Genomic DNA, 56369 nt, shown 5'->3' with positions numbered 1-56369 from the left:
GCACTCTTCGCCATGGACACGGGCACATACGTGTGCGCGCACCAACTGCTGGGACGGAACTGGGACCCCACCATGCCCGCCATCGTGCTCGGCAGCGCGCTGGCCGACGGGGTCCTCGCGGCCCTGGCGAACGGTACGGCGCGGCTGCTGTTCGTGCTCGCCACCGTGCTGCTGGTGGGGGTGTCGGCCGTGTCGCACCTGTGCAACGTGCCGATCAACCGGCGGGTGAAGGCCGTCACCGACCCCGCCGCGCTGCCCCCGGACTGGCAGGACCCGCGGCCCCTGTGGCGCCGCTGGCACCTGCTGCGTACGGCGCTCGCCGTCCTCGCCCTGGTGGTGACGGCCGCCGCGGTCACCTCGACGGGCAACACCGTCTGACTTCTGCTACGGCCGTCACCGCGGCCGGAGCCCCGGCACGGCAACGCCTCCGGCCCTCCCGCACGCCAGGTGCGGGAGGGCCGGAGGCGTGAGCGCGCGGCAGACCGCGGGGCTCACGTTCGCGGTGCCTCCTGCCCGGGCTCCTCCCGGTCGCGTACGGAGATCTCGGCGACGGTGGTCAGGAGGCTGCGCCGGAACGTGGCCACGAACCCCTCCGTCGTGTCGGTGTCCCGGGGGCGGCTCAGGTACGGCTTGAGCTTGCGCTCCACCTCGCGCACCCCGGGCTGGCCCGCCATGTGCCGGGCGACGGCGTCCAGGTCGCCGGTGTACTCGATGACCCGGACCAGGGTGTCGTCGCGCAGGAAGACGGCGGTGGCCAGGATGGTGCCGGCCGCGCGGCCCCGCGCGTCGGTGACGCTGCTGCCGCGCACCCGCTGGAAGTTCCCGAAGATCTCGGCCAGTTCCTTCTCGTGACCGGGCTCGACGTCGTACGTGATCGCTGCGAACGGCATGGGACGGCTCCTGGTGGCTGCGGACGGGCCCCCAGTGCAGCCGAGCCGGCTCGCGGGCAGCTCAAGGGGCCGTACAGCAGCGGCGGACGGGCTGGACGCGTTTTCGAGCGGACCTCCAGACGCCGGTGCGACGGTCCCGACCGATGCTGTCCGTGGCACATTCCGGGAGGTACGCCGTGCACCGCACCCTGATCGTCGCCCGCCTCAAGCCCGACAAGACCGAGGACATCGCCCGGATCTTCGGCGAGTCCGACGCCACCGACCTGCCGCACCTGGTCGGCGTCTCGCGTCGCACCCTCTTCCGGTTCCACGGGCTCTACTTCCACCTCGTCGAGGCCGACCAGGACATCACGCCCAACCTGTACCGGGCCCGCAGCCACCCGCTCTACGAGGACGTCAACACGCGGCTGGCCGAGTGCGTCGAGCCCTACGACCCGGGCTGGAAGGAGCCCAAGGACGCGATGGCCGACCCCTTCTACATCTGGACGAAGGACGAGGGGCGGGTCAGGTGACGACCCCCGGACGCCACCGGACCCGCCCCACCGTCCCCGCCGGGAGGAAACACCCATGACCACCGCCATCACCCGGACCGTCAAGGTCCCAGCGGGCGAGGTCGCGCCCAACACCAAGCGCGGCGGCGACCTCCGCGTCACCCTCAGCCCCCGCACCGTCGGCTGCACCTCGGGCTTCGGCGGCGTGCTGACCCTGGAACCCGGTGACTTCGTCACCGAGCACTACCACCCGTACTCCGAGGAGTTCCTGCACGTCGTCGAGGGCGACCTGACGATGACGCTGGACGGTGAACCGATCGGGCTCACCGCCGGCGACTCGCTGCTGGTGCCCATCGGGGTACGGCACCGGCTGGTCAACACCGGCCAGAGCGCCGCGCGGTGCGCCTTCCACCTGTCGCCGCTGGCGCCGCGGCCGGAGCTCGGGCACGTGGACACCGAGGAGGCCCAGCGCCCCGGGGAGGCCAACCCGGACGTGAGCGGGGCGTCGTGAGACGACGGGCCGTCATCACCGGTATCGGCGCCGTGGTGCCGGGCGGGGTGGGCCGGGAGGCGTTCTGGGACCTGCTGTCCGAAGGGCGCACCGCCACCCGCCGCATCACCCTGTTCGACCCGGCCACTTTCCGCTCGCAGGTCGCCGCCGAGGTCGACTTCGACCCGGCCGCCGCGGGCCTGGAACCGCGCCAGATACGCCGGATGGACCGCGCCGCCCAGTTCGCCGTGGTCTCCGCCCGCGAGGCGGTCCAGGACAGCGGACTGGACTTCGCGGCGCTGCCGCCCGAGCGGCTCGCGGTGAGCATCGGCAGCGCGGTGGGCTGCACCATGGGGCTGGAGGAGGAGTACGTCGTGCTCAGCGACCGCGGCCGCAAGTGGCTGGTCGACCACGAGTACGGCGTACCGCACCTCTACGGCTACATGGTGCCCAGCACCCTGGCCGCCGAGGTCGCCTGGGAGGTCGGCGCCGAGGGGCCGGTCGCCCTGGTCTCGACCGGCTGCACCTCCGGCCTGGACTCCGTGGCACACGCGGTCCAGCTGATCGAGGAGGGCAGCGCGGACGTGGCGGTGGCCGGCGCCACCGACGCCCCGCTGTCCCCCATCACCTCGGCATGCTTCGACGCGATCAAGGCGACGTCACCGAACAACGCCGACCCCGAGCACGCCTCCCGCCCCTTCGACCGGGACCGGGACGGCTTCGTGCTCGCCGAGGGGGCGGCCGTACTGGTGCTGGAGGAGCGGACGGCCGCCGAGCGGCGGGGCGCCCGGATCTACGGGGAGATCGCCGGCTTCGCGAGCCGCAGCAACGCCTATCACATGACCGGGCTCAAGCCCGACGGGCGGGAGATGGCGGAGGCCGTCACGGTCGCCCTGGACCAGGCCCGGCTCGACCCCGGCGCCGTGGACTACGTCAACGCGCACGGGTCGGGCACCAAGCAGAACGACCGGCACGAGACGGCGGCGTTCAAGCGCAGCCTGGGGGCGCACGCCCACGACATCCCGGTGAGCTCCATCAAGTCCATGGTGGGCCATTCGCTGGGCGCGATCGGTTCGATCGAGGTGGCCGCCTGCGCGCTCGCCCTCGAACGGCAGGTCGTGCCGCCGACGGCCAACCTGCACCACGCGGACCCGGAGTGCGACCTGGACTACGTGCCGCTCACCGCGCGCAAGCACGCGATGGACGTGGTGCTGAGCGTCGGCAGCGGCTTCGGCGGTTTCCAGACCGCGATGCTGCTGGCGCGTCCGGGCACCGCGGCCGCCGCGGCCGGAAGGACCGACACATGACCCTCACCCGGCCCGCCCGGGCCCCGGTGTTCACCGGTATCGGCGTCGCCGCCCCGACGGGCCTCGGCGTCGAGGACCACTGGGCGGCGACCCTGGCCGGCCGTTCGGCGATCGGCCGGACCACCCGCTTCGACGTGTCCGGTTACCCCGTACCCCTGTCCGGCCAGGTACCGGGCTTCGACGCGCGGACCGCCGTACGGCCCGGCCGGCTGATCTCCCAGACCGACCACTGGACGCATCTGGCGCTCGCCGCCGCCGAGGAAGCGCTCGGGGACGCGGGCGTCGACCCGGCCGCGCTGCCCGAGTACGAGATGGCCGTGGTGACCTCCTCGTCCTCGGGCGGCACGGAGTTCGGCCAGCGGGAGATGACGGCGCTGTACCGGCACGACCCGTCCTGGGTCGGCGCCTACCAGTCGATCGCCTGGTTCTACGCGGCCACCACCGGCCAGCTCTCCATACGCCACGGGATGCGCGGCCCCTGCGGTGTCCTCGCCTGCGAACAGGCCGGCGGCCTCGACGCCATCGCCCAGGCCCGGCGGCTGACCGGCCGGGGCGCACGGCTGGTGCTCACCGGCGGCACGGACGCCTCGCTGTGCCCGTACGGCCTGACCGCGCAGCTGTCCACCGGGAAGCTGTCCACGGCCACCGATCCGGAGCGGGCCTACCTGCCGTTCGACGCCGGGGCGTGCGGCTACGTGCCCGGCGAGGGCGGCGCCGTCCTCGTCCTGGAGAGCGCCGAGGCCGCCGAGGCGCGCGGGGCCGGGACGGGGTACGGGCGGGTGCTCGGCCACGCCGCCGGATTCGACCCGCCGCCCGGCTCGGAGCGCCCCCGCGCGCTGCGCCGGGTCGTCGAACAGGCCCTGCGCGCCGCCCGGCTCACCCCGCGCGACATCGACGTGGTGTTCGCCGACGCGGCCGGGGTGCCCGCCGACGACCGTGCCGAGGCCGAGGCCGTCGCCGCCGTCTTCGGACCGTCGGCGATACCGGTCACGGCGCCGAAGACGCTCACCGGCCGGCTCTACGGCGGTGGCGCGCCGCTCGACGTGGCGACGGCTCTGCTGGCGCTGCGCGACGGGGTCGTCCCGCCCACCGTCGGCACCCGGCGCCCCGCCCCGGGACTGGAGATAGACCTGGTGACCGGAGCGCCACGGGAAGCGCCGCTGCGGCGGGCGCTGGTCCTGGCGCGCGGTCACGGGGGTTCACCTCGGCCCTGGTACTGGGCCGCTGACCAGCACGACGACATGAGGAGCACGCACCATGAGCGGACACACCGACAACGAGATCGTCATCGACGCCCCGATGGACCTGGTGTGGCGGATGACCAACGACGTGCCACAGTGGCCCGGCCTGTTCAGCGAGTACGCCGCCGCCGAGGTGCTGGAGCGGGACGGTGACACCGTGCTGTTCCGCCTGACGATGCACCCGGACGAGAACGGCCAGGTCTGGAGCTGGGTGTCCCGGCGGACGGCGGACGCCGCGAGCCGGACCGTGCGGGCCGAGCGGGTGGAGACCGGCCCGTTCGCGTACATGAAGATCTACTGGGAGTACGTCCAGGAGCCCGGCGGCGTACGGATGCGCTGGGTGCAGGACTTCCACATGAAGGACGCGGCCCCGGTCACCGACGAGCAGATGACCGAACGCCTCAACCGCAACACCACGGTGCAGATGGCCCTGATCAAGGAGAAGGTCGAGGCCGCCGCGCGCGCCCTCGTCCGCTGAGGGGCCCCGCGTGCTGACCCTGTTCGCTCCGCTGTCACTGCTGTTCAACGGGCTGGCTGCCGGTGTGCTGTTCGGCACCCAGCTCGGCGGCTTCCCCTATCTGGCCTCCCTGCCCGTCGACCGGTACGTGCACGCCCACGCGTTCTTCGGCACCCGTTACGACCCGGCGATGCCGCTCTGTCTGGTCGGCACGGTCGGCTGCGACACGGCGCTGGCGTTCCTGGCGCCGGAGCCCGCCGCGCGGGCGGCGTTCGCGGTGGCCGCCGTGCTGGCCGTGGCGACAGTCGTCATCTCGGTCACGCGCAACGCCCCGGTCAACCGGTGGATGCGCACCCTGGACCCGGACCGCTTGCCGGCCGACTTCGCCGACCCGCGCCCTGGTTGGGGCGCCTGGAACCGCCGGCGCAGCCTGCTGGCCGTCGCCGCCCTCCTGGCGAACTGCGCCGGCCTGGGCGTGCTCCTCTGACCCCCGTCCCCCACCCCTTCACCCTCTCCGCTTCGCCCCGTCCCCTACGGAGGAATCATGGAACTCGCACTGCGCGGAAAGAAAGCGCTGGTCACCGGCGGCACCCGGGGCATCGGCCGGGGCATCGTCCTCGCCCTGGCCCGGGCCGGTGCCGACGTCCTCACCTGCTACCGCTCCGACAGCGACTTCGTCGGCTCCCTGGAGGCCGAACTGAAGACGATCGGCGGTGACCACCACGTCGTACGGGCCGACCTGACCCGGCCGTCCGACGTGGCCGAGCTGCTGCGGCAGGCCGGGGAGCGGTACGGCAGGCTCGACCTGCTCGTCAACAACGCCGGCGCCATCAGCCACGTCCCCTACGCCGACCTGCCGCTGGAGGAGTGGGAACGCATCCTCCGCACCAACATCACCGGCACCCACCTCGTCGTCCAGCACGCGCTGCCGCTGCTCGGCGAGGGCTCCTCCGTCGTCAGCATCGGCTCCCGGGCCGTGGACGCGGGCGTACCGCTGCGCGCCCACTACACCGCCACCAAGGCCGCCGTCGTGGGCCTGAACCGCTCGCTGGCCCGGGAGTTCGGGCCCAAAGGCATCCGGTTCAACGTGGTCGCCTGCGGGGTCATCGAGACCGAGAACTTCCACGCGCTGCCCGAGGAACAGCGCACCCTGATGACCCAGCGCTACGGCGGGAAGACCGCCCTGGGCCGGCTCGGCAAGCCCGAGGAGGTCGCGGGCGCGGTGCTCTGGCTCGCCAGCGACCTGTCCCGCTACGTGACCGGCAACGTCATCGGCGTCGACGGGGGATCTCCTGATGACCTTCCGTGTGATGCTCCGGATGGAGATCGAGCCGGGCCGCGAGGACGACTTCGAGCGGGTGTGGCGCGAGGGCAGCGACGCGGTGACCGGGCATCCGGCCAGCCTCGGCCAGTCGCTCGCCCGGGCCACCGCCGAGGAGGGCACGTACTACATCGTCAGCGACTGGCTGGACGAGGCGCGGTTCCGGGAGTTCGAGGACAGCCCAGCGCACCTGGAGCACCGGGCCAAGCTCCACCCGTTCCGGCGCAGCGGCTCCTTCCACCCCATGGAGATGGTGGAGCACATCGAGGGCAGTGCGGTGGCGGGCCGTGCCCGGTGAGGCGCGGGTCATCGTCTACCAGGCCGCGTACGACGAGGCGCAGCTCGACGCGGTCCGGGCCGCCTACCACCAGGTCAGCGAGCGGATGGCGAAGGTGCCGGGGCTGCTCGGCAACGAGCTGCTGCGCAGCCCCGCGGACCCCACCGCGCTCGCGGTGATGAGCCGCTGGGAGTCCCTGGCCGCCTTCCTGGAGTGGGAGAAGGGCGCGGACCACCGCCAGGACACCGCGCCGCTGCGCCCGTTCCGCGACACCAGGACCGCCGCCCCGTTCGCCGTGTACGAGGTCGACGCCGCGTACTGAGGTACGCGCGCGCCGCCGTGTCGAAGGAGAGGAGTGCACATGGACCACCGGCAACTGGCGTTCATCGGCCTCGGAGCCATGGGCGGCGGGATGGCGCACCGGCTGCTGGAGAGCGGGTACGGGCTGACCGTCCACAACCGGACGGCCGGCAAGGCCGAACCGCTGCTGCGGGCCGGGGCGCGGGGCGCCGGCTCCCCGGGGCCGCCGCCGCGGGGCACCGGGTCGTCGTGCTGAGCCTGAGCGACGAACAGGCCGTCGAGGAGGTGCTGTTCGGCCAGGTGGTACCGGTCCTGGAGCCGGGGGCGCTCGTCGTCGACACCTCGACCGTCTCGCCCGGCTTCGCCCGGGAGGCGGCCGGGCGGCTGGCGGACCGGGGCCTGCGGCGCGTCGAGGCGTGCGTGGTGGGCAATCCGCCGCAGGCCCGCCGGGGTGAGCTGCGGGTCTTCGTGTCCGGGGCGGAGGCGGACCTGGCCGAGGTCCGGCCGGTGCTGGACGCGCTCGGCTCCCAGGTGGTGCACCTCGGCGCGCCGGGCACCGCGACCAGTCTCAAGATCGTGCTCAATCTGCTGCTCGGCGCCCAGGTCGCGTCGATGGCCGAGGCGGTCTCCTACGGGGTCGCGGCCGGTCTGGACCGGGAGCGGGTCCTCTCCACCATCGCGGAGTCCGGGTTCAGTTCCCTGGTCATGCGGTTCCGCGCGGACCTGATGCTGCGCGGCTCGTACGAGCCGGCGTTCTTCCGCGCCGACCTGATGGAGAAGGACATCGGCATCGCCATCCGGGCCGCCCGCGAGAGCGGGCTCGGGCTGCCGGTGCTGGACACCGTGCGGGAGCGGTTCGCGTCCGTGGTCGCCGCGGGCGACGGCGCCAAGGACGCCTCCGTCATCGTCGACCATTCCGCGTAGCCGGCCCACCGCGTACGGCCCGGTGTCTCCCCCGGTGGAGGCCGCCGGGCCGTACGCGGCGGGCCGTTTCCGGCCCTCTCCCCTGCCTGAGCGGGGCCATGTCGTCACGAAGGGACAAAGACGAGTCATGCGCGTACTGTTCACGTCCTGGGCCTGGCCCTCGCACCTGTACGCCCTCGTGCCGCTGGCCTCGGCCTTCCGGGCCGCCGGGCACGAGGTGCTGGTCGCCGGGCCGCCCGCGCTGAAGCCGGAGACGGACCGCACCGGGCTGCCGGGCGCGGTGGTCGGTACGGACACCGACGCGGCCGGCCTGGTGCGCGGCTACGTCTTGCCGTCCGCGGCCGTCGGCCCGTCGGCTCCGCCCTCCGGCGGAGAGCCCCTGCCGGGCAACAACGCTCCGCGCGCCCTGCGGATGGTCGCGGCACTCGCCGCGTCGATGACCGACGGCCTGGTGGAACTGGCCCGCGACTGGCGCGCGGACCTGGTGGTGTACGAGCCGACCGCGCTGGCCGGCCCGGTCGCCGCCGCGGCGGCCGGGGTGCCCGCGGTCCGGGTGCTGTACGGCACGGACCTGCTGGCGCGCGCCCGCGCGCTGCTGCCGCAGGCCGTGGCGCCGTTCCTGGAGCGGTACGGCATCGAGGGCTTCGACGCGCTCGGCACACTGACCGTCGACCCGTGCCCGGACGCCCTCCAACTCCCCGTCGCGTACCGGCGGATGCCGGTGCGGTACGTGCCGTACAACGGGTGTGGCGAGATCCCCCGGCCGCCGCTGCCGGACACCCCACCGGGAGTACGCCGGGCCCTGGTGACCTGGGGGCACACCATAGCCCGTCTCGACGGCCGGCTCTTCCTCGGCGGCCAGGCAGCCGCGGCGCTGGCGGGCCCTGGTGTCGAGGTGGTGCTCGCGGTGTCGGCCCGGCAGCGGGACCTGCTCGGCCCGGAACTGCTCGACGGGTCGGCGGGGGTACGCGTGGTGACGGACGTCCCCCTGCACGCGCTGGTGCCCTCGGCCGACCTGGTGGTGGCCCACGGCGGGGCCGGCACGGTGCTCACCTCGTTGCGGGCGGGCGTGCCGCTGCTGCTGGTCCCGCAACTGCCGGACCACAAGGGCCACGCCGGGCGGGTGGTGACCGTAGGGGCGGGCCGGGCGCTCACCCGTGACGAGGCCACCACCGAACGTCTTCGCTCGGAGGCGTACGAACTGCTGGACGACGACACGGCACAGGCCGCCGCGCGCCGCATGAGCGCCGACATGCTCGCCCGCCCGACGCCGGCGCAGGTCGCGGCGGAACTGTCACTCATGCTGCCGGTCCGCGCGGCGGGGAGCCACTGAGAAGCCCCCGGGCCCGAGACTCCACCGGCGCCGCACACGACGAGGGCCGCCCACCGGTTCGACGGACGCCGGCTCTGTCGGGAATCCTGGAGTTTCCCGAAGTCGCCGCGGTCCTTCGACTACGAGCGCGGCCATCGTGGACCGGCTTACCTTCGGCGGCGACATCACCGAGACCGGCACCGAGTCCTACCGTCTCCAGCAGGCCAAGGCCCAGGCCGAACACGCCGACGACGGCTGAGTTTGCTCTTTAGGGTGAGCTGGGGCTGGGGACAGTCCCAGCGGTGGGGAGTCATCCGTTGGCGCGAGCGGGAGACGGACGGTGCGGTGGACGCGCTGCGGGCAAGTGCTGATGGAGGTGGCGTCAAGTGGTGAGGGGCAGTGAGGTGGTGCTCGGGCTGGATATCGGTGGCACCACGGTGAAGACGGCTTTGCTGGCGCGGGACGGCACGGTCGTGGCCGAGGGGCGGTGTGCCACGGGGCCGGAGCGCGGGGGCGCGGCCGTGCTGGCCACGGTGCTGGAGCAGGCCGCATACGCGGTGGGCGAGGCCGGGGCCATGGGGGTGACGGTCCGGGCGGCGGGTATCGCCGCGTGCGGGCTGGTCGACGAGGAGCGCGGGACGGTGGAGTTCGCGCCGCACATCGGCTGGCAGGACGTGCCGTTGCGCCGGCTGGCCGCCGATCGTCTGGGGCTGCCGGTGGCGCTGGGCCACGATGTGCGGGCCGGCGGTCTGGCCGAGGCCCGTCGCGGGGCGGGCCGGGGCGAGGACGTCGTCTTCTTCGTCCCGCTGGGCACGGGCGTCGGTGGAGCGGTGCTGTGGCACGGCCGTCCGCTGCCGGGCAGTCACTGGCGCTCCGCGGAGATCGGGCATGTGGTGCTGCGACCCGGCGGTGATGTGTGCACGTGTGGTCAGCGGGGCTGCCTGGACACGTTCGCCGGCGGCACCGCGATCGCGCAGCGCTACCTCCAGCAGTGCGGCCCGGCGGCGGGCGGCCCGGCATCGGGGGTGGACACGGCGGAGGTGGCCCGCCGGGCGGCGGCCGGCGACCAGGTCGCCGCCCGGGTGTGGGGGAGGCCATCGAGGCGCTGGCCCAGGCCCTGGTGGCCGGCATCACGCTCTTCGATCCGGGCGTGCTCATCCTGGGGGGCGGGCTGAGCCAGGCGGGCGACCAGCTCCTGGTCCCCCTGCGCCGGCAGCTCGAACGACGGATGGCTTTCCAGGTCCTGCCCCGGCTCGTGCGGGCCGAGCTGGGCGAGGCCGCCGGCCGGATCGGCGCCGGCCTGCTGGCCTGGGACCTGGCAGGCGGCCCGGCCGCCCCCGGCTGACTCGGTCCGCACGCGGCCGCGGTCCGCGGTACGGGCCCGGAACGCACCGGCGGGCGCGCGGTCAGCCGGGTTTCTGCGCGACGACGAACAGGGACCGGTACGGCAGGACGGTCCCGAACTCTTGCCGGGGATACGCCTGGCGCAGCAGCCCCGCGTACTGGGCCAGGAACTCGCGCAGCTCACCGGCCGGCAGACGGGCCAGTTCCCGCGGCAGGCCGATGCCCCGCATCCACCGGAGCACGGCATCGGCGCCCGGCAGGACGTGCCGGTAGACGGTCTCCCACACCGTCACCCGGCAGCCCAGGCCCAGCAGGACGCGCCGGTACTCTTCCGGGTCCGCGACCCATTTCGTCGGATACACCAGCGGGCCGATCCGCTCGCGCCACCGCGGCGCCGCGCACAACTCGCTCAGCAGCGACTGCCGCGGCACTCCGGAATCCGCCGGGACCTGGAACGCGAACCAGCCCGCGGGCTTCAGCAGGCCCAGATACCGTTCGAAGAGCTCGGTGTGCCGCGCGACGCACTGCAGGGCGGCGCTGGAGACCAGCACATCCAGCGGCTCCGCCGGCCGCCAGTCGCACACGTCCGCGAGCTGGAAGCCCAGCTTTCCGGGAACGGCGTGGCGGCCCGCGGCCGCCAGCATCCGCGGCGACTGGTCCACCCCGGTGATCCGCGCGAAAGGCCAGCACTCCCGCAGGTAGACCGTGCAATCCCCGGGGCCGCACCCCAGATCCGCCACGGTCTCCGGCGCGGGCGCCCGGATACGCGAGACCAGATCGGCGAACGTCTGCCGGCGCTGCTCACCCGTGGCCAGATAACACTCCAGCTCCCACAAGTCGGCCATGCTCCCCCTCCGGGCCTGCCATCCGTCCCGTACCGAGCAGAACAACAGCCCGCGGAGGCTACACCCGATGCAGGAGGCAAGACGAGACGGCCTCGCCGGACCCTGGCTTCCGCCTCGATACGCCGCCGTCCTGCTGAGCCGCCGACGCAAACGTTGATCGGTCAGGCCCGGGCCGGTCCCGTCCTCGCGGGACCGGACAGGCGTTCCGGCCCGTGCTGCCCGAGGTGCTCGATCAGCCGGACGGCGTCCCCTCCGGTGGCGAGGATCCTGGTCTTGGGGTGGGTGGGGTTCGCGGCGCGGACGGCCTCGGTGATCAGTTCCAGCCGGGTCTGGTCGCGCACTGCGGCCAGGACGTGGGTGGAGTCCGTGCGCTGGGTGGTGCGCTCGCGGACGAGACCGGCCACCTTCAGGCGCGCGAGCGCGAGGTCGGGTAGACGGTCGGCTCGGCCGTCCTCGGAGAGCCTTGGACGGCCATCACGCGGTTACCAGTCGGCGAAGTCCTCGTCACGCCACAGCCCGCCCAGGTGGTCTCTCACCCACATCGCCGTCGTACCGCCCGGGTTGCTCGCCCGCGCCATCCGCACGGTCGGAGAAGGGCCTTGCTCACCAGAACGGGCGTGGAGCGACAACGGGCACCTCGACAACCGCATCGGTCCCTGAACAGAGCCGAGCCTGCCCGTTGATCATGCTGCCCCGCCGGGGATCCTGAAGATCCCCGACAGAGTCGGCGTCCGGTTCGACGGTGGGCGGCCCTCGGCTCAGAGCACGGCTTCCGCCAGGGACTCCAGGTGCCGCGGGTCGGCGGAGCACGGCATCAGGATCAGTTCGTCGCAGCCGAGGTCCGCGTAGCTCTGGGCGAGGTCCGCCAGTTCCTGCCGGTCGGTGACGGCCATGGAGGCGATGCGCTGGGCGAAGGGGCCCGCGAAGGCGTAGTAGTCGCCGAGGTACGCCTGGGCCAGCTCGCGCGCGCCGGGGCCGAGCGCGGCGTAGGCGAGCGACACCAGCCGCGGCCGGCCGGCGCGGCCCTCCTCCTTCCACGCCTCGCGGGCCCGTGCGACCAGGTCGCCGTACGCCGACGCGGAGCTGCCGCCGCAGAACCAGCCGTCGCCGAGGCGGGCGGCCCGCCGCATCGCCGCCGGCGAGTGGCCGCCGACCAGCAACTGCGGCTGCCAGGAGCCCAGTTCGGGGCCGATGCCGGACACCTCGCCCTTGCCCTGCCAGATGTCGCGCAGTTCGGCGAGCTGGGCGTCCAGCCGGCGTCCGCGGTCGTGGTAGGTGGCGTCCACGGCCTGGAAGTCGTCCTCGCGGCCGCCCGCGGCGACGCCCAGCACCAGCCGGCCGCCGGACAGCGCCGAGACGGTGGCCGCCTGTTTGGCCAGCAGCGCCGTCTGGGTGCGGTAGGGGGCGATGAGGATGCCGGTCGTCAGGCGTACGCGTTCGGTCACCGCGGCGGCGGCGGCCAGGGCCGTGAGCGGTTCGTAGTTGTCGTAGACGAGCCGGTCGATCACGCCGAGACTGGCGAATCCGGCGTCCTCGGCCCGGCGGGCCCAGGCGGCCAGCGCGGGGCCGTCCTTGTCCGGGACCGTCGTCGGCAGGCCCAACCCGAATTCCATACCTGATCAGCTCCTTGTGTGTGCGGTGGGGCACGGTGTGCCGGGCGGGGCGGGGTGTCGGCGCAGTCCGCCGCCCGCCGAGACCGCGGGCCCCGGCGCACCGGCCGCGGGCCCGGCCGGGTCCGGTGGGACCCGGGCGTGCGGCCACCTTGCAGGCGCCGTCTCGAAGGCGCGTCCAGTTCCGGTGGACGGACTTTCCAGGGATTTCCGAGCCGCCGTCCGCACAGTGGGCCGACACACCGTGCGAGAGGAGCGTGCCGATGGGCCGGAACGGAATGCGGGTCCTGGTGGTCGGAGGGGGCGTCGGCGGTCTGTGCCTCGCGCAGGGCCTGCGCGGCGCCGGGGTGGACGTCACGGTCTTCGAACGGGACGGCGGCCCGGACGAACGGCGCCAGGGGTACCGGCTGCGGATCAGCCCGGAGGGCGAGGCGTCGCTGCGCGCCTGCCTGCCGCCGCCGTTGTGCGAACTGCTCGTGGCCACCGCGCACCGGCGCGGCGAGAGCGGCCTCGACGCGTACGACGAACACCTCACCCCTCAGTGGACGCCCGGCTTCGACGATCCGCGGGGCGAGCGGCCGGACAAGATCGACGCGGTGGACCGGGACGTGCTGCGCCGGATCCTGCTGGCCGGGCTGGAGCCGGTGGTCCGGTACGGCAGGACCTTCACGCGCTGCGAACGGCTGCCGGGCGGCGGGGTGCGGGCGTACTTCGCCGACGGCAGCAGCGCCGAGGGGGACGTCCTGGTAGCGGCGGACGGGGCCAACTCGCAGGTACGGGAGCAGTTCCTGCCCGGCCGCCGGCCCGCCGACCTGGGCGTACGGACGGTGTTCTCGCGCATCACGCGCGCGGACGCGGTGCGCGCGGGGCTGCCGGAGCCGCTGCGGGACCGTTTCAGCTATGTGATCGGCACGGACGGCAGCCATCTCGGGCTGATGCCGATGTCGTTCCGGGACGGGGTGCGCGGGACGGCGGCCCGGCTGTGCCCGGGGCTGACGCTGCCGGAGACCGGGGACTACTACATGGCGGTGCTGAACGTGCACCGGGCGGACCTGGGGATGCCGGACGCGGAGTTCTTCGCCCTGGACGGGCCCGGCCTGTGCCGTTTCGCGGCCGCCCGGACCGCGGCCTGGCACCCGGGGCTGCGCGGCGTCTTCCAGCACGCCCGGCCCGAGCTCACCTTCGGCGTGGCCCTGCGGGCGCACACGCCCGTGCTGCCCTGGGAGACCGGCCCGGTCGTCCCGCTGGGGGACGCGGTGCACACGATGCCGCCTTCGGGCGGGGTCGGCGCCAACACCGCGGTACGGGACGCCGCGGCGCTGACCGAGGCGCTGACCGCGGTGGACCGGGGCGAGCGCGGCCTCGCGGACGCGGTGGCGGCTTATCAGAAGGCCATGGTGGAGTACGCGACCGAGGGCGTGGAGATGTCGCTGCGCATCGCGCGCTGGTCGATCAAGAAAGTGGACGTCGGCGGGTGAACGGCCGGGGGCCCGGGGCCGGTCGCCCGGCCCCGGGCCCTCGCGTTGCGGGAGACCTGGCCCGCAGGCCACCGCCCCGGACCCTCGCGTGCGGGAGGCGCGGCCCGCAGGCCGCCGCCCCGGCCGCGCCGCCCGTGCCGTCGGCTCGCCCGGCTGCCCCGGCCGGGGAAGTCCGGGGCAGCCTGGTGGGCCGACGGCGCGGGCGGCGCGGGTCAGCGCCCGCCGGCGGTGTGGACGACCTCGCCGTTGACGTTGCCGTTGCCGTCCGAACCCAGGAAGACGATGAGGCGCGCGACCTCCTCCGCGGTGGTCAGCCGCCCGCTGGGGGTCTCCCCGGCGCTCTTCTCGATGACCGCCGGGTCCACGCCGGCGAGCTGTTCGGTGATCGTGCCGCCGGGGGCCACCACGTTGACGAGGATGCCGTCGTGGTTCCACATCAGGCCGCGGGCGAAGCCGTGCAGCGCCGACTTGGCGGCGCTGTAGATCTCGGATCCCGGCATGCCCGCGGTCGCGGTGACCGAGGAGAGCAGCACGACCCGCCCCCAGCCACGCTCGCGCATGCCGCGCAGGGCCTGCCGGACGGTGAGGATGTGCCCCTCGACGTTGGCGCGCATCTTGCCGAACCACTCGTCGGTCGGCAGGTCCTCCAGCGGCGGCTGCTGGTCGGGGTCGACCCACACCCATGTCTGGGCGTTGGCGACGACCACGTCGATCCCGCCCCAGCGGTCCTCGGCGGCCCGGACGCCGGCGGTCACGGACTCCGGGTCGCCGAGGTCCAGGCGGACGGCGTGGGCACGCTCGGCGCCGCCCAGCTCCTCCACCACGGCCTTCGCGGCGGACTCGCCGGTGTGGTAGGTGACGATCACCCGGGCGCCCTCGGCGGCGAAGGCCTTCGCGGCGGCCCTGCCGATGCCGCGCGTCGCGCCGGTCACCAGAACCCGCTTGTCCTGCAAGCCCAGATCCATCGTTCGCCTCTCTGCCTGAATACGGTCGTGCCGATGTGGTGCGGTGCCGTGGCTGCACGGCGGGAGCCGGGCGCGTGCGGCCGCCCACCGGGCGTGACGCCTCGTCATGCGGCGTACCACGAAGCCCGGTTCAGGGACTCGCGGGCGCCCCGGCCGATTTAGCTTGGCAGCCGAGTAGCTAGATTGTCAAGAGAGTTGGGCGCGGGGGCCGCGGGACAGGTCCGTAAGACCGTTCGGAGCCGGGTCCGTGAGACCGTTCATTCGAAGCCGGGCCCGCCCGCTCAGAGCCAGGCCGTGCTGACGTGCTCGTCCCGGATCACGTACACCTCCCGGTCCAGCACGGAGTTGAGGATCGTGGCGGCCCGCACCGCCAGCAGGCTCAGGTTGGGGTCGGCTATCCCGTGCCCGGTCCGGCTGCGGTTCTGCACGTAGAGCCGGTTGTGCTCGGCGTACTTCCACCGCACCGAGTAGTCGGCCTCCAGCACCGGCTGGCCCTCCTCGTCCAGCTCCGCCAGCGCGAGCAGTTCCGGGGCGAGCGGCAGGTCCGCAGCCTCCCGGCCGGTGGCGAGCACCACCAGGGGCGCCGCGTGCCGTTCCCGGCCGCCCCAGTCCCGTTCGCACCACAGGACGAGCTGGCCGTCACGCTCGCAGGCCCGCACCACGTCGCGCCCGGGCAGCAGCATGACCGGGTAGCGCCCCTCGCGCAGGTACGTCTCGTAGTTGAGCTGGTAGATCTGCTGGATCGTGCTCAGGGAGATGCCGTCGCTGGTGAGCTGCTGCTCGGCCACGTACCGCCGCCGTACCTCCGCGGGCAGGCCGTGGAAGAACCGCAGGTAGGTGGGCCGGAAGAAGTCGTTGGCCGAGGGCGAGTCGTCCATCGGCGCGAACCAGTTGCGCCGGCCGATCCACCGGATGTCCCGGAAGCCGTGCTGGATCAGTTCCAGCACGGACTCGGCACCGGTCTGCCCGCCGCCGACGACCACGGCCGGCTGGTACGGCAGTACGGCGGCGCCGCGCAGCCGGGCGTGCAGCCGCTCGGCCAGGACGAGCCCGTCGGCGGCGACGCCGTCGAAGCAGGCCGGGACGCGCGGGCGGGTGCCCAGGCCGAGGACGACGTGGTCCGCGGTGGCCACCGGACCGTCCGGGCCGTGCAGCACGAACCGCCCGGCGGCCCCGGCCCCGGTGTGGCCGATGCGCTCGACGGGGCTGCCGTACCGGACCGTGCCCAGTTCACCGGCCGCCCAGGCGAGGTAACGGGCGAACTCCAGCCGCGGGATCTCCTCGTACTGGGCGTTGATGAAGGAGTACATGCGCCCGCCGGCCACCAGGTAGTTCAGGAACGACAGCCGGTTGGTCGGGTCGACCAGGGTCACCAGGTCCTTGAGCCAGGAGGTCTGCAGGCGGGTGCCCTCGCTGAGCTGGCCGGGGTGCCAGGCCGCCGAGGACCGCCGTTCGTAGAGCCGGACCCCGCCGGGGACCTCCCGCTCGCCGAGCGCGGCGAGACTCAGGTTGGCCGGGCCGGCCCCGATGCCGGCCACCGTGTGATGGGGCAGCCGGGCGCCGGACCGGTCCCCCGGCACTGCGACGGGCTGCTGGCGCTGCTCGCTCATCATTCTCCTCCCGGCCACGGGTGCGCAGGTTTCCGACGGGCCGTCGTCGGTACGGCCCAGGGTCCGCAGCGCGGATCGGGCGGCGGTCGAGAGCGGGCGGAGCGCGGGGGCCGGGCCACCGCCCGCGTCCAGCGGGAGCCGGGCGCCGGAGCCGCCGCCCCGCGGCGGCCGGGCGGCGGCTCCGGCGCGCTCAGGCACCCTTGCGGCAGATCACCAGGGTGTCGTAGTCGCTCAGCGGGGTGACCTCGGTGCTCACGAACCCGGCCTGCTCGGCGGCCGCCGTGATCTCGGAGGCCTGGTACTCCTCGCCGCCGTCGGTGACCAGCAGCATGTCCAGGCTGATGACGAGGTTCTCGATGTGGGCCGGCTCGTCCTCCAGCATCCGGTCGTAGATCAGCAGGGTGCCGCCCGGGTTGACCGCCTCGTACGCCTTGCCGACCAGGAAGGCCCGCTGCTCGCGGTCCCAGTCGTGCAGGACGTGGCCCAGCAGGACGACGTCCGCGTGCGGCAGCGGGTCCTCGAAGAAACTGCCGCCGGTGAACGCGACCCGGCCGGTCAGGCCGCGCTCGGCCACCTTCTCGTCGAACAGCGGCGCCATCGCGGGCAGGTCGAAGACGTGCCCGGTCAGGTGCGGGTGCGCCTGGACGATCAGGGAGCACAGGTTGCCGCGGGCGCCGCCCACGTCCAGCACCGAACCGTGGCCGGACCAGTCGTACTTCTGCGCCAGCTCCGGCCCCACCACGTTGGTCAGCCCGTCCATCATGCCGACGAACTGCCGCAGCACGGCGGGGTTCCGGGTCACCTGCCCGAAGTCGCTGCCGGACTGCTGCTTCCCGGTGCGCAGCCCTTCCGCGAGCCGGCCCCAGGCCGGGTAGAGGTTGCGGTTGGAGCGCTCCAGGAACCCGCCGACGTACCCCGGCGCGCCCTGGACGAGGAAGGCGTCCGAGCCCGGCGCGTTGCGGTACCGGCCGTCGGCGCGCTCCAGCACGCCCAGCGCGGTCAGCAGGTCGAGGAAGTCGGACAGCCCCCGGCCGTGCAGGCCGAGCGCGGTACGGATCTCCTCGTGCGTCGAGGGTCCCTTCTCGTGGAGCGTGCTGAACAGCCGCAGCTCGACGGCGGTCAGCAGCGCCTTGGCGTCGCAGAACATGTTGCCCAACCGGATGATTCCGGCGGGGGTGGTGACATCGGGCAGGGTGTGCGTCATGCGCGAGGCTCCTTCCGGCACCGACCGTGGCCTGGTGCCACACGGTCGGCGGGACCCTCGCAGCCGCGGGTCGAGCACCCCTTGAGAATCCGCCGGGCGTACGGAGGGCCGTCCTCCAGCACTGCTCGAGGGCGCGCCAGTACTCCTCGAAGGGCGCCCAGCGGCCGGACGGCCGGCGGGTTCCCGGTTGTCGGCAGGGCCTGGTAGCGGTCCGGGTCCGGCCCAGTCCACGCAGAGGGGACATGCATGTCTGACCTGAGAATCCCGGTGCTCATCGTCGGTGGGGGCCCGGTCGGGCTCGCCACCGCGCTGTTCTGCGGCCGGCACGGGCTGCGGACGATGGTGCTGGAGAAGCGCGACGACACCTCCACGCTGCCCCGCGCCCCGGGCTTGCAGGCACGCACCATGGAACTGTTCCGGGCGGCCGGGCTGGGGCCGGACATCCGGGCCCTGGAGATGGGCGACTCCCACCCGTACTTCGAGGGCGGCATCATCAAGGTGCGCACCTTCGCGGAGATCGACGACGCGGAGGTGCTGGAGGTGCCGTCCCTGGACGGCCCCACGGTCAGCCCCGAGCGGGTGATGGGCTGCGGCCAGGACCGCTACGAGAAGGTGCTGGTCGCCAAGGCCCGGGAGCACGGCGCCGACGTGCGCTTCGGCTGCAGGCTGATCTCCTTCGAGCAGGACGCCGAGGGGGTGACCGCCGTCGTCGGCGAGAACGCGACCGGCGAGGAGTTCACCGTACGGGCGGACTACCTGGTGGGGGCGGACGGCGCGAGCAGCCGTACCCGGGAGGCGCTCGGAGTGCGGCGCGAGGGGCGCGGCACCGTGTTCAACGCGCTCAGTGTCTACTTCCGCGCCCCGGAACTGGAACGCCTGCTCAAGGACCGCAAGTTCATCCTGTGCTACGCCTCGGCGGGCGGCGGGCTGATGGGCCTGTCCCGGCTGCACGGCTGCGACCCGTGGCTGGCCGCGCCGCTGTACTTCCCCGAGAAGGGCGAGTCGCCGGACGACTTCACCGACGAGCGGTGCGTGGAGATCGTACGGCAGGCGGCGGGCCGGGACATCGATGTGGAGATCATGGACAAGGTGCCCTGGCGCGGGGCGCAGCTCGTCTCGGAGACGTTCCGGGCGGGCCGGGTCTTCCTGGCGGGCGACGCCGCGCACGTCCACCCGCCGGCCGGCGGGTTCGGCGCCAACACCGGCATCCACGACGCCCACAACCTGGCCTGGAAGCTGGCCGCGATGCTCAAGGGCTGGGGCACCGACGCGCTGCTGGACACCTACGACGCCGAGCGGCGCCCGCTGGGCACCGCGATGTCCGAACAGGCGCTGGTGCGCAACCGGATCCGGCACGGGTACGCCACCGAGGCGGACCGGACCGGCTTCGTGGACGACGTGATCATCACCCTGGGCTACCGCTACCGCTCCGCCTCCGTCCTGGCCGCCGACCCGGACGCCCGGGTCCTCAGCCCCGAACTCCGGCTCACCGGCGAACCCGGCACCCGGGCCCCGCACGTGCGGCTGCGGCGCGGCACTGAGGAGATCTCCACGATCGACCTGTTCTGGGACTCGTACGTGCTGCTCACCGGCCCCGGGGGCGAGGCCTGGACCCGGGCCGCCGAACCGGTCGCCAGGAAGCTCGGCGTCCCGCTGCGCACCTGGTCCGTCGGCGACCGGGCGGAGCTGCGGCCGGTCGACCGCGACTGGGCCGAGGCGTACGGGGTGGGGCCGGGCGGCGCCGTCCTGGTCCGCCCGGACGCCTTCGTCTCCTGGCGCGCCGAGCGGGTGACAGGCGATCCGCAGGAAGTGCTGACCGACGTGCTGTCCCGGGCCGCCTGCCAGGACTGACGTCGGCCGGCCGGTCACGCGGAACGGGAAGGCCGCTCGCGGCGGACGGAACGGCCGTTCGCTGAGTACCGGTCGGCCGTTCGCTGAGTACCGGTCGGCCGTTCGCGGTGTCCCGGTCGGCCGTTCGCGGTGTCCCGATCGGCCGTACGCGGTCTCCCGATCGGCCGTACGCGGTCTCCCGGCCGGCCACGGCGCCGACCCCGGTCCGCCGGGGGCGGCGCCGTCCTTCGCGCGCGGCGCGGCGGCACACGGAGGCCGGTCACCCTGCGAGCCGTCTCCGATCCATCTTCGAGCCCCCACCCCCACGCTCGTCCGCATGGAGCGCGACACCACCGACCGGCACCCGCCGGTGCGGACCGAACTCGCCCGGGTCGTACGCGACACCGCCCGGCGCCTGACCGACCACCCCTTCTACCGGGGCCTGGCCGACGGAACCCTGCCGGAAGCCGCACTGGCGCACTTCCTCCAGCAGGACCACTGGCACGTCCTGCCCGCCTACGCCGCCGCGCACGCCCGCTGTGCCGCGGTGGCCGCCGATCACCCCCACGCCCTGCTGTTCAGCCGGATGGGCACCGGCACCGCCGAGGACGCCGAACGGCGTCGGGAGCGGGTACGGCGGTGGGGCGAGGACCTCCGGCTGCCACTCGCGGACGGCACCCCCGCGCCGCTGCCCACCACACTCGGCTACACCTCCTTCCTGGGCGCCGCCCCGGCCCGTTCCCTGCCAGCGGGGGCCGGCGCCGTCCTGCCCGCCGCCTGGCTGTTCCTGCTCGTCACCGACGAACTGCTGACCCGGTGCGCACCGGGCTCCCGCTACGCCACGGTGATCGAGGAGTGGCACCCCGGCGACACCTACCGCGGGCTGGTGGACGTGTTCCTGGGCGCCGTGGAGGAGATCGCCGCGGACAGCGCGCCGGCCGGCCGCCGCGAACTCGTCACCTCCGCACGGCACGCCGCCTACTTCGAGTGGGCCCACGTGGACGCGGCCTGGCGGCAGGAGGCCTGGCCGTTCTGACCCGTCGCACCGGCAGCGCACCGACGGCCGGCGACATCCCGAGATCCGACCGACGACACAGTCGACAGTGAGGAGAGCTCCACATGTGCGGCATTACCGGTTGGGTGGACTACGCCCGTGATCTCCGCCGCGAGAAGGCGACAGTCGAGGCCATGAACAACACCCTCGGCCTCCGGGGCCCCGACGCCCGCGGTGTGTGGGTCGGCCCGCACGCGGGGCTGGGCCACACCCGCAACTCGATCATCGACCTGGCCGGCGGCATCCAGCCGATGGCCGCCGAGGAGGACGGCCGGACCCTCGCCGTCCTCACGTACAGCGGTGAGGTCTACAACTTCAAGCAGCTCCGCTCGGAGCTGGAGTCGCGTGGCCACCGCTTCCGCACCCGGTCCGACACCGAGGTGGTGCTGCGCTCGTACCTGGAGTGGGGCGCGGACTGCGCGGAGCGCCTGGAGGGCATGTTCGCCTTCGGGGTGTGGGACCTGCGTACCGAGGAACTGCTGCTGGTCCGCGACCGGCTGGGCATCAAGCCGCTGTTCTACAGCGTCCGGCCGGACGGCGTGCTCTTCGGCTCGGAGCCCAAGGCCCTGCTGGCGCACCCCGACATCGAGCCGGTGGTCGGCGTACCGGAGCTGCAGGAGCTGTTCTCCACCGCCAAGACCCCGGGCCAGGCCGTCTTCCGCGACATGCGGGAACTGCTGCCGGGCCACACCATGACGGTGAGCCGCTCCGGCGTCCGCGAGCGCCGCTACTGGGCCCTGGAGGCCCGCCCGCACACGGACGGCCTCGACGCGACGGTGGGGCACATCCGCTCCCTGCTGGAGGAGATCGTCACCCGCGAGCTGGTGGCCGACGTCCCGCTGTGCACCACGCTGTCCGGCGGCATCGACTCCAGCGTGGTCACCTCCCTGGCCGCCAAGGCCCGTGAGGAGGCGGGCGACGAGGCGGTGCGCACCATCACCGCCACCTTCGTCGGATACAGCGAGAACTTCCGCCCGGACGACCAGCGCGACACCCCGGACGCCCCGTACGCCGCCGAACTGGCCCGGCACGTCGGCGCCGACCACACCGACATCGTGCTCGGCACCGCCGACCTCATCAGCACCCGGGCCCGCGAGGCGGCGGTGCTGGCGCAAGACATGCCGACGATGCTCGGCGACATGGACACCTCGCTGTACCTGATGCTGCGCGCCACCCGCGAGCACTCGACGGTGGCCCTGACCGGCGAGACCGCCGACGAGATCTTCGGCGGCTTCAAGTGGCTGCACGACAGCGAGCTGGTGGCGGCCGACAACTTCCCGTGGATCGAGGCGGAGAAGCGCCAGGAAGGCAGCCGCGGCGGCGGCCTGGGGCGCGGTCTGTTCGGCCGCGGGCTGCTGGACAAGCTGGACATGCCCGGCTACTACGCGGACGCCTTCGCGCAGACGCGTGCCCTGACCCCGCACCAGGAGGACGAGGACCCGCACGAGCACCGGATGCGGGAGCTGTGCTTCTCCCACCTCAACCGCTGGCTGCCGATGCTGCTGGACCGCGGTGACCGGCTGGCCATGGCCTCCAGCCTGGAGACCCGGGTGCCGTTCTGCGACCACCGGCTCGTGGAGTACGTCTACAACACGCCCTGGTCGTTCAAGACCTTCGACGGCCGGGAGAAGAGCCTGCTGCGCGCCGCCGCCGGCGGGGGCCTGGTGCCGAAGTCGGTGCTGGAGCGCCCGAAGAGCCCGTACCCGGTGACCCAGGACCCTGCGTACACACGCGCGCTGCACGACGCGATGGCCGCGGTCCTGGCCGACTCCAACTCGCCCGTGCTGCCGCTGCTGGACGTCGAGGCGGCACGCAAGGCGGTGGCGGACCAGTCCCCCACCGCCCACGAGTGGCACAGCCGGTCCAACCTGGAGATGGCCCTCGGGTTCGACTTCTGGCTGCGGCACTACGGCATCACGCTCGACCTGTAACGACCGCGGAACGCCGTCGGGCCGGCCGGAGAGTCTCCGGCCGGCCCGACGGTCGTTGTCCCCGCTCAGACCTGGAGGTAGGTGCCCCGCTCAGACCTGGAGGTAGGTGCGCAGCTCCCACTCCGACACCTGACGGTGGTAGGTGTCGAACTCGGCGCGCTTCTGGTCCGCGTAGTAGTCGGCGTAGAAGCCGTCCGGAGTCTTGCCCAGGCCGTCACGCAGCACGTCGTCCTCGGCCAGGGCCTCCGCCGCGTGCAGCAGGGTGGGCGGCAGCGGACGCAGCCGCCGGGTGCCCGTCCCCGTCGCCTCCAGGTCCGCGTCGAGCGGACCGCCGGGGTCGGCGCCGCGCGCCATGCCGTCCGCGCCGGCGGCCGCGAGCCCGGCGAGCGCCAGGTAGGGGTTGGCGGCGGAGTCCACGCAGCGCACCTCGATCCGGTCCGAGTCCGGCACCCGGACCAGGTGCGTGCGGTTGTTGCCCCCGTAACTGGCGTACCCCGGCGCCCAGCTGGACCCGGACAGCGTCGCGGCGCCCGCCCCGAGCCGCTTGTAGGAGTTGACCGTCGGGCAGGTCAGCGCCATCAGCCCGGGCGCGTGGTCGAGCACGCCGGCGATGAATCCGTACGCCCGCCGCGACAGGCCCAGGCCGTGCGGGTCGTCCGGGCCCTCGAAGACGTTGCGGCCGTCCTGCCACAGCGACAGGTGCAGGTGCAGTCCACTGCCGGTGAGGCCGCCGAACGGCTTGGGCATGAAGGTGGCGACCAGCCCGGCCCGGTGCGCGGCGAGCCGGACCAGGTGGCGGAAGACCACGACGCGGTCGGCGGTGCGCAGCGCCTCCGCGTAGCCGAAGTTGTGCTCGAACTGGCCGTTGGCGTCCTCGTGGTCGTTGGAGTAGTTCTCCCAGCCCATGGCGTCGACGGCGCGGCTGATCGTGGTCAGGTGGTCCAGCGACCGGCTGGCCGCGTGCGCGTCGTAGCAGGGCCCGGCGGTGTCGTCCAGCTCGTCCGCCACCCGGATGCCGCCGTCCTCGGTACGGCGCACCAGGAAGTACTCGGGCTCGGCGCCCGCCTTCAGTTCGAGCCGCTGTTCGGCGAGCTGGGCGAGCTGCCTGCGCAGGATGCCGCGGGGCGCGTACGGCCAGGGCTCGCCCCGTACGTACAGGTCGCACTGGAGGATGCCGAGGTTCTCCTGGATCGGCACCCGGACGTAGGAGGTGGGGTCGGGAATCGCCACGACGTCCGGATCGGCCGAGCTCTGTCCCAGGCCGTCGGCGGCGTTCCCGGCGAAGCCCAGCCCCTCGCCGAGCAATCGGTCGAGGGTGTGCGCGGGCGCCAGCTTGGCGCAGGTCTTCCCGCGCAGGTTGACGAACATGACCAGCAGGAACTCCACCCCGTCCCGGGCCACCGCCCGGGCCAGCTCGGCACCGTTCGCCGGTGGTGTGTGCGCCGTCATCGTGTCCTCCCCTTCGAGCGTGCACGTGTGGTCTGCCCGACAGGGTGAACAGGGAGGCTTGAGAGCGGCTAGGGCGCTCCGGATTCCGCGGCGTCGCGACGCCCGGTGCGGGGTCTGGCGCGGCGGACCGGCTCGGGCAACGATGCCTGACGCGTCAGGACGCGGCACTTCCCCCTCAAGGCCCGCTCTAGCGCCGTGGCACACGGTGGGTCCGGTACGACATGTCGGGAATCCGGTGAACCGAGAAGAGGTACGGATGGACCACAAGGTACTGAACAGCGGGCTGGCCGCGCGGCCGGGGAACGCGCTGGAGCAGGTGCTGGGCACCCTGCCCCGCGACGAGGCGGACGCGGTGCGCAGCTGGCTGCCGGGGGCCGGGGGCGGTGCGGAGCCGCTGGCACTGCTGCGGTCGCTGGCGGCCTCGGGCGGGGACATGGAGCGGCCCGACGCGTCCACGCCCCGGGCGATCCGCCGGGTGGGCGTCATCGGCGGCGGGACGGCGGGGTACCTCGCGGCGCTCGCGCTGAAGGCCAAGCGGCCGTGGCTGGACGTGACGCTCGTGGAGTCGCGGCACATCCCGATCATCGGGGTCGGCGAGGCCACCGTGACGTACATGACGCTCTTCCTCCACCACTACCTCGGGATCGACGCCGAGGAGCTGTACCGCCGCGTGCGCCCCACCTGGAAGCTGGGCATCAGGTTCGACTGGGGGCCGCATCCGGACGGCTTCATGGGGCCGTTCGACTGGTCCAGCGACTCGGTGGGCCTACAGGGCGCGCTCCGGACGTCCGGCGGCATCAACGGCTCCACGCTGGGCTCCGCGCTGATGACGGCCGACAAGGCGGCGGTGTACCGCCAGGGCGATGCGCCGCTGTCGCTGATGAAGTACCTGCCGTTCGCCTACCACCTCGACAACGCCCTGCTCGTGTCGTACCTGACGGAACTCGCCGAGCGCCGCGGCGTCCACCACGTCGAGGCGACGGTGGCCGACGTGGAACTCAGCGGCCCCGAGTGGGTCGAGAAGCTGCGGACCGCCGACGGGCGCGACCTGACGTTCGACCTGTACGTGGACTGCACCGGTTTCCGTTCGCAGTTGCTCGGCCGGGCCTTCAAGACGCCGTACGTCCCTTTCTCCAGCACCCTGTTCACCGACTCGGCCGTCACCGGCAACGTCCCCCACGGCGGGAAGATCCGGCCCTACACCCAGGCCACCACGATGAACGCCGGCTGGTGCTGGCGCATCCCCACGCGGGACAGCGACCACCGCGGCTATGTGTTCTCCTCGGCGGCGATCTCCGACGACGAGGCCGCCGGGGAACTCGCGGCCCGCTTCCCCGGCATCTCCGACCCGCACTTCGTACGGTTCCGCAGCGGGCGCCACGCGAAGGCCTGGCGCGGCAACGTGATGGCCATCGGCAATTCGTACGGTTTCGTGGAACCGCTGGAGTCGACCGGGCTGTTGATGATCGGGGTCGAGGTGCAGACGCTGGTCTCGTGTCTGCCGGCGTCCTGGGAGGGCCCGCAGGTGCGGGAGACCGTCAACGCCGCGCTGGGGCAGCAGTGGGACGCGATCCGGTGGCTGCTGGGCCTGCACTACCGGTTCAACACCCGGCTGGACACGAAGTTCTGGCAGGAGTGCCGCGCCTCCGCCGATGTGTCCGGTTTCCAGCCGCTGCTCGACGTCTACGCGGGCGGGGCGCCGCTGACCCGCCGCAACGCCTTCGTGCAGGACATGCTGAACCGGGTGACGCCGTCCTTCTTCGGGCTGTTCGGCATCGACTACCTGCTGCTGGGCCAGCAGGTGCCCGCGCGGATCCTGCCCATGGACGAGCCGCTGTCGGCGTGGCGGACGCGCAAGCGGGCCGCGGACGCCCTGGTGCGTGCGGCGCTGCCCACGCGGGAGGCGCTGGAGGCGTTCGACGCCTGTCCGGAGCTGAACCGCCAGCTGCTGGAGGACGACGACAGCTGGGCCGGCCGGGAGATCGCGCGGCGGATGGGGATGTGGTGACGTCCCGCCCGCGGCGCCCGGCCGCCGCGGGCCGACGGTGTGCCGACGGTGACACCCGTCACCGAACGTAAGTACCCTGCTACCACATCAATTCGAAAATCCACAAGAGGAGTCCAGGCCTTCTCTAGTCCCGCTCATGCGGACCCGACCACGATGCGGCGCACACCCATGCCGACGACGGCCGTCCGCGTGGGCGGAATGGAGGAGATGTGCGTAAATGGTTCGCCATCGGGCCGGTCGCGACCGCACTGGCCGGCGCGCTGGCCCTGGGTCCCGCGCCAGGGCCGGCCGCCGCGGCACCGTCCGGCGCCACAGCCGGCGCCACGACCCACACCAAGGCCGGCACCACATATTTCGTCGACTGCGCCAGCGGTGACGACAACGCCAACGGCACCACGGAGAGCACACCTTGGCGGTCCCTGGCCCGGGCCGACAAGGTGACGTTCGCGCCGGGTGACTCGCTCCGGCTGCGCGCCGGGACGACCTGCCAGGGCACCCTCGCCCCCAAGGGGTCGGGCACCGCACAGGCACCGGTGTCCGTGGAGCCCTACGGCAGGGGCGTCGCCCCCGTCGTCGACGGGGGCGGGGCGTCCGCCGCCGTCCTGCTGGAGAACGTCGAGTACTACCAGGTACGGAAGATCACCGTCACCAACACCGGCGCGTCACCGGCCCAGCGCGCGGGCATCCGGGTGCTGCTGCGGGACTACGGCATCGGTCACCACTACGTGATCGACAACGTCACCGTCCGCGACGTCAACGGCGCCGACCACCGCTATCCCCACCCCAGCGGCGGCATCCTCTTCGAGGCGGCCGGCTCCTCGGTACCGACCGGCTTCTCCGGGATCGCGGTGACCGACACCACGGTCGACCACGTGGACCGGACCGGCATCGGCATCACCTCCGACTGGCAGAAGCGCCCGGAGAACCCCAAGGGCCCCGGTACCGAGTTCGTCCCCAACGAGGGCATCGTCATCAGCCGCAACACCGTGAAGGACGTCGGCGGTGACGGCATCCTCCTGTTCAACGGGAACCGGGCCCGGGTGACCGAGAACACGGTCGACGGTTTCAACATACGCTCCACCGATTACAACATCGGTGCCTACGCCTGGAATTCGAACCGTACCGTCATCGAACACAACACCGTGCGGCACGGGAAAGGCCCGGGCATGGCCTTCGCCGTGGAAGGAGGAAATATCGGCACCACCTACCAGTACAACTACTCGCAGGACAACGGCGGTGGTTTCCTCTACTTCTGCCAGGACGACGGGGAAATCGCCAAGGACGGAGTCGTCCGGTACAACATAAGCCAGAACGACGCCGCCGGCGCCCAGGGACTCGGCCTGCTCAATTCCTTCTGCACGGGCGTGTCCAATCTGCAGATCTACCAGAACACCTTCTACGCGCCGAACGCGGGCAGCCTCGTGGAAGTCGCCCGGCCGAACGACTTCACCCTGCAGAACAACGTGTTCGTGGGCGCGAAGGACAGCTCGACCGTGAACGACCGCTACGGCACCTACCGGTACAACCTCTTCGACCGGGTCACGGCACTCCCGCCGAACGGCGAGCACAACCTCGCCGGCGACCCGCTGCTGACGGCGCCCGGCACGGCGACCTCCGTGTCCGACGCCAACGGCTACCGGCTCAGGACCGGTTCACCGGCCCTGAAGGCGGGCAACCGCGTCACCGGTGACGGCGGGAAGGACTTCTACGGCAATCCCGTGCCGGCCGTCCCGCACATCGGCGCCTACCAGAAGGCTCCGCAGTAGGCGGATGCCTGCCCGGGGCCCGCATCAGGGCTCCGCGTCAGATCCGTGAACGGCCCGTCCCGCGGGGCGGCGGGCGGTTCCCCGGGGTGCCCCGTGGCGTCGGCGGCGCCACGGGGCACCCCGCCGTACGCAGTTCCGGAGGGCTTCAGTACTCCCCGTGGACACCGGCCGCCAGGTAGCGGCCGATGTCCGGCGGGTCGCGCCGCAGCACGTGCTCGACCCAGGCGTCCCGCTCACAGCCGATCGCCGCCAGCTCCCACACGCAGGCGGTGGCGTGGCCCGGGGCCTCGGTCAGCCGCTTCAGGTCCGCCCAGTCGGCGAGCCAGGTGCGGGTGTGCAGGATCAGCCGGTTGGCGCTCCACCAGCCGACGACGACGTAGACGCCGTCCGCGTCCTCGTGCACCACGCTGAACGCGTGGCAGAGGCCCTCGGCGTACGGCTCAGGGAGGCTCTGGCGCACCGCGTCCCAGGCGAAGGCGTGCACCTCCGCGGGTGGCAGTTCCCGCAGCGCCGAGACGGCGTACCGCTTGACCGTCCAGCCGTTCGCCGTCCCGTGTTCCAGCGTGCGCACGGAGCGCGGCGCATACCGGGTGGGGCGCTGCCCCACCTGTAATTCGGTGGTCATGGCCTCATGGTGGCACGTACGGAACGGGCCGCCCAACCCCGTTCGACCACTCCTTGAGCGGTGTCCTGGATGTTCTCCCCGTCGGCCGCGCGCCGCGCGGAAGGACTACCGGCTGGGAGCTGGCCGTGCAGACGTTCACCCTGGATGAATCGCAGCTGAGTCAGGAATACGGGATCGGCATCGGACGCTGGGAGGAGCACCCGAAGAAACAGCCGCTGCCGTTCGACGCCATGTGGTGCCGCATTCCGGCACATTCCGAAAGCGCGCCGGACGAGCACCCCGAGGTCGAACTCGCCGTCGTGGTCGGCGGCACCGCCGTGTTCACCGTGGACGGTACGGAGGTCACGGCCGGACCGGGTACGGCCGTCCTGCTGTCCCCCGGGGAGCGGCACGTCATCAAGGCGGCCGGGGAGCCGGTGCGCATCCTCAGCGTCTACTGGCTGCCGTCGGCGGCGGGCTCCGGTGAGGCCGGATGAGCACGGCGACGGCACCGGACGGCCGGGGCACGACCGTACTGCTCTCCCCGCCGCCCACCCCCAACGGCCCGCTGCACGTGGGGCACCTGGCCGGCCCGTACATCGCCGCCGACGTCGCCGCCCGCGCGGCCCGGCTGCGCGGCGAGCGGGTGCTGACGGTGTGCGGCCTGGACGACCACCAGAACTACGTCCCCGCCAGGGCGCGGCAGCGCGGCACCAAGGTGCGCGAGGAGCGCGACGGGCACGCCGCGCGGATCCGCGCGGTGTTCGACCGGGCGGGCGTGCGCCACGACGTGTTCACCGACCCGCTCAGCGACGTCGGTTACCGCACCGCGGTGGCCGGATTCCTCGACGAACTGGTCACCTCCGGGACGCTGCCCGTACGGGAGTGGGAGACCCCCGCCTGCCCGTCCTGCCCGGGCGTCCCCCATCACGCGTACGTGTCCGGGGACTGCCCCCGCTGCGGGACGGGCTCGTGCGGCGGTACCTGCGAGGGCTGCGGCTGGTTCACCACGGCCGGGAACCTGGTGGACGCGCGGTGCACCCGCTGCGGCTCCCCGCTCACCGCCCGGCGCACCGTACGCGGCCCCGTCCTCCCGCTGGAGCGCTACCGGGAGGGCCTGAGCCGCGTCTGGGCGGCCGCCGACGCCCCGCCCAGCGCCCGGCTGCTGCTGCGGCAATTGTTCGGCCTGCCGGAACTGCCCGACATCCCGCTCAGTTACCCGACCGACTGGGGCATCGAGTCCGTCACCACACCGGAGCACCGTGTCGACGTGTGGTCCGAGATGGCGCTGGGCTACCTGTACACCATCGGGCAGCGGCTGGAGCCCGGCGCGGCCGGGATCGACGGGCACGTGCGCGCCTGGCGCGGCGTCGACGCGCTGTGGGCCTTCCTGGGCCGGGACAACACGTTCTACTACCTGGTGCAGTTCCCCGCGCTGTTCCTGGCGTTCGGGCTGCCGCCGGACGTCCTGGGCGGCCTGGTGGTCAACGAGTTCTACCACCTGTCGGGCGCCAAGTTCTCCACCAGCAGGGGCCACGCCGTCTGGGCCCACGACCTGCTGGACCACGAGGATCCCGAGGTGCTGCGCGCCTTCCTGTGCTGGGACCGGCCCGCTCCCTACTCCACCGACTTCACCCCGGAGCGCTACCGCGCCCTGACCGCGAGCTGGGACCTCGCGGCCCCGGCGGGCGAGGGCCCGGAGCACACCACCGAGCGGGACCGGGCCGCGCGGGCCCTGACACCGGAGCACTTCGACGCCGCGTACGCCGCCCGGTGCCTGCTGCGCCCCGGCGGCGACCCGGAACTGCGCGGCGCGCTCACCGGCACGGCGGGCGCCCCGGTCCCGGAAGGAGCGCGGGCCGGATGAGGATCTGTGTCGTGGGGGCGGGGGTGGCGGGCGCGCTGCTGGCCTGGCGGCTCGCCGCGGAGCACGGGGTCCGGGTGACGCTGCTGACCGGCGCGCCCCGGCCGGACGCCACTGCCGCGTCGGGCGGCCTGGTGCGCGCCTTCGAGCGCGATCCGGAGGTGGCGCGGCTGGCCGCCTCAAGCCTCGCGGAGCTGCGGGCCAGCCGCACCCTGCGCAAGTGGTCCGCCTACCGCCCCGGTACGTCCCTGTACGTCCTGGCCCCTGCTGACGGGGACGGGCACGACGCCGTGCCGGACGCCCTGCCGCCGACGGCCGAGCGGTGCGACCGGCGGCGGCTGGCCGACGAGTTCGGCGTGCAGGGCCTGCCGGAGGGAGCGGCCGGGGTACTGGAGCCGCACGCCGGCCACCTGTCCCCCGACGGTCTGCGCCGTGCGGCGGTCATCGACCTCGTCGCCCGGGGTGCGGAGGTGCCGTCCGGCCGGCTGCGCGCCGTGGCCTTCGACGGCCCGGAGGGCGGCGTCACGTACCGGACCGCCACCCAGGAGGGCACGGCCGACGTCCTGGTGGCGGCCACCGGCGCCTGGACGGGCCGGCTGCTGCGGTCCCTCGGCGTCACCGCCGGCGACACCGTACGGACGAAGGTCGTCCAGTGCGCCGTCTACCGGGCCGGCGGGCTGCTGCCACCGGCCTTCGTCGACGAGACCAGCGGCCTGTACGGGCGGCCCGCCGGTCCCGGCCGGATGCTGCTGGGCCTGCCCACCGAGCGCTGGGGGGCGGAGCCGGGCGCGGCGCGCTTCCTCGACCACGAGGAGCGCGCCGTCCGGGCCGCGGCCGCACGACGGCTGCCCGGCCTGTCCCTGGGGCGGCTGATGCGCCCCGTGGCCGCCGTGGACGCCTACGGGCCGGCCGGACGGCTCACCCTGGAGCCCGTACTCGGCGCCCCGGGGCGGCTGTTCACCTTCACCGGCGGCAGCGGCGGCTCGGCGAAGCTCGCGCTCGCCGCTTCCCGGGAGGCGGCGAGCGGCCTGCTGGCCGGCCTCTCCTCCGGTACGTCCCGGACCGGCCGCGCCCCGATCACCACCATCACACGGAGGGAGACGTCATGAGCGCCGACGTGCGCAGCACGCTGGAGGCAGCCTGCCCGGGGAGGGTGCTCACCCCCGGGCACCCCGCCTACGACCGGGTGCGGCTGCTGTTCAACGGAGCACACGACCACCGCCCGGCCGCCGTCTGCCTGCCCAGGGACACCGCCGAGGTGCGGGCCGCGGTCCTGGCCGCGCAGGAGACGGGCCTGCCGTCGGTGATCCGGGGCGGTGGGCACAACGTCGCGGGAGCCGGGTCCGTCGACGCGGGGGTGGTGATCGACCTGCGGCTGCTGAACGGAGTACGGGTCGATCCCGGCGCCCGGACGGCCCGCGTCGGCGGCGGGGCGACCTGGGCCGACGTCGACCTGGCGGCCGGCACGTATCAACTCGCCACCACGGGCGGCACGTTCGACGACACCGGCGTCGGCGGGCTCACCCTCGGCGGCGGCATCGGGCACCTGATGGGCCGCGCGGGCCTGAGCTGCGACAACGTACTGAGCTACGAACTGGTCACCGCGTCCGGCGAGACGCTCACGGTCTCCCCGCAGACCCACCCCGAGACCGACTGGGCACTGCGCGGGGCGGGCCACCACTTCGGCGCCGTCACCGAGTTCACGTTCCAACTGCACGACGTGCCGCGCGTCTACGGCGGTTACGTCGCCTACCCGGCCGACGACCCGGCGGCCGCCGTCCGGTTCTTCCGCGACCTGATGCAGGACGCCCCCGACGAGCTGATCTGCACCCTGCTGCTCGAACGGTACGGGCCGATGCAGGAGCCCGCGGCCGTCATCAGCGTGTGCTACTCGGGGGACGACCCGGAGTACCCGGCGGTGCTCGACAAGGCGCTGCGCGCCACGCTCACCCCGCTGACCTGGGCCGTGGGCGAGCGGTCGTACGTCTCCATGCAGCAGTGCCTGGGACGGCTGCCGTTCGGACTGCGGCACTACTGGAGCGCGCGCTGTGTCGACGGCCTGCCCGACGAGCTGACCGAGGCCCTGGCGGAGAGATTCCGCGCCGCGCGGATCACCGACCCGTACAACGACACCATCCTGATCGAACCGATCCACGGCGCCGTGCGCGACCGGGCCCGGGTGCCGGGCGTGGTGCCCTTCCGCACCGCCCGGTTCAACATCACCGGCATGGCCATCTGGGACGCCGGGCTGTCGGCGGCCGACGCCCAGCAGCGGGAGTGGGCCAAGTCCGTGTCCCGGCTCGCCGAGCCGTACAGCACGTGGGGAGCCGGCTACCTCAACTACGCGGACCGGGACAGCCTCACGGCCGACCGGGGCGAGCAGACCTACGGCCCGGAGAACTTCGCCCGGCTGCGCAGGCTCAAGCAGCGACTGGACCCGGACGGCTTCTTCCGGTCCGGCTACACCCTGACAGGAGCTTCCCGATGACCCACGCCGCCCGCCCGCCCGCCGCCCCGGCACCCTCGCTCTACGACGGGCTGACCTTCCGGTCCACGGCCGCGGAGACCGCCTCGGGCCCCGGTGCCGCACAGGTCCCGGCCGGCGACTACCACCAGCACCGGGACCTGGTCTGGGCGGAGTTCTCCGGCGGCCGGGTACGCCACGGCCGGCTGGTCGGCCGGTGCGGCTCCGACGGGGTCATCACCGCCGCGTACTGCCAGGTCCTCACCGACGGGGAGGTGGTCTCCGGGCAGTGCGTCAGCCACCCCGAGCGGCTCGCGGACGGCCGGCTGCGGCTGCGCGAGGAGTGGAGCCGGGCGGACGGCTCGCACGGCACCTCCTACATCGAGGAGGTACGGACGTGACGGGACCGGCGCGTACCGCCCTGGTGACCGGGGCCAACCGCGGCCTCGGTCTGGCGGTGGCCACGGAACTGGCGCGCCGCGGGCACCGGGTGCTGTTCGCCGCGCGGGACGGGGCGGCGGCCGGGCGGGCCGCCGCCGGGGCCGCCGGCGACACGGCGGCGCTCACGCTCGACGTCACCGACCCCGACGCGGTCCGCGCGGCCGCCACCGGGCAGCCGGTCGACATCCTGGTCAACAACGCGGGCGTCCTGTCGGACTGGGGCACCGCCCCCTCCGCCGCCGACCTGGAAGGCGTACGCCACAGCCTGGAGGTCAACCTGCTGGGTGCCTGGCGAGTGACCCAGGCGTTCCTGCCCGGCATGGTGGAACGGGGCTGGGGGCGGGTGGTCAACATCTCCAGCGGCGCCGCGTCGTTCGCGTACGGCCCGTCCCCCCAGTGCCCCGGCTACACGGCGTCGAAGGTGGCCCTCAACGCGCTCACCACGATGCTGGCGGAGGAGGTCAAGGGGACGGGGGTCCTGGTGAACGCCATCAACCCCGGTCTGGTCCGTACCCGTATGCAGCCGCAGGCGGAGCAGACCCCCGAAGAGGCGGCCCGCCACATCGCGGACGCCGCGACGCTCGCGGACGACGGCCCCAGCGGGGTCTTCCTGCGCCGGGACACGGTCATCGACTGGTGAAACCCTCCGAACGGGCTACGGGCCCGGCCCCTGTGCGGGGCCGGGCCCGTGGCGCTTCGGACGGTGCCCGGCGCCGGTGCTCAGCGGGCCGCGGGCTGTCCGGCCTCCGCCCAGGCGGCCTTGGTGACGGACGCGGTGTAACGCAGTCCCAGCGTGAAGTACTCGACGAGTTCCGTCCGGCCGGGCGTGGCCATCAGGCCGCCCAGTTCGTCGTACGCGTCCTCCAGCTCGGAGACGGCCTCCGCGTACTCGGGGCCGGGCTGGAAGATGTCGATCCAGGCGCTGTGGCGCGAGCCGGGCACCCGGCGCCGGCGCAGGTCGTCACCGATGCGCTGCCGGAACCAGGTCAGCGGCAGCAGCGCGCCCATACCGGCGGCCACCGTCGTCGCCGTCGCCGCGTGCAGGAACGTGGTGTGCGCGTGGGTGATGGCCCCGGCGGGCGCCTCGGGGTCGGCGCGGGGGACGCCCAGCCCGGCGTCCAGTCCGTTGTGGGCCGCCAGCAGCCGGTCCCGCGCCCGGACCGTGCCCGCCGCGGCCTGCGCCAGCAGGACCACGTGCCGGTCCCAGCGGGTGGCGGCGGCGGTGCGGGCCTGGGCCCGTGCGTAGGCGGGCAGGACATGGCCCGCGCACTGCTCGACGAAGTACGTCAGTGCGCCGGCGGGCAGCGAGCCGTCCCGCACGCCCGCCCAGAACGGATGCTCGACGATCTCCTTCCACTCGGGTTCCGCCCGTTCCTTCAGCTCCTGGTGCAACACGACGGTGCTCCTCTCCGGTTCACGGGTCCGGTCCATGGGCCCTGTTCATGGGCCCGGTCCATGGGCCCTGTTCGAGGCTGACGAAGGGTGTGCCGGTGACGGCGGATGCCTGGCGGGAGCCACGGCCCGCCCGCCGCCCACTACCGCGCGGACTCCCCGGCAACAGGCACAGCGTCTGACTGAGCCGCATCTCGCCACCGCTGCGGAAGGGGGCGAGCCGCCGGCGGTTGTCCACGTGCTCCTCGCTGTGCTCGAAGCGGTGGAAGCTCGGGGCGTCGACCCAGTCGGTGACGACGTAGTAGACGTCGTCCTCGTCGGCCGAGCGGGCCAGGGACTGGCACAGGTTGCCCGGCTGGGCGGCGATGCGCCGCCCGATCTCCTGCCACACCCGCTCGAACTCGTCCCCGTGGCCGGGGTGGATCTCCATACGCAACATCACACGGAATGGGAGGGACTGCGGCATCTGGCGGGCCTCCGTCCTCGGTCGGCGTTCTCGGACGCCGCCCAGCGTCGGCGACCGCGCTCGACAGCGGCTCGAACCCACGGCGTACGCGAACCCGCGCGTCCTCCGACGCGGTCGGAGCGCCGGAACCTCCGCCCGTCCTCGACCGCCTCCGACGCGCCGGGGCCTCCACCCGTCCTCGACCCGCCTTTGACGCACCGGAGCGAGTCTCACCTCCCCCGAGCGTCGTGATGGAGGAGCCATGACCGCGCCGATACGCCCGCGGGCCGCCGGACCGGCCCGCCCGCCCAGAGCCGGGGACCGCGGCCCGCTGGGCCGTCCCCGCTGGTTCTTCACCCTCTTCGCCACCGACGTCTGGGAGCGCTTCAGCTTCTACGGGATGTCGGCGATCCTCGTCCTGTACGCCACGGCCCCGGCCTCCGGCGGCGGCCTCGGCATGGGCAGTGCCGACGCCGCCGCGCTCTACGGCCTGTACCTGGCCGCGGTCTTCGTCGCGTCGGTGCCGGGCGGCTGGATCGGCGACCGGCTGCTGGGCGCCCGCCGTGCCGTCCTGTACGGCGGTGTCCTGATCGGCCTGGGCCATGTGTCGCTGGCCGTGCCGGGCCATCCGCTCTTCTACCCCGGGCTCCTGCTGATAGCCGCCGGGACCGGACTGCTCAAGCCGAACATGGCCGGCCTGCTGAGCGCGTTCTACGCGCCCGAGGACCGGGCCGGCCGGGACGCCGGGTTCGCCCTCTTCTACATGAGCGTCCAGATCAGCTCGCTGGTGGCGCCCCTCGTGGTGGGTGCCGTGGGCGAGACCGTCGACTGGCACCTCGGGTTCGGCCTCGCCGCGTTCGGCATGGCGCTGGGCCTGCTGCAGTACGTACGCGGCACCCGCCACTTCGGCACCGTCGGCCACGCCCCCGAACGCGCCGCGACCCCGGCACAGCGCACCCGGGTGCTGTGGGGCACCGGGCTGGCGGTCGCCGCCCTCGTGATCGGGTACGGCACGGACGCGGCGCTGGGCACGTTCCGGATCGCCCACGTCATGGCCCTGACGGGCCTGCTGACCGTACTCGTCCCCGTGCTGTTCTTCTGGCGCCTGCTCCGCGACCCCCGGCTGACCCGGGCGGAGCGGGTCCGGGTGAAGACGTACGTCTGGCTGTTCCTGGCCTCGGCCGTGTTCTGGGCGATGTCACTACAGGGCGGGTCGGTCTTCTCGGTCTTCGCCCGGGACTCGACGGACCGTACGGTGCTCGGGTTCACCGTGCCGGCGAGCTGGTTCCAGTCCGCGCTGCCGCTGTTCGTCCTGCTCACCGCGCCGCTGTTCGCCGCGCTGTGGAAGCGGGCGGGCGACCGGATCACCACCGCCGCGAAGTTCGCCATCGGCATGGTGTGCGTGGGCGCGGCCTTCACGGTGATGGCGCTCGCCGCGTGGCAGGCCGCGTCGGCAGCGGGCGGCCGGGTTCCGGCCGTGTGGCTGCTGCTGGCCTTCCTGCTGCTCGCGGCAGGCGAAGTGGCCTTCGCCCCGGTCGGTATGAGCGCCGCGACCGCCGTGGCCCCGGCGACGTTCGTCAGCCAGATGGTGGGCCTGTTCTGGCTGGCCGGGGCGCTCGGCGGCGGCCTGGGCGGCAACGCCCTGAAGGTGGCCGGCGGCGGATCACCGTCCCCGGCGTACTTCCTCGTACTGGCCCTGGCCGCCCTGGCCACAGGCCTTGCCCTGTTCCTCGGGCGCGGGGCGCTGGCGCGGAAGCTGGGGGTGTGAGGTCGGCGAGCCTTCAGTCGACACAGAACTCGTTGCCCTCGATGTCCAGCATCGGGATGCACGACTCGTTCTCCTCATCGGCGTACAGCGTTCGCACGTGGGTCACACCGAGCGCGACCAGGCGCGCGCACTCGGCCTCCAGCGTGGCGAGGCGCTCGTCCCCCACCAGCCCGGTGCCGACCCGGACGTCGAGATGCACCCGGTTCTTGGCCCTCTTGCCTTCGGGAACACGCTGAAAGTACAAGCGCGGACCCACACCCGAGGGATCACTACAGGCGAACCACGCGTCCCGCTCCTCGGGCGGCAGCGTACGGTTGAATTCGTCCCAGGTGGTGAACCCTTCCGGTGGCGGCGGTACGACATACCCCAGCACCTCGCACCAGAAGCGGGCGAGGCGCTCGGGCTCGGCACAGTCGAAGGTGACTTGAAACTTCTTGATCGCTGACATCGGCGCACCGTACCGCGCACGAGGGGCACCGCGCCGCTCATTTCCCCGGAGGGATCCGCACCGCGTCGGGCCGGCGCCTGACGGACAGCAACGCTGAACAGCGGCGCGCTGACGCGCCGGTGGGGTGTTCAAACGGCGGGGCCGGAAAACAAAGACCTCTCAGGGCTGAAGTGCGGCCAGACGTTCCGGGGTGTACGGCTCGGCGGTTCGGGTCGTCTTGGCGACCTGCGGGAGTTCGCGGTCGGAGAAAAGGGCGATGTGCCGGCTTTCCTCGTCGCACACGCCGGTGTGGGCGACACCGAGCGGGATCCGCACGCAGTCCCCCGGTCCGAGTTCGACGATGCCGCGCTGGCTGACCAGGGTTCGGCGGCCGCTGATCTGGTACTGGATCTCGTCGGCGTCCAGCGTGCGGCGGTACGTCCGCCTGCCCCCGGGCAGCAGCCGCACGGTGCCCAGGCGGAATCCGGCGCCGTGGTACAGCCAGGTCGTCCCGGACTCCTGCGCGCCGGTGAGGACCTGGAGGCGCTCTTCGTCCGTGTGCACCTGCCGCAGCAAAAGCAGTTCGTCGACGGGGGCGACGGTGACGTCATGTCCGGGAGTCCCCATGCACTGGGTGACTGCCTCGTTGACTTCTCCTGCCTCCCAGCCGGGAAAGGGCGGGAACACCGCTTCGGACTGCCGGGTACCGGCACGTACCTCCCGGACGGGAGCGGGTGTGTAGAACAGCAGGTGGCTCTCCCGGCGCCCGTAGTTGTCGTGGGCGACGCCGCGGGGCAGCCGGGAGAACTCTCCCGGCCGGTGCTCGACGACTCCCAGTTCGGTCATCAGCGTGCGTTCGCCCGCGATCTGGTACGAGATTTCGTCGACGTCGCAGTTGCGGTGGTAGAAGGGCTGCCGATTGTCCATCGTCTGCCACTCGACGCGGACCTGCGTACTCTCGTAAATGCCGCGCGGCGGGGCGAACGGCACGGCCTCGTACTCCACCGGGAAGTGGACCACGCCGAGGGGCTCGTGGTCCCGCCAGAGCTTTATCGGAAAGCGGCTGGGGTGCGGCGGCGAGAGCAGCAGATGCTCATCGCGCTCGATCGTGCGGGAGGGCCTGTCGGAGCAGACGGCCTCGATGCTTTCGGTGACGGTGCCCATGAGACGTCCTTGTCGTCGGGGAACTGCGCGGGTCGGCCGGGGGCCCGGAGGGAACTCAGGAACCGGCCGTGCCGGCGTGGTGCACGGACCGGACCTGCGCCAGGGTCTGGTCGAACGCCTGCGCGATGCCCGCGGCGTGCCGCACATGCTCGCGGACCTCCGGGTCCCGGAGAGCCGCGGCGTAGCCGGCTTCGTCGGCCCACTGGGCGTAGTTGACGACGCGCGTGCCGTCCAGACCGACGTGCAGGTTGGCCGAGATGAAGCCGGGAACCTTCGCGAAGATCGACCGCGTGGCCTCGTCGAGGGCCTCCACCAGGGCGGTCTGGCGCTCGGGGTCGACGGTGAAGACGTTGACCAGGGTGATCCGGGGCGTGCCCGTGGTGACGGAGATGGTGGTCGCGGGACTGGTCATGGTGGTCCTCCTGGCGCTTCGTCCTGGGGTGCGAGGGCTGCTCACCCTCACCTGATTAGCACCCTAATCCGAGTTAGCAGGCGAATCCAAGTTGGTACGCTGACGGGTATGCCCTCCCACGCAGACCCGGAAAAGTCCCTGGGCTTCGCGCTCAAGAAGTTGCAGCAGACCCTGCGGTCCCGGATGGACGCCGCCCTCACCCAGGCCGGCCTGACGACACCGCAGTACCTGGTGCTCGCCCTCCTGGAAGACCACCCGGGCATCTCCAACTCCGAACTCGCCCGCCGCTCAGCAGTCGCCGCGCCCACCATGCTCAAGATCCTCGACGCCCTCGCCAAGGCCGGTTACATCGAGCGCGCCGACCGTACGCCGCAGTTGCGGACCCGGGGCACGACGCTGACCGACAGCGGCCGCGGCCGGCTCGCCCTGGCATCGGCGACGGTGGAGAGGTTCGAGAACCTTCTGCGAGACGCGGCGGGGGCAGACGAACCCGTCATCTCCGCGTGGCTGCGCACCTGCACAGACCTGCTGGTGGGGGCGCCCGCCGCATCCGATGCGGACGCCGCGCCCGCTTCTGGATGACGACGGCAGGGCGTACCGCATGCATACGCGCCCGCCTCCGTACACCCACATCAAAAACACCGCAGGACGACACAGGGCCGCCCGCGCGCCCTTCCGGCTGAGAAAGGTACTTCCATGCCGCTACTGCTGAGCCGCTCCGACCTGAGCCAACTCGCCGCCGACGACGACGAGCTCGACGGCGCCATCGATGCCGTCGGGAAATCGGCCGCCCAGTGCGCTTCCGGCGATCGGGCGCAGACCATCTTCGCGGGCCTGGACCTCGCCAACGGCGACGAGTTGGCCGCGCAGTTCGTCTCACTGGCGAGCGGCCCCGCCACCCTGCGGCTCTTTCCCAACAGGGTGCAAGGGGAACGCCCCAACGCATGGCTCGGTATCCAGCTGGACGGCACCACCGGCGCCGTCGACAGCATGATCGCGCTGGATGACTTCAACGTGCTGCGTACCTCGGTCCCCGCCGCTGTCGGTGTACGCCATCTCGCTCCCGCCGACGCCACCACACTGACGGTACTGGGCAGCGGGGCGCAGGCCCGAAGCCACGTACGCACCATCCGTCGTGTGATGCCGGGCCTGACACACCTGAAGCTGTGGAGCCCGTCGCACGAGAGCCGGACGGCGTTCGGCGCGGACCTGCGCTCCCAACTCGGCGACGCGATACGCGTATCGGTCGCGGCCACCATCGAGGAGGCGGTGACCGGAGCCGACGTCATCACCGCGGCGGGCCGTTACACCCCTGGCGAGACGGCGGTGCCCGACCCCGGGTGCGTACGTCCGGGCGCGCTGGTGATCAGCATGACCGGCGCCGGCGGCAACCTGCTCGCACGCGGCGCCCGCTTGGCCGTACCCACGGCACGGCGCCCTGAACTGGTGGCCTTCGGCTTCGCCAGTGGCTTCATCGGCGACACTCCTCCGCCGGCCCCCGTGGGCGCGCTGGAACTGGCAGATGTGATGACAGGCAAGGTGCCGGCCCGCAGCTCCCACACGGAGACAATCGTGTTCGAACTGGCCGCGCCCTACCAATGGGACGTCCCGATCCTGGCGTGGATCCGCGCGTGGGCGGATCAGCGGGGGCTGGGCACTGCGTTCAACTTCTCCGGCTGAGAAGTCGCCGGCCGGTGAGTGGCAGTTCGTGGCATGGGCCGAGACCCACCGGCCCGGACACCTACCGGCGCGAGACCACCGCACGCTGGACGATGAACCATTCGGCGACGCCCGCGCTGACGAGGATCGAGGCCCACGCCGACGTGGTGTAGACGCTCTCCACGGTCAGCCACTCGTAGCGCGAGCGGGCCGCCCGACGAGGTCGGACAGGTGTCCAAAAAGCACCTGGCTCTGGGGTTGCTGGACCGGCTGGCCGGGCAGGGCATGGCGGTGCCGGTCATTGTGGCCGACACCGGCTACGGCCGCAGTGTCTCCTTCAGGCTCGCTCTGGAAGCACGCGGCTGGTCCTACGTGCTGGCCGTCGACGCCAGGGAAATCGCACGGCCGGCCACAGCCGAGCCGTATCAGCCCGCTTACGGCGGGCTCGGCCCGCCGACGCTGCCCCGCTACCGCGAGGCGGCCCGCCCGTTGCCAGACCTGGTTGATGATGCCGTCACCTTCGAGGAGGTCACCTGGAGACAGGGCAGCAAGGGCACGATGACCTCGCGCTTCGCCGTGCTCCAGGTGCGGCCGTCGGGCAAGGAAGCCTCCCGCACCGCCCAGGAACACGCCGGCGGACGCAGCCGCTGGAACGGTGTGCTGCCATGGAAGACACTGCTGGTCGAACAAGCCGAAGAAACCGGCGAGCCGACCAGCTACTGGATGACCAACCTGCCTGCCACCACCCCGATCGCCGGCCTGGTGCGGTGGGCGAAGATGCGCTGGCGCATCGAGCACGACTACCGCGAGCTCAAACACGGCCTGGGCCTGGACCACTTCGAAGGCCGCACCTGGCGCGGCTGGCACCACCACGTCACCCTCGTCACCGCCGCCCAGGCCTTCCTCACCCTGCGGCGTCTTGACCCAAAGGCCCAACGCCGGCCTGACCCTCTACCAGGTCCTCGACGCCCTTCAGGACCTGCTCAGGTGCTGGACCGGCATCTGCACCACCTGCGGCCGCCTCCTGCCGGCCAGCAGAACCTAACAAAGCACTACTGGGGCGGAACGGCCACCGCGCGCCTGCGTGTGCGCGTCAGATGCGAGGCGGGTCCGGGCGACGGCCGGGACGGTGGTCGAGTGCGGCGCCGGCATCGGGGCAGCCGCGCCGGATGACGTCGAGGAAGGCGTGCAGTACCGGGGACTGTGCCGAGGCCGCGAAGGACAGGACGAGGTCCGGCAGCGGCGTACGGGGTGTCACCTCGCACAGCCACGTCCCTGGGCGCGGGGCCGCCGCCATCCGGGACGGCCCCAGGCCGACGCCCACCCCGGAGGCGGCGAGGCCGATGATCGTGTGGACGTCCCGCGCGACGGTCGCGCCGCACAGTGCCGCGGCCTCCTCGCCCAACAGGGCGCGCAGCCCGGCGGAGATGGCCGGCTCGTCCTCGCCGGAGGCCACGATCAGCCGCTGGTGCCGCAGTTGGTCCACGCTCACCGACGGGCGCCCCGCATACGGGTGCGCGGTGCTCACGACGGCGACCAGGTGGTCGTGGCCGATCGGTACGGACACGAGGTGCCCGGCCCCGGCGCCCCGCGGGTGTCCGAGCGTGACCGCCACGTCCAGCTCCCCTGCCACGAGGGCGGTGGTGCTGCGGCTGGTCGCCATCTCGTGCAGCTCCAGCCGCACATCGGGGCGCTCGCGGCCGAACCGGCCGAGGACGACCGGGAGGGGTTCGAGCAGCGCCGAGGCGATGAACCCCAGACGCAGGCGGCCCGTCTCGCCCCGCGCGGCCCGGCCCGCGTCGGACGCGGCCGCCGTCATCTCACCGAGCGCCCGGCGTGCCCGGGCGAGGAACGCCGCGCCCGCAGCCGTCGGGAACACTCCGCGGCGCGTGCGGTCGAACAGCCGGGCGCCCACCTCGCGTTCCAGGTCGGCGATCTGCTTGGACAGCGGAGGCTGCGCGATCCCCAGCGCATCGGCCGCCCGGCCGAAGTGCGCGTGCTCGGCGAGCGCGAGCGCGTACCGCAGATGCCGTGCTTCCATGACGCCCCTCCTCCGGCTCTCCGACTTCCCGGCCCCTCAGCCCTTCCAGCCCTCTCAGCCCACTCGGCCCTCTCAGCCTTCCGGCGATATCTCAGAGGTATCGCTGCTCACCTTCTCAGATCTTCCGCTGGATGACGCTGCGGTGGTCGACTGGAATGGCGGTATGAACAACGTTTCTCCGTCCCGCCGTACGGGCGACTCACCGGCCCGTACCGGCGATTCCCCGACTGACACCGGCACCGTCTTCGTCCTCGTGCACGGCGCCTGGCACAGCTCCGCGCACTGGGCGCCGACCCAGCGGGCCCTCACCGGGCTCGGTGCCGCGAGTGTGGCCGTCGACCTGCCCGGGCACGGCTGCGAGGCGCCGCTGCCCACCGGCTACCTGCGGCCCGGCCAGCCGGGTCTGCTGACCGAGAAGTCGCAGGCCGCCGACGTGACGATGGACGACTGCGCCGACGCCGTGCTGGCCACGCTGCGTCAGGTCCGGCACCACCGGAACGTCGTGCTCGTCGCCCACAGCGCGGGCGGCGGCCCGGCGTCACTGGCCGCCGAGCGGGCGCCGGAACTCGTCGACCGGATCGTCTACCTGTCCGCCTTCGTCCCCGGTGGACGCCCGCGGTTCTCCGACTACATCGACGCACCCGAGAACGCCGACGCCCTGGGGCAGGGCCTCCCCCTCGGTGATCCGCAAGCCCTGGGGGCGATACGGATCAACCCGCTCTCACCGGACCCCGCGTACGTCGAGATGCTGCGGCAGACCCACTACCAGGACACGCCTCCGGACCGCTTCGACCGCTGGCGGTCCCTGCTGAGCACCGATCTGCCACTGGCGATCGTGGATTCCCCGGTCACCGTCACCCCGTCGCGGTGGGGCCGGATTCCGCGCACCTTCCTGCGCTGCGCGGACGATCACGCGCTGCCTCCCGCCGTGCAGGATCTGATGATCAAGGAGGCCGACCGGGCCGTGCCCGCCCACCCGTTCACCGTACGCACCCTCCCGGGCAGCCACAGTCCGTTCGCCGCGCGGCCGCGGGACCTCGCTGCGGCTCTGGTGCGGTGAGGCCGCACCGGGGAGGAACGCTGCTGCCGGGGCGTTGTCAGACCCCGCCTCTACCATTCGGGCATGAACAAGGAACCGCCCAGCCCGCCCCTCGGCACCCTCCTCCCGCCCGGCCGGATGATCACAGCCGACGAGGGCGACAGTGACGTGGCGCCCCTGTGGCTGAGCGACGACGCCGCCTCCGCCGGCCTCTGGGCACGGCTGCGCGCCGAGCACGCCGCGACCGGGTGGTGGCCGCTGCTGCTCGACCGGCTCGGTCCGGGCGACGACGAGTTCCGGCCCTGGGCCTCGGGCGAGCTGTATCCCCAGGACATGTCCTCGCCCGAGGACCACTCCCCCGCGGAACTCCTCGCGGCGTGGTGGGAAAAGCACGCCCAGGACAGCCACACTCACGACAGCCACACTCAGGACGGCGAAGATGCGGCCCCGCAGTCGCCGGACGGCGCCCCGGCCGCCACCGCCCCGTTCGGGCTGTCGTGGCCGGGGCGCGCGCCCGGCCGGGAGCCGGCAGCGGACCCGGACGCGGCGGCCGCCGACTTCGCCCAGTTGTTCGCCGCGCGCAAGCCGCACATACGCCTGGGCCTCGTCGCGGCGGACAGCGGAGCCGACGCCCTGACAGCCGTCGGCTGGAGCGGCCCGATGAACTACGACAACGACACCGCCAAGTACTCCGCGGTCGTACGGGACTGGGAACGGCGTTTCGGCGCCCGGGTCGTGGCGGTCGGCTTCGCGACCCTGCACCTCAGCGTCGCCGCGCCGCCGACGGACAAGGAGGACGCCCTGCTCGTCGCCGCGGAGCACTTCGCCGTCTGCCCCGACCTCCTCCGGCAGGGCCCCCACCCGTCCCTCGACGCGTATGCCGAACACCTGACGGGCGCCGGCCACTGGGAGCTGTGGTGGGACTGACCCGCCGCCCCGGTGCGGCGGACGTCGATCGTCGCGAGGTGGTTCCGGCCGCCCCCGGGATGACCGGGCGAGGCGGGAGAAGCACCGCATGGTGATCACTGCGCGGTCCCTCAACCGCGCCACGCTCGCACGGCAGTTGCTGCTCGGCCGCGAACCGGCCGACGTCACCTACGCGCTGCGGCGGTTGGTCGCCCTCCAGGCGCAGCAGCCTGCCTCGCCGTACATCGCCCTGTGGAACCGCCTCGCCGGCTTCACCCCGGGCGACCTCGACGCTGCCGTGTCCGGTCATGAAGCGGTCAAGGCCACGCTCATGAGGGTCACCTTGCACCTGGTCCACGCCGAGGACTACCGGGCCTTCCGCGAAGCCATGGAGCCGACGCTGCGCGGCTCCAGGCTCGGCGACGCTCGTTTCCGGGCGTCCGGGCTGACGGCGGCCGATGCCGACACCCTAGTCCCGGAGCTGCTCGCGTACGCCGACCGGCCTCGCACCGCCGCCGCCCTGCAAGGCCATCTCGAAGAGCGGCTCGGCGCACCGCTGGAGCAGTCGGCCTGGCGGATGCTGCGCCAGTACGTCCCCCTCTGGCACGCGCCCGCGGAAGCGCCGTGGCTGTTCACCACCCGCCAGGCCTACGTCGCGGCAAGCGGGCGGCCGGCGCTGACCGACCCCGAAGCGGCCGCGGCGGGCCTACAGGTGCTGGTGCGCCGCTACCTCGCGGGATTCGGCCCGGCATCGGTGGCGGACGTGGCCCAGTTCTCGCTGATACGGCGGGACCGTGTCAGAGCCGCGTTGCAGGCGCTCGCCGACAGCCTCGTACAACTGGCAGGCCCGGACGGCACGGTGCTGTACGACGTCCCCGACGCACCCAGGCCCGCCGAGGACACCCCGGCCCCGCCCAGGCTGATGGCGATGTGGGACAGCATCCTGCTCGCCTACGCCGACCGCGGCCGCGTCATTCCGCCCGCGTACCGCAAGCTGGTGATCCGCATGAACGGTGACGTACTGCCCACGCTGCTGGTGGACGGCTATGTCGCCGGCGTGTGGCGTCCCGCTGACGGCGGCATCGAGGCCACCGCCTTCCACCCCCTCCCGGACGAGGTCTGGGAGGAACTGGCCGCGGAGGCCCGGTCGCTCACGGCCTTCCTGGCCGACCGGGACCCCGCGCCCTACCGCCGTTACGACCACTGGTGGGCCAAAGGCCTCCCGGCCGCCGAGACTCGGCTGCTGCCCGGCGACTGAGCCACCGAGCGGTCGAACGGCCGGACCTACGAAGGTGAACGGCCGAACGATCTGCTGCGGAGGCTCCGTCGCCGGAGCGGTGGTCATCGTTGGAGGAAGGTGAAGAGGTTCTCCCAGCGCTGGACGATTGTGTCGGTGGCGTAGCGCTGGATGTTGGTGCGGGCGGTCTCGCCCATGCGGTCGCGCAGGGTCTGGTCGCTGATGAGGGCCTCCAGGTGGCGGGCGAGTTCGCTGGTGTTGCCGGGCGGGGCGAGCAGGCCGTCCTCGCCGTGGCGGATGATTTCGCGGACGCCGGGGGCGACGTCGAAGGCCACGCACGGCACGGCGGTGGCCATCGCCTCCATCGGCGCCAGCGGGAAGCCCTCGCCGCGGGAGCTGAGCACGAACACCGAGGCCTGGCGCAGCGCGCCGGGCACGTCGTGGGTGCGGCCCATGAAGGTGACGCTGTCGGCGATGCCCAGCTGGGCGCTCTGCTTGCGCAGTGCTTCTTCCTCCTCGCCGGCGCCGTACAGGCGCAGGGTCCAGTGCGGGTGGCGGGCGGCGAGCTGGGCCCAGGCCTCCAGCAGCAGGTCGACGCCCTTTTCCTCGTGCAGGCGCCCGATGCTGGCGACCACCTTGTGGGTGCGCGGTGAGGGCACCTCGGGGTAGAAGGGCAGGGGTTGGGCATGAAGCCGACGTTGTCCATGCGCTGGCGGATCCAGGCGTCGGCGTCCTCGCGGGTCAGCGCCAGCATCCGGTCGACGTCCCGGTAGTAGGTCTTCACGCGCTGGAAGCGGGAGGATTTGCGGCAGGTCTCGAAGGACTCGTGGCTCATGCCGATCACGGTGTGCCCGCCGGTGCCGGCCAGCGCCACCCATTCCATGGCCCAGATTTGGGTGACGATGATGACCGCGCCCGGGCGGGCGGCGGTGAACAGCTGGGTGAGTTTGGCGGCCTGGGCGCGCATGCCGGCCTCGCGGGCCGCCCGGCGCCGGTGCTCGGCCCAGTTCGCCCGGTCTTTGAGCGTGCGCACCGGGCGGACCTGCGGCGGGTGCTCGTCATACAGGGTGGTGGTGGCATACGGCAGGTCGTCGGCCAGGGTGCGGGCGCGGCCGGGCGGCGGCGGGGTGATGCCGATCAGGTGCACCCGGTGGCCGCGGGCCGCGAACAGCCCGGCCATCTGGTGCGACCAGCTGGTGATGCCGCCCAGCTCGTTGACGCTGTTGGAGACGAAGAAGACATCGCGCACCGGATCGGCCTGGGAGGTGCTGGCGGTGTCGGGGGCCGGGTGGGTGTCTGCGGGTGTGGGGGTGGCGGTCATCAACGGCTCCAGTGGGAGAAGAACTGCTCGACGAGGGTGCGGGCGGCGTTGCCGTGCTCGTACTCGCCGAAGTGGGCGACAAAGCGCTTGCGGGCCGCGGCGAACTCCGGGCCGCCCGTGCCCAGGTCCTCAAGCGCCGCGAAGAACGCCTCTTCGCTCTCCACCAGCGGCCCCGGCGCATGCTCGCGCAGATCGAAGTAGGTGCCGCGCTGCTCGTGCACATACGCCTGGTAGTCGTAGGTGAAGAACACCATCGGCCGGTCCAGCAGCGCATAGTCGAACATCACCGACGAGTAGTCGGTCACCAGCACATCGGCCAGCTCCAAGAACGGCGCCACGTCATGGTGCGCCGAGACATCGATGACCGAGCCCGCCACCGTCGGCGGCAGCGTCACATGGTTGAGGTAGTGCGAGCGCACCAGCAGCACATAGCGGTCGGCGAACCGCTCGGCGAACCGCTCCACATCGAAGGGCAGCTCGAAGCGGTGCGAGCGCCCCCGCTGGTGCGGAACGTCGGCGCATACAAGATGATCTGCTTGTCCGCGGCGATGCCCAGCTCGGCGGCGAGCGGGCCGCGCACCCGCGCCCCGCCGGCCTCCTCGGCCTTGCGGGCCTGCACCAGCGCGTCGTTGCGCGGATAGCCCACCCGCAGCAGGGCCCGCTCCGGCAGCCGAAACGCCCTGGCCAGCGTGCGCACATCATGCTCCGAGCGCACCAGGAACCGGTCGAAGCGGTCCAGCGCCCGCTGCTGCTCGGCCTGCTGCGCCCGCGTCAGCATCTTCTGCGCCGGCTGGTCGAAGCCCATCTTCTTCAGCGCCGACCCGTGCCAGGTCTGCAGATAGGTGGTCTCCGGGCGCTTGTCCAGCTTCAGCGGGAAAGACTGGTTGTCCACCCAGAACTCCGCCTGCGCCAGCGCCTTGAGATACGGCAGCGACCAGCGCCGCACCAGCGTCGCCTCGGCCGGAAACGCCCCCGGATCCCCGCTGTAGGACCAGTACGCCTCGAACTCCAGGCCCTGGCGGCGCATCTCCTCATACAGCGCCCGCGGACTGTCACTGTACTGACGCCCCAGATGACTTTCGAAGACCACCGTGCGCTTTTTGACCGGCAGCCGCGAAAACACCTCCCGATAGGCCCGCAGCCGGGTCTCCCCCGACGTCAGCGTCCGGCGCAGCGCCCGCGCCCGGCGGTAGCCGGACTTCGCCAGCGCCCCCGGCCGGCCCGCGACCGACTTGCCGATCAGCTCCCGGGCCCGCTCCCGGCCCGCATCCTCGCCCACCAGCTCGAACGCCAGATGCCCCCTGGCCGACACGTGCGGGCGCACATGGTCGGCGACCATCCGCGTCAGCCGCGGCCGCACCGGCAGCGCCCGCCCCGGCAGCCGGGTGTCCGCCACACTCAGCCGCGTGGTGGTACGCACCCCGTCCGCCTCGAGGACCAGCCGCACATCCCACACCGCATCGATGATGCCCAGCGGCCGCAGCCGCCCGCTGACATCGGCCACCGCCTCCCACTCGATGACCTCCCCCGCATGGCGCACCGCCTGCACGGGAAAGGTGAACGCCTGCAGCCCCCGGCGCCGCGCGGTGAACTCCAGCTCCGCCCGCAGCCCGGCCCCCTCGCCGATCCGGCCCAGCGCATTGGTGATCCGCCCGGCCAGCCGCACCCCGCCGCACCCGGCCGCCTCGAAGACGGTCAGCTCATTGCGCAGGAACATCTTCTCCAGCGGCCGCGTGTGATACCCCAGATCCGTCACATCCAGCACCTGCCGGCCCAGCGGATCCTCCAAATGCTCCGCGCACCAGAACACCCGCCCGTCTCGCTCGACCAGCGGCACCGCCACCTTGCCCGGATTCAGCAGCGCATCCACCGCCGGCAGCAGATGCGCCCAGTCCCCGCGCCCCAGCAGATACCCGCAGACCGCCTGCAGCGGCTGCGCCCGCCCGTAGGCCTGCGGATCCAGCGTCGCCAGATACCCCGCCGACAAACGCGCGAACTTAGCCCGGTACTCCTCATCACGGAACGGCAGATCCCGCAGATGCAGCACCAGATCGTGCTTGAGGAACTTCACATCCTTCGCCCGCCGCAGCTCCGCCAGCCCCCGCTCGGCCAGCATCGCATCGATCCGCCGGTGCACCTCCAGCCGGTGCTCATAATTGGTCATCTCATGACGCCGGTTGGTCACCGACTTGACCGCCGCCGCCTGATGCACATGCCAGAAATACACCTGGTTCGGAATCAGCGTGATCCGCGACGCCGCCAGATACGCCTCGGCGATGAACTGCAGATCCTCATAGAACATCCCCTTGGGAAACCGCAGATCATGCTCCAGCAGAAACTCCCGCCGATAACACTTGTTCGTCGACAACGTGTCCCACACGAACAGATCCGGCAGCTCCTGGACCGAATCAATCGTCCGCGTCTGCCCGTACAGCCACGCATACCACTCATCACGCTTCTCGACCGGCCCGTCCTTGTGCAGCCGCACACACAGACCCGACACCAGATCCGCCCCGGTCTCCCGCGCCGCCTCCACCAGATTCCGGCACGCATGACGCTCCAGCACATCATCACTGTCCAGGAACATCACATAACGCCCCACCGCCTCCCGAATCCCCCGGTTACGCGGCTCACCCCCCGCCCCACTGTTCTCCTCCAGCCGAAACGCCCGCACCCGCCCCGGCCACCGCCCCGCCAGCCCCTGCGCCACCGCAAAAGAACCATCCGAACTGCAATCATCGACAATCACCACCTCGACATCACCGAACGACTGCTCCAGCACCGACCCCACCGCAGCAGGCAACCGCTCCGCATCGTTGTAGACGATTACGACGACTGAGATTTCGGTCACAGAAACCATCTCTCCGAAAAGACGACCACTAGGCAAAAGATGAGGGTTTATCCGCGTCAAGACGCCATATCGCCCACAAATCGCAACAGTGTACGACAGGCTGCAGCGCCCTGATGACTGCGGGTGGCACCCCGCCCTCCTCGGGACGCCCGGAGGCATCACGGTCCGGCGCGGCACCACGTCCCGCGCCCCGCGCCCCGCGCCCCGCCGAGGCCGAGCAAGCTTCGGCGGGGCACGGAGGACACGGAGGACACGGAGGCGCGGGCGGGGTCAGGAGCTACGACGCGGAGACGAGGGTCCGCTCGCGGTTGAGGGAGGCGCTGGTGGTGTCGCTGTTGAGGGTGAGGCGGCCGTTCGGCCACAGGACGACCACATCGTCGCTACGGGCGGCATCGCCGCCGAAGGCACCGACCGTCGCGAGGCCGGCGTTGCCCCAGTCCGACTTCGCCGGGCGCAGCTGGTGCTCGGTCTTGAGCTGGTGGGCGCCGATGTTCTCGTAGGCGGTGACCTCACCGTCGGACCAGCGCACGAAGAGGTCCTGGTCGCCGGTGGCCGGGCGGAAGTCACCGGCCGCCAGGTCACGGGCGTACGTCCAGGTGCCGTTGGGGGCGATCAGCCGGGTCTCGGTGTGGAAGCCGTTCGCGTCCACGTTGGTGAAGAGAGTGACGCGGCCGTTGGCCCACTGCACCACGACGTCATCGCTGCGCGTGTTACCGCCGCCGAAACGGCCGGCGGCCATTCCCACCGCCTGCGTCCAGGTACCGTTCGGCGCCTTGAGCTGAATGGCGTTCTTGAGCTTGTTGGTCTCGTTGACGTCCTTGTAGAGGGTTACCTTGCCGTTCGTCCAGCGCACCAGAAGATCGCTGGTGCCGTCCCCGGTGAAGTCACCCGCCGTCATGGCCGCCGCCTTGTTCCACTCCGGGTCCTTGGCCAGCTGCACGTCCTTGCCGAAACCGTAGGCGCCATTGCCCGGGTAGAGCGAGACTTCCCCGTCCGACCAGCGCACGATCAGATCACTGGTACCCCGCCGCACCGAGGCACTGTGAAAACTGCCGGCGGTCATCGCGCGTGCGTGCTGCCAGGTGCCGGCCCCGCCCATGGTGTATTTCCCGTCCAGGGGAAGGTCGGCGGCGGCCTGCCGGTACAGCCAGGCCGCGTCGTCGTCGAACTGCGAGGTGTACGAGATGTTGTCGTACTGCCCGCCGGTCTTGTAACCGCCGATGACACCGACCAGGTTGCCGCGCTGCCCGTCGAAGTCCTCGATGAACGGACCGCCACTCACACCGGAGCGGTAGCCGTCACACTGGATCTCCATGAAACGGCCCTGGAACACCCGGGTGTCGTTGGTGCACGACAGCGGCGTCTTCTGGCCTCCCGGGTAGCCGACGGCGGTGACGCTCTCGCGGGCCAGGTGCGCGGAATCGACGGAGGTCAGGGTGTTGCCGGGGCCCGCGGCGTCCTCCAGCAGCTGCCCCTGCGTATTGGCCCCCACCCGCAGGAAGGCGAAGTCCACGTCGTCGTCGGCGGGGCTCTGCTGGTAGCGGTGGTCGATCCAGACCTTGCCGTCCTGAACGGGGAAGATCCCGTACGGCGTCTCACCGGCCTGGCCCGCCTTGGTGCCCCCGGCACGATAGCCGGGTACGAAGGCGGCGTTGCGTAGCGAGGTGTTGCCCTTGAGGCAGTGCGCGGCCGTGACCACGAGGCTCTTGGAGCCGGAGGCGACGGTGCTGGCCGTGCAGAACTGGTTGGGGAGGCAGCCCCGTCGCTGCCGCGCAGCAGGAACACCCCGACGGTGGCGATGCCCTCGGCCACCTGGTGGGTCGGCTCCGCCGACCGCTTGCGCCGCACGCCGGGCGCGGGCTGACCGCCCTCGCTCTTGGCCCCGGACTCGGCCGTCTCCACCGGTACGGCACTGCGGATACGCTCCGGCGTCCAGTACCGCTGCGCCTCCCGTGCCGCGCTCAGCTGATCGGCAGGTACGTCCCCGGACGTGCGCGGCGTCGCCGCCCGGCCGCTCGGAAGCGGAACGGCGAAGGCGGTGGTGGCCGCCGGGACGGCGAGGGCGACCGACGCGCAGACTCCGATGGCGGCGGTGCGCAGGCGAGGTATTCGTCTCATGAAGTTTTTCCGTTGGGGAAGACGCGGCCGGGGCAGCGCCCGGCCACGTGGGACGAAAGGGAAGGGGAACGAAAGGGAAATCAGGACGTGCGGGGCCCGCTCGCGGGCGGTGTGACCGTCAGGGCGAGGTCCAGCGTGGTCCCGGACGGAGTGGTCAGACGAAGGGTGTAGGTGCCGGGATGCCGGCCGGTGAAGAGCGTCGGCAGCGTGACACGGCCGTCCGCACCGGCGGGCGGCAGGACAAGCGTACGGACCGCTTCGCCGTGCGCGCCCGCGAAATACGGCCCGGCCGTGCCGTCCACGACGTCCTCCTCGCGATCCGCGGTGCGGACGGTGGCGATGATCCGCACGCCGGAGGCGGGCCGGACGCCGTGCGTGGCCCGAAGCGACGGGAGGCCGGGGAAGCTGCTCCCCGTCTCGGCCCGCAACAACTCGGGCAAGTCCGCCGTCTCCTGATCCCACAACTCCAGCCGATCGGCCGCGGGTTCCGCAGCGGGGCGAACCGTAGCGGTGAAGATCGCGGCCGGTCCGCGTACGCCCGGAGCCGTCGCGACGACGGTGAAGCGACCGGGGCGGTCGCCGGCCTGGAGGGCGGGGGCGGCGGCCGTTCCGTGGGGGTCGGAGGTCACGGTGACGGTGGTGGCGGGAGTGGCGACGAAACGTATGCCTTCGGGGCTGGCGGGGGCACCGGCGCTGCCGACGGCGCCGGTGCTTCCCGTACTACCGGTGCTGCCGGTGCCGCCCGTACCTTCCGTACCTCCCGTGCCATCGATACGGAAGGTGATCCGAGCACCGGGGACGGCGTGCCCATGAGCATCGACCGCTCTCACCTGCGGTCGCCTGGCGAAGCGCTGCCCCACTTCGGCCTCCAGCTCGCGGCTGCCCAGGGTCTCCAGCCGGGTCACGGTGTGATGGTCCACGACCGGCTTCGGCGGCTCGGTGGGCTCAGGGGCAGGCTTGTCCGCCGGACGCTGCGGCGTAGGCGGTACGACAGGACGCCGCACGCCGCCGACGTTCCCGGCTCCGCTCTTACGCCCCTGCTCCGGCCCCGGCTTCAAGCCCGGCTCCTGCCCCTGCCCCTGCCCACTCCCCTGCTGGAAATCCGGACGTGCCTCGGACGTCCTCTCCGCCGGGTCGGGCCGGTGCGGTGTGGCGGGAGCGTCGTCCGGCGTCTCCGCGACCTCCGACCCGCGATAGGTGTCCATCCACTTGCGTACGGCATTCATATACGCACGGGAATTGTTGTAACTCAAAATCGCCCGGTCGAGATCAGCAGCCCGGCTCAGATCACGGTCCCCCGCACACAGATAACGGGCCGTACCCAACGCGGCATCGAAGATGCTGTTCGGATCCTTGACCCCGTCACCATTACCGTCCGCGCCCCAGCTCCCCCACGTCGACGGAATGAACTGCATCGGCCCCACCGCACGGTCGAACACCGCATCCCCGTCCCACCGCCCCCCCATCGGTGTCCCGGACCAACGCGAACTCCACCCCGTCCAGCCGCGGCCCCCGAATCGGCCGCGCCGTCGAACCGTCACCACGCAACCCATAACAAGACGCATGCACCGACTCCACCCGCCCGATCCCCGCCACCAACTGCCACGGCAGACGACACGACGGCTGACTCCCCCGCACCACCCCCTCCGCCTCGCGATACGCAGCCAACGCCGTAGCAGGAATACCGACGGCGTCGGCCGACCCTTCGCCGTCACCGGTCGGACCCTGCGGGTTGTTGCCCTCCTTCAAGAGGTTGGGCAGGTCGAGCGCGGGATCGCCGCGGTGCCGGGACTGCGGGCTGCCCGGCCCGGGCCCGGCCTCGTCGGCACCGGCCCGGGCGGGGCCGCCGAGCGGCAGCGGGCTGACGGCGACCGCGGCCGTCAGGCTGGCGGCCAGCGCGCACACGCACAGACCTTGCCGTACCCGGCGCGCGACCGGAGTGGACAGAGCAGGCAGCGGGAGAAACGATTTCACAGGTGCACGTGTCCTCGGCGTACGAAGCGAGAGCGGGCCGGCGCCCAGTGGCACCGGTCCGTGTGCCGCGAGCGGCAGGCGGGGCGTCCCGACCGGTTCCGTACCGGACAGCGCCCCGCCGGAAGGCAGCAGGTCCGGCCGGTCCGTCCACTGTTCTGCGGACGGACCGGCCGGACACGGTCACCGGCTCAGCTCAATTCAGCTCGGCTCGGCTTAGCTCAGCTCGGCTCAGCCGACGATCTTGACCTCGTCGTGCAGGCCCTTGGCGTCGAAGCCCGGGTACATGCTCAGCGTGCCGTTGGCCCAGCGCACGAGGACGTCGTTGGGCCGGTCGTTGGCCACGAAGGCACCCGCGCCGATCACGGTCGCGCCGGTCCAGGCGGAACCCTGCGGGCGGATCTGCGTCTCGCCGTGCAGGCCGGCGGTGTCGATGCCCGGGTAGAGGGTGGCCTCACCGTCGGACCAGCGCACCAGCAGGTCCGCGGTCTTCTTGCCGGTGAACTCGCCCGAGGTGACCTGCGTGGCGTGCGGCCACGTGGTGTTCTTGTTGACCAGCGTCCGCAGCGCGCTCGTCTTGACGCCGTTGGTGTCCAGATCGGGGTGGAGCGTGACGTGGCCGTCGTCCCAGACGACCACCAGGTCGTCGCGCTGCGCGTTGGCCGAGTAGCGGCCCGCGGTGATCTGCGCGGCGTGGCCCCACGTCGTGTTGCCGGCCGGGGCGAGCTGCTTCTCCCCGTGGAAACCCTTCTTGTCCACGTGGGTGTACTGGGTCACCTCCCCGTCGCTCCAGCGCACCACCAGCCCGTCCGAGCCGTTGCCGAAGCCGGCCCCGGTGGTCCCCCGCGCGAAGTCCCAGGTGCTCTTCCTCGTCGGGGTGTTGGGCGCGGCGAGCTGGTATTCGGCGACGAAGGGGCCTTGCGTCCTTGTCCTCCGCGCCCTCGTAGAGGGTCACCTCGGCGTCGTTCCAGCGCACGATCATGTCCATGTGCCGGGTGCCGCCCGCCGAACCGCCGGTGAAGTAGCCGGTGGCGATATGGGTGGCCTTGTTCCACGGCGCGGAGGCGAAGACGGGCCGGTAGCGGACCTTCTGCACCCAGGTACCGATGTCGTCCACACGGGTACCGACCGCGTCCGTACGGGTCTCGGCCGGCTTGGTACCCAGGCACCCGCCCTGCCAGGAGACGCTGTTGACGCCGACCAGCTCCACCCGGCCGCCCGCCTCGCGCAGCTCCGGACCACCGGTGTCACCCTTGCACACCGCCGCGTCCTTGCCGGTGATGCCGAGCTTCCCGTCCTGGACCGTACCGACCGTGAACGAACCCGCGTGCCGCTGGTTCGGCACCCACTCCGTCTTCGTCCGGCCGAAGCCGAGAACCTTCAGCTCCTCGCCCTGCCGGGGCCCGACCGAGCCGACCGTCACCGGAGCGACACCGCTGACCGGCTTGGCCAGCCTCGCCATCACCAGGTCCCGGCCCGCGTACGGCACCAGCTCACTGGCCTCGGTGACCGCACCGCCCGAGGCACTCACATCCGTACGGCCGACGGTCACCGTGGTCTTCCACTTCGGCGCACCCTCGGCCACCCGCGTGTCGTTCGGGTCCTCGGAGAAGCAACGGGCAGCGGTGAGCACCCACTGCCGGTCCACCAGCGCACCCGAGCAACTACGCTGCCCGTCACCGATGTCCAGCTTCGCGGCGAACGTGTAGGAGCCGTTCGTGACCGGGCTTCCGGACACGGCGAACGCGGGGGCGGCGGTGGCCAACGCGCCACTCGCGACCGCGGCGGCAGCCACCGCGGTCAGCCACGCCCGGCGGGAACGCATGTTTTCCATTTTCCCTTTTCCTGAATGTTAGATGGTACGTAGCGACGTACGCGACCACCCCCGTTTTCGCGCGCGACACGGCGCACCGTCCGGTTATGGACCGAGGGTGGGGAAGCTGTACGGCACTGCGTGAAAACACCCGGTCGGTCCTTCCGGGACAGGGCGCCGGATGGTTCTCCGACGGACAGTCGCGGCTTCTACGGCGATCTGTCGGCCGGTCTTTCAACCGCCTCAATTACAGGCAGGCGCGGCGCCCTGCGGGGCCGCCACTCGAAGAGCGAGAAGTACTTGGGCAAGTCCCGGAGCGGGCCGGCAA

Annotated in this window: 46 protein-coding genes and 8 pseudogenes (1 of these 54 running past the window's edge); 33 read left to right on the top strand and 21 right to left on the bottom strand. The window is 72.5% G+C overall.

Features of this window, described 5'->3' with window-relative positions; translation table 11 throughout:
• Positions 1-378, top strand: partial view of a DUF1772 domain-containing protein gene (locus ACEXOX_RS36010; RefSeq protein WP_406525036.1) — the 3' portion only. 87 nt of this gene lie to the left of the window's left edge; the window shows 378 of its 465 coding nt (coding positions 88-465); its start codon lies off the left edge, out of view; it ends in the stop codon at positions 376-378.
• Between the two features lie 113 nt (positions 379-491).
• Here the strand turns inward: ACEXOX_RS36010 and ACEXOX_RS36005 are convergent, their stop codons facing one another.
• On the bottom strand, positions 492-890 hold the full coding sequence (locus tag ACEXOX_RS36005; protein WP_406525035.1) for a SchA/CurD-like domain-containing protein: 399 nt from the start codon (positions 888-890) through the stop codon (positions 492-494).
• Between the two features lie 176 nt (positions 891-1066).
• Between ACEXOX_RS36005 and ACEXOX_RS36000 the strand changes: the two genes are divergently transcribed.
• The 13 genes and pseudogenes from ACEXOX_RS36000 to ACEXOX_RS35940 all read left to right on the top strand — a co-directional run bounded on the left by ACEXOX_RS36000 (position 1067) and on the right by ACEXOX_RS35940 (position 10355).
• Entirely contained in the window at positions 1067-1402 is a 336-nt protein-coding gene (locus tag ACEXOX_RS36000; RefSeq protein ID WP_406525034.1) for a TcmI family type II polyketide cyclase, read from the top strand.
• A gap of 55 nt (positions 1403-1457) precedes the next feature.
• Positions 1458-1892, top strand: a complete 435-nt coding sequence (locus ACEXOX_RS35995; RefSeq protein ID WP_030019030.1) for a cupin domain-containing protein — start codon at positions 1458-1460, stop codon at positions 1890-1892.
• Positions 1889-3178 (top strand): beta-ketoacyl-[acyl-carrier-protein] synthase family protein, encoded by a 1290-nt coding sequence (locus ACEXOX_RS35990; RefSeq protein ID WP_406525033.1) that lies wholly within the window; start codon positions 1889-1891, stop codon positions 3176-3178. Before ACEXOX_RS35995 ends, ACEXOX_RS35990 begins: the two co-directional genes overlap by 4 nt.
• Positions 3175-4572 (top strand): ketosynthase chain-length factor, encoded by a 1398-nt coding sequence (locus ACEXOX_RS35985; protein ID WP_406525032.1) that lies wholly within the window; start codon positions 3175-3177, stop codon positions 4570-4572. Before ACEXOX_RS35990 ends, ACEXOX_RS35985 begins: the two co-directional genes overlap by 4 nt.
• Positions 4478-4897, top strand: coding sequence for an SRPBCC family protein (locus tag ACEXOX_RS35980; protein WP_406526571.1), 420 nt, complete (start codon positions 4478-4480; stop codon positions 4895-4897). Before ACEXOX_RS35985 ends, ACEXOX_RS35980 begins: the two co-directional genes overlap by 95 nt.
• A gap of 10 nt (positions 4898-4907) precedes the next feature.
• Positions 4908-5363: an anthrone oxygenase family protein gene (locus ACEXOX_RS35975; protein ID WP_406525031.1), complete on the top strand. Its 456-nt coding sequence runs from the start codon at positions 4908-4910 to the stop codon at positions 5361-5363.
• Positions 5364-5420: 57 nt separating this feature from the next.
• Positions 5421-6164, top strand: a pseudogene (locus ACEXOX_RS35970) (SDR family NAD(P)-dependent oxidoreductase); the annotation flags it as partial.
• 7 nt (positions 6165-6171) lie between these two features.
• Complete coding sequence (locus ACEXOX_RS35965; RefSeq protein WP_406525030.1) at positions 6172-6495, top strand: antibiotic biosynthesis monooxygenase family protein; 324 nt, start codon at positions 6172-6174, stop codon at positions 6493-6495.
• The gene (locus ACEXOX_RS35960) at positions 6485-6796 is read left to right on the top strand and encodes an antibiotic biosynthesis monooxygenase (protein WP_030019023.1); all 312 of its coding nucleotides are present in this window, start codon (positions 6485-6487) and stop codon (positions 6794-6796) included. Before ACEXOX_RS35965 ends, ACEXOX_RS35960 begins: the two co-directional genes overlap by 11 nt.
• Before the next feature lie 17 nt (positions 6797-6813).
• Positions 6814-7698 (top strand): annotated as a pseudogene (locus ACEXOX_RS35955) (NAD(P)-dependent oxidoreductase); the annotation flags it as partial.
• Between the two features lie 127 nt (positions 7699-7825).
• Positions 7826-9031, top strand: coding sequence for a nucleotide disphospho-sugar-binding domain-containing protein (locus ACEXOX_RS35950; RefSeq protein WP_406525029.1), 1206 nt, complete (start codon positions 7826-7828; stop codon positions 9029-9031).
• Between the two features lie 127 nt (positions 9032-9158).
• Positions 9159-9269: pseudogene (locus tag ACEXOX_RS35945) on the top strand (AAA family ATPase); the annotation flags it as partial.
• A gap of 127 nt (positions 9270-9396) precedes the next feature.
• Positions 9397-10355, top strand: a pseudogene (locus ACEXOX_RS35940) (ROK family protein).
• Between the two features lie 61 nt (positions 10356-10416).
• Here ACEXOX_RS35940 and ACEXOX_RS35935 read toward each other — a convergent pair.
• The 3 genes from ACEXOX_RS35935 to ACEXOX_RS35925 form a co-directional block, all read right to left on the bottom strand.
• Positions 10417-11199, bottom strand: coding sequence for a methyltransferase domain-containing protein (locus ACEXOX_RS35935; protein ID WP_406525028.1), 783 nt, complete (start codon positions 11197-11199; stop codon positions 10417-10419).
• A gap of 161 nt (positions 11200-11360) precedes the next feature.
• Positions 11361-11603 (bottom strand): hypothetical protein, encoded by a 243-nt coding sequence (locus ACEXOX_RS35930; protein WP_406525027.1) that lies wholly within the window; start codon positions 11601-11603, stop codon positions 11361-11363.
• Between the two features lie 354 nt (positions 11604-11957).
• On the bottom strand, positions 11958-12812 hold the full coding sequence (locus ACEXOX_RS35925) for an LLM class flavin-dependent oxidoreductase (RefSeq protein WP_406525026.1): 855 nt from the start codon (positions 12810-12812) through the stop codon (positions 11958-11960).
• 260 nt (positions 12813-13072) lie between these two features.
• Here ACEXOX_RS35925 and ACEXOX_RS35920 point away from each other — a divergent pair, with 260 nt between their 5' ends.
• Positions 13073-14287 carry an FAD-dependent oxidoreductase gene (locus ACEXOX_RS35920; RefSeq protein ID WP_406525025.1) on the top strand — a complete coding sequence of 405 codons (1215 nt, stop codon included), beginning with the start codon at positions 13073-13075 and terminating at the stop codon, positions 14285-14287.
• A 212-nt stretch (positions 14288-14499) separates the two neighbouring features.
• Here the strand turns inward: ACEXOX_RS35920 and ACEXOX_RS35915 are convergent, their stop codons facing one another.
• The 3 genes from ACEXOX_RS35915 to ACEXOX_RS35905 all read right to left on the bottom strand — a co-directional run bounded on the left by ACEXOX_RS35915 (position 14500) and on the right by ACEXOX_RS35905 (position 18066).
• A complete protein-coding gene (locus tag ACEXOX_RS35915; protein ID WP_030019018.1) occupies positions 14500-15252 on the bottom strand; it encodes an SDR family NAD(P)-dependent oxidoreductase in 753 nt (250 codons plus the stop codon).
• Between the two features lie 281 nt (positions 15253-15533).
• A complete protein-coding gene (locus tag ACEXOX_RS35910; RefSeq protein ID WP_406525024.1) occupies positions 15534-17060 on the bottom strand; it encodes a lysine N(6)-hydroxylase/L-ornithine N(5)-oxygenase family protein in 1527 nt (508 codons plus the stop codon).
• On the bottom strand, positions 17053-18066 hold the full coding sequence (locus ACEXOX_RS35905; RefSeq protein WP_406525023.1) for a methyltransferase: 1014 nt from the start codon (positions 18064-18066) through the stop codon (positions 17053-17055). Before ACEXOX_RS35905 ends, ACEXOX_RS35910 begins: the two co-directional genes overlap by 8 nt.
• A 246-nt stretch (positions 18067-18312) precedes the next feature.
• Here ACEXOX_RS35905 and ACEXOX_RS35900 point away from each other — a divergent pair, with 246 nt between their 5' ends.
• The 3 genes from ACEXOX_RS35900 (at position 18313) to asnB (ending at position 22881) form a co-directional block, all read left to right on the top strand.
• Positions 18313-19917, top strand: a complete 1605-nt coding sequence (locus ACEXOX_RS35900; RefSeq protein WP_406525022.1) for an FAD-dependent monooxygenase — start codon at positions 18313-18315, stop codon at positions 19915-19917.
• A 316-nt stretch (positions 19918-20233) separates the two neighbouring features.
• On the top strand, positions 20234-20932 hold the full coding sequence (locus tag ACEXOX_RS35895; RefSeq protein WP_406525021.1) for a TenA family protein: 699 nt from the start codon (positions 20234-20236) through the stop codon (positions 20930-20932).
• Between the two features lie 83 nt (positions 20933-21015).
• Positions 21016-22881 carry an asparagine synthase (glutamine-hydrolyzing) gene (gene asnB / locus ACEXOX_RS35890; RefSeq protein WP_406525020.1) on the top strand — a complete coding sequence of 622 codons (1866 nt, stop codon included), beginning with the start codon at positions 21016-21018 and terminating at the stop codon, positions 22879-22881.
• A 90-nt stretch (positions 22882-22971) separates the two neighbouring features.
• Here the strand turns inward: asnB and glnT are convergent, their stop codons facing one another.
• Complete coding sequence (gene glnT / locus ACEXOX_RS35885; protein WP_406525019.1) at positions 22972-24330, bottom strand: type III glutamate--ammonia ligase; 1359 nt, start codon at positions 24328-24330, stop codon at positions 22972-22974.
• A 256-nt stretch (positions 24331-24586) separates the two neighbouring features.
• Between glnT and ACEXOX_RS35880 the strand changes: the two genes are divergently transcribed.
• The gene (locus ACEXOX_RS35880) at positions 24587-26338 is read left to right on the top strand and encodes a tryptophan halogenase family protein (protein ID WP_406525018.1); all 1752 of its coding nucleotides are present in this window, start codon (positions 24587-24589) and stop codon (positions 26336-26338) included.
• A 209-nt stretch (positions 26339-26547) separates the two neighbouring features.
• Entirely contained in the window at positions 26548-28104 is a 1557-nt protein-coding gene (locus tag ACEXOX_RS35875; RefSeq protein WP_406525017.1) for a right-handed parallel beta-helix repeat-containing protein, read from the top strand.
• Between the two features lie 145 nt (positions 28105-28249).
• On the opposite strand, the gene ACEXOX_RS35870 is transcribed toward ACEXOX_RS35875, so the two are convergent.
• Positions 28250-28729 carry a hypothetical protein gene (locus ACEXOX_RS35870; protein ID WP_406525016.1) on the bottom strand — a complete coding sequence of 160 codons (480 nt, stop codon included), beginning with the start codon at positions 28727-28729 and terminating at the stop codon, positions 28250-28252.
• Between the two features lie 53 nt (positions 28730-28782).
• On the opposite strand from ACEXOX_RS35870, the gene ACEXOX_RS35865 reads away from it, so the two are divergent.
• The 6 genes from ACEXOX_RS35865 to ACEXOX_RS35840 are packed head-to-tail and all read left to right on the top strand — an operon-like array spanning position 28783 to position 34117.
• Positions 28783-29205: a cupin domain-containing protein gene (locus tag ACEXOX_RS35865; protein ID WP_406525015.1), complete on the top strand. Its 423-nt coding sequence runs from the start codon at positions 28783-28785 to the stop codon at positions 29203-29205.
• A complete protein-coding gene (locus ACEXOX_RS35860) occupies positions 29202-30575 on the top strand; it encodes a class I tRNA ligase family protein (RefSeq protein WP_406525014.1) in 1374 nt (457 codons plus the stop codon). The genes ACEXOX_RS35865 and ACEXOX_RS35860 overlap by 4 nt, the downstream gene beginning before the upstream one ends.
• Entirely contained in the window at positions 30572-31681 is a 1110-nt protein-coding gene (locus tag ACEXOX_RS35855) for an NAD(P)/FAD-dependent oxidoreductase (protein ID WP_406525013.1), read from the top strand. The genes ACEXOX_RS35860 and ACEXOX_RS35855 overlap by 4 nt, the downstream gene beginning before the upstream one ends.
• Entirely contained in the window at positions 31678-33060 is a 1383-nt protein-coding gene (locus ACEXOX_RS35850; RefSeq protein ID WP_406525012.1) for an FAD-binding oxidoreductase, read from the top strand. Before ACEXOX_RS35855 ends, ACEXOX_RS35850 begins: the two co-directional genes overlap by 4 nt.
• Complete coding sequence (locus tag ACEXOX_RS35845) at positions 33057-33437, top strand: hypothetical protein (protein ID WP_406525011.1); 381 nt, start codon at positions 33057-33059, stop codon at positions 33435-33437. Before ACEXOX_RS35850 ends, ACEXOX_RS35845 begins: the two co-directional genes overlap by 4 nt.
• Positions 33434-34117, top strand: coding sequence for an SDR family NAD(P)-dependent oxidoreductase (locus ACEXOX_RS35840; RefSeq protein ID WP_406525010.1), 684 nt, complete (start codon positions 33434-33436; stop codon positions 34115-34117). The genes ACEXOX_RS35845 and ACEXOX_RS35840 overlap by 4 nt, the downstream gene beginning before the upstream one ends.
• An 80-nt stretch (positions 34118-34197) precedes the next feature.
• Here the strand turns inward: ACEXOX_RS35840 and ACEXOX_RS35835 are convergent, their stop codons facing one another.
• Both ACEXOX_RS35835 and ACEXOX_RS35830 read right to left on the bottom strand, forming a co-directional pair.
• A complete protein-coding gene (locus ACEXOX_RS35835; RefSeq protein ID WP_406525009.1) occupies positions 34198-34872 on the bottom strand; it encodes a TenA family transcriptional regulator in 675 nt (224 codons plus the stop codon).
• Positions 34873-34891: 19 nt separating this feature from the next.
• A complete protein-coding gene (locus ACEXOX_RS35830) occupies positions 34892-35308 on the bottom strand; it encodes an antibiotic biosynthesis monooxygenase family protein (RefSeq protein ID WP_406525008.1) in 417 nt (138 codons plus the stop codon).
• A 268-nt stretch (positions 35309-35576) separates the two neighbouring features.
• On the opposite strand from ACEXOX_RS35830, the gene ACEXOX_RS35825 reads away from it, so the two are divergent.
• The gene (locus ACEXOX_RS35825) at positions 35577-37082 is read left to right on the top strand and encodes a peptide MFS transporter (RefSeq protein WP_406525007.1); all 1506 of its coding nucleotides are present in this window, start codon (positions 35577-35579) and stop codon (positions 37080-37082) included.
• Between the two features lie 13 nt (positions 37083-37095).
• On the opposite strand, the gene ACEXOX_RS35820 is transcribed toward ACEXOX_RS35825, so the two are convergent.
• The 3 genes from ACEXOX_RS35820 to ACEXOX_RS35810 all read right to left on the bottom strand — a co-directional run bounded on the left by ACEXOX_RS35820 (position 37096) and on the right by ACEXOX_RS35810 (position 39085).
• Positions 37096-37530: a VOC family protein gene (locus ACEXOX_RS35820; RefSeq protein ID WP_406525006.1), complete on the bottom strand. Its 435-nt coding sequence runs from the start codon at positions 37528-37530 to the stop codon at positions 37096-37098.
• 159 nt (positions 37531-37689) lie between these two features.
• Positions 37690-38673: a cupin domain-containing protein gene (locus ACEXOX_RS35815; protein ID WP_406525005.1), complete on the bottom strand. Its 984-nt coding sequence runs from the start codon at positions 38671-38673 to the stop codon at positions 37690-37692.
• A 55-nt stretch (positions 38674-38728) separates the two neighbouring features.
• Entirely contained in the window at positions 38729-39085 is a 357-nt protein-coding gene (locus ACEXOX_RS35810; protein ID WP_406525004.1) for an antibiotic biosynthesis monooxygenase family protein, read from the bottom strand.
• A gap of 108 nt (positions 39086-39193) precedes the next feature.
• Here ACEXOX_RS35810 and ACEXOX_RS35805 point away from each other — a divergent pair, with 108 nt between their 5' ends.
• From ACEXOX_RS35805 to ACEXOX_RS35795, 3 genes and pseudogenes are all read left to right on the top strand, one after another.
• The gene (locus tag ACEXOX_RS35805; RefSeq protein WP_406525003.1) at positions 39194-39667 is read left to right on the top strand and encodes a MarR family winged helix-turn-helix transcriptional regulator; all 474 of its coding nucleotides are present in this window, start codon (positions 39194-39196) and stop codon (positions 39665-39667) included.
• A gap of 114 nt (positions 39668-39781) precedes the next feature.
• Positions 39782-40765, top strand: a complete 984-nt coding sequence (locus ACEXOX_RS35800) for a hypothetical protein (protein WP_406525002.1) — start codon at positions 39782-39784, stop codon at positions 40763-40765.
• 204 nt (positions 40766-40969) lie between these two features.
• Positions 40970-41917 (top strand): annotated as a pseudogene (locus ACEXOX_RS35795) (transposase); the annotation flags it as partial.
• Here the strand turns inward: ACEXOX_RS35795 and ACEXOX_RS35790 are convergent.
• On the bottom strand, positions 41838-42785 hold the full coding sequence (locus ACEXOX_RS35790; RefSeq protein WP_406525001.1) for a LysR family transcriptional regulator: 948 nt from the start codon (positions 42783-42785) through the stop codon (positions 41838-41840). The pseudogene ACEXOX_RS35795 and the gene ACEXOX_RS35790 sit on opposite strands and share 80 nt — an antisense overlap.
• A gap of 163 nt (positions 42786-42948) precedes the next feature.
• Here ACEXOX_RS35790 and ACEXOX_RS35785 point away from each other — a divergent pair, with 163 nt between their 5' ends.
• The 3 genes from ACEXOX_RS35785 to ACEXOX_RS35775 all read left to right on the top strand — a co-directional run bounded on the left by ACEXOX_RS35785 (position 42949) and on the right by ACEXOX_RS35775 (position 45988).
• Complete coding sequence (locus ACEXOX_RS35785; protein WP_406525000.1) at positions 42949-43845, top strand: alpha/beta fold hydrolase; 897 nt, start codon at positions 42949-42951, stop codon at positions 43843-43845.
• A gap of 63 nt (positions 43846-43908) precedes the next feature.
• Entirely contained in the window at positions 43909-44751 is an 843-nt protein-coding gene (locus tag ACEXOX_RS35780; RefSeq protein WP_406524999.1) for a DUF4253 domain-containing protein, read from the top strand.
• An 88-nt stretch (positions 44752-44839) separates the two neighbouring features.
• Complete coding sequence (locus tag ACEXOX_RS35775) at positions 44840-45988, top strand: winged helix DNA-binding domain-containing protein (RefSeq protein ID WP_406524998.1); 1149 nt, start codon at positions 44840-44842, stop codon at positions 45986-45988.
• An 83-nt stretch (positions 45989-46071) separates the two neighbouring features.
• Here the strand turns inward: ACEXOX_RS35775 and ACEXOX_RS35770 are convergent.
• From ACEXOX_RS35770 to ACEXOX_RS35745, 6 genes and pseudogenes are all read right to left on the bottom strand, one after another.
• A pseudogene (locus ACEXOX_RS35770) lies at positions 46072-47288 on the bottom strand (glycosyltransferase).
• Positions 47288-50148 (bottom strand): annotated as a pseudogene (locus ACEXOX_RS35765) (CDP-glycerol glycerophosphotransferase family protein). The pseudogenes ACEXOX_RS35770 and ACEXOX_RS35765 overlap by 1 nt, the downstream one beginning before the upstream one ends.
• A 268-nt stretch (positions 50149-50416) precedes the next feature.
• Positions 50417-52075: a trypsin-like peptidase domain-containing protein gene (locus tag ACEXOX_RS35760; protein ID WP_406526570.1), complete on the bottom strand. Its 1659-nt coding sequence runs from the start codon at positions 52073-52075 to the stop codon at positions 50417-50419.
• Between the two features lie 262 nt (positions 52076-52337).
• Complete coding sequence (locus ACEXOX_RS35755) at positions 52338-53672, bottom strand: lytic transglycosylase domain-containing protein (RefSeq protein WP_406524997.1); 1335 nt, start codon at positions 53670-53672, stop codon at positions 52338-52340.
• Positions 53673-54459: 787 nt separating this feature from the next.
• A complete protein-coding gene (locus ACEXOX_RS35750) occupies positions 54460-55005 on the bottom strand; it encodes a hypothetical protein (RefSeq protein WP_406526703.1) in 546 nt (181 codons plus the stop codon).
• A gap of 436 nt (positions 55006-55441) precedes the next feature.
• Positions 55442-56053: pseudogene (locus ACEXOX_RS35745) on the bottom strand (trypsin-like serine protease); the annotation flags it as partial.
• Positions 56054-56369 lie beyond the last annotated feature (316 nt).

It is taken from the genome of Streptomyces sp. Ac-502 (assembly GCF_045222935.1).
In the GTDB taxonomy this organism is placed as follows: Bacteria; Actinomycetota; Actinomycetes; order Streptomycetales; family Streptomycetaceae; genus Streptomyces; species Streptomyces monomycini.
Note: the sequence above shows the minus strand (reverse complement) of the source record. Positions and strands in the feature narration are given on the sequence as shown.

Bases quoted from the DNA above. Each gene is read 5' to 3' on its own strand.
- ACEXOX_RS36005 (WP_406525035.1), bottom strand. From the start codon at position 890: ATGCCGTTCGCAGCGATCACGTACGACGTCGAGCCCGGTCACGAGAAG.
- ACEXOX_RS35995 (WP_030019030.1), top strand. From the start codon at position 1,458: ATGACCACCGCCATCACCCGGACCGTCAAGGTCCCAGCGGGCGAGGTC.
- ACEXOX_RS35985 (WP_406525032.1), top strand. From the start codon at position 3,175: ATGACCCTCACCCGGCCCGCCCGGGCCCCGGTGTTCACCGGTATCGGC.
- ACEXOX_RS35980 (WP_406526571.1), top strand. From the start codon at position 4,478: ATGGACCTGGTGTGGCGGATGACCAACGACGTGCCACAGTGGCCCGGC.
- ACEXOX_RS35965 (WP_406525030.1), top strand. From the start codon at position 6,172: ATGACCTTCCGTGTGATGCTCCGGATGGAGATCGAGCCGGGCCGCGAG.
- ACEXOX_RS35950 (WP_406525029.1), top strand. From the start codon at position 7,826: ATGCGCGTACTGTTCACGTCCTGGGCCTGGCCCTCGCACCTGTACGCC.
- ACEXOX_RS35935 (WP_406525028.1), bottom strand. From the start codon at position 11,199: ATGGCCGACTTGTGGGAGCTGGAGTGTTATCTGGCCACGGGTGAGCAG.
- ACEXOX_RS35925 (WP_406525026.1), bottom strand. From the start codon at position 12,812: ATGGAATTCGGGTTGGGCCTGCCGACGACGGTCCCGGACAAGGACGGC.
- ACEXOX_RS35920 (WP_406525025.1), top strand. From the start codon at position 13,073: ATGGGCCGGAACGGAATGCGGGTCCTGGTGGTCGGAGGGGGCGTCGGC.
- ACEXOX_RS35915 (WP_030019018.1), bottom strand. From the start codon at position 15,252: ATGGATCTGGGCTTGCAGGACAAGCGGGTTCTGGTGACCGGCGCGACG.
- ACEXOX_RS35905 (WP_406525023.1), bottom strand. From the start codon at position 18,066: ATGACGCACACCCTGCCCGATGTCACCACCCCCGCCGGAATCATCCGG.
- ACEXOX_RS35900 (WP_406525022.1), top strand. From the start codon at position 18,313: ATGTCTGACCTGAGAATCCCGGTGCTCATCGTCGGTGGGGGCCCGGTC.
- ACEXOX_RS35895 (WP_406525021.1), top strand. From the start codon at position 20,234: ATGGAGCGCGACACCACCGACCGGCACCCGCCGGTGCGGACCGAACTC.
- asnB (WP_406525020.1), top strand. From the start codon at position 21,016: ATGTGCGGCATTACCGGTTGGGTGGACTACGCCCGTGATCTCCGCCGC.
- glnT (WP_406525019.1), bottom strand. From the start codon at position 24,330: ATGACGGCGCACACACCACCGGCGAACGGTGCCGAGCTGGCCCGGGCG.
- ACEXOX_RS35880 (WP_406525018.1), top strand. From the start codon at position 24,587: ATGGACCACAAGGTACTGAACAGCGGGCTGGCCGCGCGGCCGGGGAAC.
- ACEXOX_RS35870 (WP_406525016.1), bottom strand. From the start codon at position 28,729: ATGACCACCGAATTACAGGTGGGGCAGCGCCCCACCCGGTATGCGCCG.
- ACEXOX_RS35860 (WP_406525014.1), top strand. From the start codon at position 29,202: ATGAGCACGGCGACGGCACCGGACGGCCGGGGCACGACCGTACTGCTC.
- ACEXOX_RS35855 (WP_406525013.1), top strand. From the start codon at position 30,572: ATGAGGATCTGTGTCGTGGGGGCGGGGGTGGCGGGCGCGCTGCTGGCC.
- ACEXOX_RS35850 (WP_406525012.1), top strand. From the start codon at position 31,678: ATGAGCGCCGACGTGCGCAGCACGCTGGAGGCAGCCTGCCCGGGGAGG.
- ACEXOX_RS35845 (WP_406525011.1), top strand. From the start codon at position 33,057: ATGACCCACGCCGCCCGCCCGCCCGCCGCCCCGGCACCCTCGCTCTAC.
- ACEXOX_RS35830 (WP_406525008.1), bottom strand. From the start codon at position 35,308: ATGTTGCGTATGGAGATCCACCCCGGCCACGGGGACGAGTTCGAGCGG.
- ACEXOX_RS35825 (WP_406525007.1), top strand. From the start codon at position 35,577: ATGACCGCGCCGATACGCCCGCGGGCCGCCGGACCGGCCCGCCCGCCC.
- ACEXOX_RS35820 (WP_406525006.1), bottom strand. From the start codon at position 37,530: ATGTCAGCGATCAAGAAGTTTCAAGTCACCTTCGACTGTGCCGAGCCC.
- ACEXOX_RS35815 (WP_406525005.1), bottom strand. From the start codon at position 38,673: ATGGGCACCGTCACCGAAAGCATCGAGGCCGTCTGCTCCGACAGGCCC.
- ACEXOX_RS35810 (WP_406525004.1), bottom strand. From the start codon at position 39,085: ATGACCAGTCCCGCGACCACCATCTCCGTCACCACGGGCACGCCCCGG.
- ACEXOX_RS35805 (WP_406525003.1), top strand. From the start codon at position 39,194: ATGCCCTCCCACGCAGACCCGGAAAAGTCCCTGGGCTTCGCGCTCAAG.
- ACEXOX_RS35800 (WP_406525002.1), top strand. From the start codon at position 39,782: ATGCCGCTACTGCTGAGCCGCTCCGACCTGAGCCAACTCGCCGCCGAC.
- ACEXOX_RS35790 (WP_406525001.1), bottom strand. From the start codon at position 42,785: ATGGAAGCACGGCATCTGCGGTACGCGCTCGCGCTCGCCGAGCACGCG.
- ACEXOX_RS35785 (WP_406525000.1), top strand. From the start codon at position 42,949: ATGAACAACGTTTCTCCGTCCCGCCGTACGGGCGACTCACCGGCCCGT.
- ACEXOX_RS35780 (WP_406524999.1), top strand. From the start codon at position 43,909: ATGAACAAGGAACCGCCCAGCCCGCCCCTCGGCACCCTCCTCCCGCCC.
- ACEXOX_RS35775 (WP_406524998.1), top strand. From the start codon at position 44,840: ATGGTGATCACTGCGCGGTCCCTCAACCGCGCCACGCTCGCACGGCAG.
- ACEXOX_RS35755 (WP_406524997.1), bottom strand. From the start codon at position 53,672: ATGCAGTTCATTCCGTCGACGTGGGGGAGCTGGGGCGCGGACGGTAAT.